General features: G+C 52.9%; 46 protein-coding genes, 1 tRNA gene and 2 pseudogenes (1 of these 49 running past the window's edge). 27 read left to right on the top strand and 22 right to left on the bottom strand.

Features of this window, described 5'->3' with window-relative positions; genetic code table 11:
• Nucleotides 1-751 carry the 3' portion of a cobyric acid synthase gene (locus RJ38_RS14065; protein ID WP_039019519.1) on the top strand. The gene continues 698 nt to the left of window position 1, outside the view, so 751 of the gene's 1,449 nt are visible here — the last part of the coding sequence; its start codon lies beyond the left edge, outside the window; its stop codon occupies nt 749-751.
• Here the strand turns inward: RJ38_RS14065 and bluB are convergent.
• From bluB to RJ38_RS14045, 4 genes are all read right to left on the bottom strand, one after another.
• A complete protein-coding gene (bluB, locus tag RJ38_RS14060; protein ID WP_039019518.1) occupies nt 748-1,371 on the bottom strand; it encodes a 5,6-dimethylbenzimidazole synthase in 624 nt (207 codons plus the stop codon). The two genes, RJ38_RS14065 and bluB, sit on opposite strands and share 4 nt — an antisense overlap.
• Complete coding sequence (gene cobD / locus RJ38_RS14055) at nt 1,361-2,341, bottom strand: threonine-phosphate decarboxylase CobD (RefSeq protein ID WP_039019517.1); 981 nt, start codon at nt 2,339-2,341, stop codon at nt 1,361-1,363. Before cobD ends, bluB begins: the two co-directional genes overlap by 11 nt.
• A 134-nt stretch (nt 2,342-2,475) precedes the next feature.
• Nucleotides 2,476-3,315, bottom strand: a complete 840-nt coding sequence (locus RJ38_RS14050) for a hypothetical protein (protein ID WP_052245409.1) — start codon at nt 3,313-3,315, stop codon at nt 2,476-2,478.
• Nucleotides 3,312-3,878, bottom strand: a complete 567-nt coding sequence (locus RJ38_RS14045; RefSeq protein ID WP_039019516.1) for a histidine phosphatase family protein — start codon at nt 3,876-3,878, stop codon at nt 3,312-3,314. The genes RJ38_RS14050 and RJ38_RS14045 overlap by 4 nt, the downstream gene beginning before the upstream one ends.
• A gap of 51 nt (nt 3,879-3,929) precedes the next feature.
• On the opposite strand from RJ38_RS14045, the gene cobU reads away from it, so the two are divergent.
• Genes cobU through cobS form a run of 3 tightly spaced genes read left to right on the top strand, consistent with a single transcriptional unit; the run spans nt 3,930 to nt 6,238 of the window.
• Nucleotides 3,930-4,436 (top strand): bifunctional adenosylcobinamide kinase/adenosylcobinamide-phosphate guanylyltransferase, encoded by a 507-nt coding sequence (gene cobU, locus RJ38_RS14040; RefSeq protein ID WP_039019515.1) that lies wholly within the window; start codon nt 3,930-3,932, stop codon nt 4,434-4,436.
• Nucleotides 4,437-5,462 (top strand): nicotinate-nucleotide--dimethylbenzimidazole phosphoribosyltransferase, encoded by a 1,026-nt coding sequence (cobT, locus tag RJ38_RS14035; protein WP_039019514.1) that lies wholly within the window; start codon nt 4,437-4,439, stop codon nt 5,460-5,462.
• The gene (cobS, locus tag RJ38_RS14030; RefSeq protein ID WP_052245408.1) at nt 5,459-6,238 is read left to right on the top strand and encodes an adenosylcobinamide-GDP ribazoletransferase; all 780 of its coding nucleotides are present in this window, start codon (nt 5,459-5,461) and stop codon (nt 6,236-6,238) included. The genes cobT and cobS overlap by 4 nt, the downstream gene beginning before the upstream one ends.
• Before the next feature lie 367 nt (nt 6,239-6,605).
• Here cobS and RJ38_RS14025 read toward each other — a convergent pair whose 3' ends face one another.
• Complete coding sequence (locus RJ38_RS14025) at nt 6,606-7,508, bottom strand: LysR substrate-binding domain-containing protein (protein WP_052245407.1); 903 nt, start codon at nt 7,506-7,508, stop codon at nt 6,606-6,608.
• 110 nt (nt 7,509-7,618) lie between these two features.
• Between RJ38_RS14025 and RJ38_RS14020 the strand changes: the two genes are divergently transcribed.
• From RJ38_RS14020 to tcuB, 7 genes are all read left to right on the top strand, one after another.
• Nucleotides 7,619-9,154 carry a trimethylamine methyltransferase family protein gene (locus RJ38_RS14020; RefSeq protein ID WP_039019513.1) on the top strand — a complete coding sequence of 512 codons (1,536 nt, stop codon included), beginning with the start codon at nt 7,619-7,621 and terminating at the stop codon, nt 9,152-9,154.
• A complete protein-coding gene (locus RJ38_RS18585) occupies nt 9,151-11,880 on the top strand; it encodes an aldehyde dehydrogenase family protein (protein WP_082005758.1) in 2,730 nt (909 codons plus the stop codon). The genes RJ38_RS14020 and RJ38_RS18585 overlap by 4 nt, the downstream gene beginning before the upstream one ends.
• Nucleotides 11,877-14,291: a GcvT family protein gene (locus RJ38_RS14005; protein ID WP_039019512.1), complete on the top strand. Its 2,415-nt coding sequence runs from the start codon at nt 11,877-11,879 to the stop codon at nt 14,289-14,291. The genes RJ38_RS18585 and RJ38_RS14005 overlap by 4 nt, the downstream gene beginning before the upstream one ends.
• On the top strand, nt 14,284-16,704 hold the full coding sequence (locus RJ38_RS14000) for an FAD-dependent oxidoreductase (RefSeq protein ID WP_039019511.1): 2,421 nt from the start codon (nt 14,284-14,286) through the stop codon (nt 16,702-16,704). Before RJ38_RS14005 ends, RJ38_RS14000 begins: the two co-directional genes overlap by 8 nt.
• Nucleotides 16,705-16,867: 163 nt before the next feature.
• A complete protein-coding gene (locus RJ38_RS13995) occupies nt 16,868-18,538 on the top strand; it encodes a thiamine pyrophosphate-binding protein (RefSeq protein WP_039019510.1) in 1,671 nt (556 codons plus the stop codon).
• On the top strand, nt 18,528-19,910 hold the full coding sequence (gene tcuA / locus RJ38_RS13990) for an FAD-dependent tricarballylate dehydrogenase TcuA (protein ID WP_039019509.1): 1,383 nt from the start codon (nt 18,528-18,530) through the stop codon (nt 19,908-19,910). Before RJ38_RS13995 ends, tcuA begins: the two co-directional genes overlap by 11 nt.
• Nucleotides 19,900-20,973 carry a tricarballylate utilization 4Fe-4S protein TcuB gene (gene tcuB, locus RJ38_RS13985; protein ID WP_039019508.1) on the top strand — a complete coding sequence of 358 codons (1,074 nt, stop codon included), beginning with the start codon at nt 19,900-19,902 and terminating at the stop codon, nt 20,971-20,973. The genes tcuA and tcuB overlap by 11 nt, the downstream gene beginning before the upstream one ends.
• Nucleotides 20,974-20,988: 15 nt before the next feature.
• Here the strand turns inward: tcuB and RJ38_RS18580 are convergent.
• The 3 genes and pseudogenes from RJ38_RS18580 to RJ38_RS13970 all read right to left on the bottom strand — a co-directional run.
• Nucleotides 20,989-21,120: pseudogene (locus RJ38_RS18580) on the bottom strand (IS30 family transposase); the annotation flags it as partial.
• Nucleotides 21,121-21,702: 582 nt separating this feature from the next.
• Nucleotides 21,703-22,965, bottom strand: coding sequence for an AAA family ATPase (locus tag RJ38_RS13975; RefSeq protein ID WP_082005757.1), 1,263 nt, complete (start codon nt 22,963-22,965; stop codon nt 21,703-21,705).
• 314 nt (nt 22,966-23,279) lie between these two features.
• Nucleotides 23,280-25,544, bottom strand: a complete 2,265-nt coding sequence (locus RJ38_RS13970; protein WP_039019506.1) for an adenosylcobalamin-dependent ribonucleoside-diphosphate reductase — start codon at nt 25,542-25,544, stop codon at nt 23,280-23,282.
• A gap of 142 nt (nt 25,545-25,686) precedes the next feature.
• Here RJ38_RS13970 and RJ38_RS13965 point away from each other — a divergent pair, with 142 nt between their 5' ends.
• A complete protein-coding gene (locus RJ38_RS13965) occupies nt 25,687-26,115 on the top strand; it encodes a DUF1489 family protein (RefSeq protein ID WP_039019505.1) in 429 nt (142 codons plus the stop codon).
• A 40-nt stretch (nt 26,116-26,155) separates the two neighbouring features.
• Here the strand turns inward: RJ38_RS13965 and hisG are convergent, their stop codons facing one another.
• The 4 genes from hisG to RJ38_RS13945 all read right to left on the bottom strand — a co-directional run bounded on the left by hisG (nt 26,156) and on the right by RJ38_RS13945 (nt 29,987).
• The gene (hisG, locus tag RJ38_RS13960) at nt 26,156-26,848 is read right to left on the bottom strand and encodes an ATP phosphoribosyltransferase (protein WP_039019504.1); all 693 of its coding nucleotides are present in this window, start codon (nt 26,846-26,848) and stop codon (nt 26,156-26,158) included.
• Nucleotides 26,845-27,951 (bottom strand): ATP phosphoribosyltransferase regulatory subunit, encoded by a 1,107-nt coding sequence (locus RJ38_RS13955; protein ID WP_039019503.1) that lies wholly within the window; start codon nt 27,949-27,951, stop codon nt 26,845-26,847. The genes hisG and RJ38_RS13955 overlap by 4 nt, the downstream gene beginning before the upstream one ends.
• The gene (gene hisS, locus RJ38_RS13950) at nt 27,948-29,435 is read right to left on the bottom strand and encodes a histidine--tRNA ligase (protein WP_039019502.1); all 1,488 of its coding nucleotides are present in this window, start codon (nt 29,433-29,435) and stop codon (nt 27,948-27,950) included. The genes RJ38_RS13955 and hisS overlap by 4 nt, the downstream gene beginning before the upstream one ends.
• Before the next feature lie 93 nt (nt 29,436-29,528).
• Nucleotides 29,529-29,987, bottom strand: coding sequence for an Lrp/AsnC family transcriptional regulator (locus tag RJ38_RS13945; protein ID WP_039019501.1), 459 nt, complete (start codon nt 29,985-29,987; stop codon nt 29,529-29,531).
• A 109-nt stretch (nt 29,988-30,096) separates the two neighbouring features.
• Between RJ38_RS13945 and RJ38_RS13940 the strand changes: the two genes are divergently transcribed.
• Nucleotides 30,097-30,888: a phenylalanine 4-monooxygenase gene (locus RJ38_RS13940; RefSeq protein ID WP_052245405.1), complete on the top strand. Its 792-nt coding sequence runs from the start codon at nt 30,097-30,099 to the stop codon at nt 30,886-30,888.
• Between the two features lie 18 nt (nt 30,889-30,906).
• On the top strand, nt 30,907-31,113 hold the full coding sequence (locus RJ38_RS13935; RefSeq protein ID WP_039019500.1) for a SlyX family protein: 207 nt from the start codon (nt 30,907-30,909) through the stop codon (nt 31,111-31,113).
• A gap of 32 nt (nt 31,114-31,145) precedes the next feature.
• Here RJ38_RS13935 and RJ38_RS13930 read toward each other — a convergent pair whose 3' ends face one another.
• Together RJ38_RS13930 and dnaE are read right to left on the bottom strand one after the other, a co-directional pair.
• Nucleotides 31,146-31,805 (bottom strand): hypothetical protein, encoded by a 660-nt coding sequence (locus RJ38_RS13930; RefSeq protein ID WP_052245404.1) that lies wholly within the window; start codon nt 31,803-31,805, stop codon nt 31,146-31,148.
• 119 nt (nt 31,806-31,924) lie between these two features.
• Nucleotides 31,925-35,443: a DNA polymerase III subunit alpha gene (dnaE, locus tag RJ38_RS13925; protein WP_039019499.1), complete on the bottom strand. Its 3,519-nt coding sequence runs from the start codon at nt 35,441-35,443 to the stop codon at nt 31,925-31,927.
• Between the two features lie 235 nt (nt 35,444-35,678).
• Between dnaE and xdhA the strand changes: the two genes are divergently transcribed.
• The 7 genes and pseudogenes from xdhA to RJ38_RS13890 all read left to right on the top strand — a co-directional run bounded on the left by xdhA (nt 35,679) and on the right by RJ38_RS13890 (nt 44,560).
• A complete protein-coding gene (xdhA, locus tag RJ38_RS13920; RefSeq protein ID WP_039019498.1) occupies nt 35,679-37,082 on the top strand; it encodes a xanthine dehydrogenase small subunit in 1,404 nt (467 codons plus the stop codon).
• Nucleotides 37,079-39,387 (top strand): annotated as a pseudogene (xdhB, locus tag RJ38_RS13915) (xanthine dehydrogenase molybdopterin binding subunit). Before xdhA ends, xdhB begins: the two are co-directional and overlap by 4 nt.
• Nucleotides 39,384-40,157 (top strand): xanthine dehydrogenase accessory protein XdhC, encoded by a 774-nt coding sequence (gene xdhC / locus RJ38_RS13910; protein ID WP_039019497.1) that lies wholly within the window; start codon nt 39,384-39,386, stop codon nt 40,155-40,157. Before xdhB ends, xdhC begins: the two are co-directional and overlap by 4 nt.
• The gene (locus RJ38_RS13905) at nt 40,154-41,689 is read left to right on the top strand and encodes an ABC transporter ATP-binding protein (protein ID WP_039019496.1); all 1,536 of its coding nucleotides are present in this window, start codon (nt 40,154-40,156) and stop codon (nt 41,687-41,689) included. Before xdhC ends, RJ38_RS13905 begins: the two co-directional genes overlap by 4 nt.
• A gap of 85 nt (nt 41,690-41,774) precedes the next feature.
• Entirely contained in the window at nt 41,775-42,854 is a 1,080-nt protein-coding gene (locus tag RJ38_RS13900; RefSeq protein WP_039019540.1) for an ABC transporter permease, read from the top strand.
• On the top strand, nt 42,854-43,786 hold the full coding sequence (locus tag RJ38_RS13895; RefSeq protein WP_039019495.1) for an ABC transporter permease: 933 nt from the start codon (nt 42,854-42,856) through the stop codon (nt 43,784-43,786). Before RJ38_RS13900 ends, RJ38_RS13895 begins: the two co-directional genes overlap by 1 nt.
• A 15-nt stretch (nt 43,787-43,801) precedes the next feature.
• Nucleotides 43,802-44,560 (top strand): ion transporter, encoded by a 759-nt coding sequence (locus RJ38_RS13890; protein ID WP_039019494.1) that lies wholly within the window; start codon nt 43,802-43,804, stop codon nt 44,558-44,560.
• A 29-nt stretch (nt 44,561-44,589) separates the two neighbouring features.
• On the opposite strand, the gene RJ38_RS13885 is transcribed toward RJ38_RS13890, so the two are convergent.
• Entirely contained in the window at nt 44,590-45,369 is a 780-nt protein-coding gene (locus RJ38_RS13885) for a hypothetical protein (protein ID WP_039019493.1), read from the bottom strand.
• 175 nt (nt 45,370-45,544) lie between these two features.
• Nucleotides 45,545-46,195 (bottom strand): outer membrane protein, encoded by a 651-nt coding sequence (locus tag RJ38_RS13880; RefSeq protein ID WP_039019492.1) that lies wholly within the window; start codon nt 46,193-46,195, stop codon nt 45,545-45,547.
• A gap of 345 nt (nt 46,196-46,540) precedes the next feature.
• Between RJ38_RS13880 and RJ38_RS13875 the strand changes: the two genes are divergently transcribed.
• Nucleotides 46,541-47,614, top strand: coding sequence for a BMP family ABC transporter substrate-binding protein (locus RJ38_RS13875; protein WP_039019491.1), 1,074 nt, complete (start codon nt 46,541-46,543; stop codon nt 47,612-47,614).
• 74 nt (nt 47,615-47,688) lie between these two features.
• On the opposite strand, the gene RJ38_RS13870 is transcribed toward RJ38_RS13875, so the two are convergent.
• Nucleotides 47,689-48,000: a hypothetical protein gene (locus tag RJ38_RS13870; protein WP_039019490.1), complete on the bottom strand. Its 312-nt coding sequence runs from the start codon at nt 47,998-48,000 to the stop codon at nt 47,689-47,691.
• 946 nt (nt 48,001-48,946) lie between these two features.
• Between RJ38_RS13870 and RJ38_RS13855 the strand changes: the two genes are divergently transcribed.
• Entirely contained in the window at nt 48,947-49,753 is an 807-nt protein-coding gene (locus RJ38_RS13855; protein ID WP_156121876.1) for a helix-turn-helix domain-containing protein, read from the top strand.
• A 147-nt stretch (nt 49,754-49,900) separates the two neighbouring features.
• Here RJ38_RS13855 and RJ38_RS13850 read toward each other — a convergent pair.
• The 5 genes from RJ38_RS13850 to RJ38_RS13830 all read right to left on the bottom strand — a co-directional run bounded on the left by RJ38_RS13850 (nt 49,901) and on the right by RJ38_RS13830 (nt 54,973).
• Nucleotides 49,901-49,976: transfer RNA gene (locus tag RJ38_RS13850), tRNA-Val, on the bottom strand.
• A 174-nt stretch (nt 49,977-50,150) separates the two neighbouring features.
• Nucleotides 50,151-50,597: an HU family DNA-binding protein gene (locus RJ38_RS18225; protein WP_052245403.1), complete on the bottom strand. Its 447-nt coding sequence runs from the start codon at nt 50,595-50,597 to the stop codon at nt 50,151-50,153.
• A gap of 157 nt (nt 50,598-50,754) precedes the next feature.
• Nucleotides 50,755-53,166, bottom strand: coding sequence for an endopeptidase La (gene lon, locus RJ38_RS13840; protein ID WP_039019538.1), 2,412 nt, complete (start codon nt 53,164-53,166; stop codon nt 50,755-50,757).
• A 371-nt stretch (nt 53,167-53,537) separates the two neighbouring features.
• On the bottom strand, nt 53,538-54,665 hold the full coding sequence (tgt, locus tag RJ38_RS13835) for a tRNA guanosine(34) transglycosylase Tgt (protein ID WP_039019486.1): 1,128 nt from the start codon (nt 54,663-54,665) through the stop codon (nt 53,538-53,540).
• Nucleotides 54,666-54,718: 53 nt separating this feature from the next.
• The gene (locus RJ38_RS13830) at nt 54,719-54,973 is read right to left on the bottom strand and encodes a hypothetical protein (RefSeq protein ID WP_039019485.1); all 255 of its coding nucleotides are present in this window, start codon (nt 54,971-54,973) and stop codon (nt 54,719-54,721) included.
• 215 nt (nt 54,974-55,188) lie between these two features.
• Here RJ38_RS13830 and RJ38_RS13825 point away from each other — a divergent pair, with 215 nt between their 5' ends.
• From RJ38_RS13825 to RJ38_RS13810, 4 genes are all read left to right on the top strand, one after another.
• Nucleotides 55,189-56,007 carry a helix-turn-helix domain-containing protein gene (locus RJ38_RS13825; RefSeq protein WP_039019484.1) on the top strand — a complete coding sequence of 273 codons (819 nt, stop codon included), beginning with the start codon at nt 55,189-55,191 and terminating at the stop codon, nt 56,005-56,007.
• Between the two features lie 109 nt (nt 56,008-56,116).
• Entirely contained in the window at nt 56,117-56,482 is a 366-nt protein-coding gene (locus RJ38_RS13820; protein ID WP_039019483.1) for an SUF system Fe-S cluster assembly protein, read from the top strand.
• An 11-nt stretch (nt 56,483-56,493) separates the two neighbouring features.
• Nucleotides 56,494-56,877, top strand: a complete 384-nt coding sequence (locus tag RJ38_RS13815) for a HesB/IscA family protein (protein WP_039019482.1) — start codon at nt 56,494-56,496, stop codon at nt 56,875-56,877.
• 355 nt (nt 56,878-57,232) lie between these two features.
• Nucleotides 57,233-57,544: a hypothetical protein gene (locus RJ38_RS13810; RefSeq protein WP_039019481.1), complete on the top strand. Its 312-nt coding sequence runs from the start codon at nt 57,233-57,235 to the stop codon at nt 57,542-57,544.
• The last annotated feature ends 127 nt before the right edge of the window (nt 57,545-57,671 follow it).

Raw genomic sequence — 57,671 nt, 5'->3', positions numbered from 1 at the left:
GCCTGCCGAGGATGCGTTGGATCTGCCAACGGAAACCCGCGGTGGTGGCTATAAAATAGTCTGCCTTGGACTTTCACGGATTGCCAATTTTGATGATCTTGATCCCCTTGGTTTGGATGAAAACATCGCATTAAGGATGCTCAAACCTGGGGAAGTTCTGCCTGCCGACACCGATCTTGTGATCATTCCAGGAAGCAAATCCACCCGTGGCGACCTGGAATTTCTGCGTCAACAAGGTTGGGATATTGATCTACTGGCACATGTGCGTCGCGGTGGACATGTTCTGGGGATTTGTGGCGGATATCAAATGCTTGGGAAAGTCATTCGCGACCCCGATGGGATCGAAGGCGCGGCGGGCGAAACCCCGGGGCTTGGTCTGCTAGATGTTGAAACGATCATGACATCCGACAAACATCTTACGCGCATCACCGGGCAACACAGCCAAACCGGCACCCCGATTGAAGGGTACGAAATACACATTGGACGCACAGAAGGCCCAGATCGCATCCGCCCCTTTGCCCATATCGACGGGCAAGCGGAAGGGGCGATCTCAGAGAATGGGCAGGTCATGGGCAGCTATCTGCATGGGTTATTTTCTGCTGATGATTTTCGTGGGGCATTTCTGAACGCGCTTGGCGCACAGGCCAGCACGTTTGCTTATGGGTCTATGGTTGATGAAACCCTAGATGCCCTCGCGGATCACATGGAAACCCATTTGGATGTCGCGGGCCTGCTTAGGCTTGCGCGTTAAACGTCGGTCCAACGCGATTCTGAATTTCCCTGCCAGCCGCTACGGTGTAACAAGGGTGTGTCGTCTTTGGTTTCGGGATATCCCACGCAAAGATAAGCTGCAAATTCCCAACCCTCTGGCACGTCAAAAATCACCTCAACGCGATTGGGATCAAGAATAGACACCATTCCCATGCCGATGTTGCGTGACCGCGCCATCAACCACATGCAGTGCAAGGCCATGGCCGTGGATTGGCGCAGGGTTTCAGGCATCGTGCGCCGACCAAGGCGTCGTCCTTCTTCGGGGTCCGTGACCGTGAACACCGCAAAATGTTCGGGCGCCTGATCCAAGCCTTGCAGCTTTAATTTCATGTATGCGCTTCGTTCACTTAGCGCATAACTGGTGGCCGCATTCGTATTACAGCGTTCAAACTCATCACGCACTTGCTGGCGAAGACCCGCAGATTGCACCCGAAATATCCGCCATGGCCGCGCATTTCCGACGGATGGAGCAAGGTCGATCGAGGCGCGCAAAGCTTCAAGATCGGCGTCATTCAAAGGGGTACGTTGAAAGTGGCGCACATCACGACGCCAGCGCATAATATCTTGCAGAGTTTGGGACGCGGATTGATCAAATTCCATTGTCAGCCCCCAATGCCGTTTCAACCCGCGACCATTCCGTCAGGCTTGGCAACCCCAGACGAATAAGCCCATCTGACCAAGGAAAGATACGCGACCAAATATGCGATTTCGCCAGATGATCTTGTGCAGACTTTGCGGATGGGGTGTCATAAAGGCGAAACAATTCGCAGCCGCCCACCAAATTCCAACCATACGCATCCGCCAAACGATCCATCCGCGCTGTGTCCTCACGCAACCGCGCGATTGTTTGGTGTCCCCATTCAGTATCTTGCAAGGCCGCAATTCCGGTTTCAATCGCGACGCCTGAAACAGGCCAAGGCCCCGCCAATTCTGCGATTTGAGCAAGTGCGGACGGATGGCCCAGCAAGAACCCCAACCGAACACCCGCCAAACCATAAAATTTGCCAAAGGATCGCAAGACAAAGAGGTTTTCAATCGTCCCCGCATAGGGCGCGATTGATAAATCGGGCCTTGGGTCGCCAAAGCTTTCGTCCACCACCAACGTGCCAACATGCCCCGCAAGCGCAAGGATATCGTCTGGGTTATGCGTCTGCCCATCCGGGTTATTGGGGTTCACCACAATCGCCAGATCCGCGCCTTTCAGCGCGTCCAAAGTCGCGACCTCTTGTACGTTCCAGCCACCTGCACGCGCGCAAATACCGTGTTCATTATAGGTTGGTGAAAGAATTTTCGCGGTTTTCCCAACACGCAAACGCGGCAGCATTTGGATTGCGGCCTGCGCCCCCGCCAGTGGTAAAATATCCGCCTGTGTCCCGTAGGCTTTCGCGGCAGCCGCTTTCAAACCAGCCATAGCTGCCTTGGTGGGCAGGGCAGTCCACGCCTCAGCTGACAGGTTCGGCAGCGGATAGGGTTCGCGGTTGATCCCCGTGGACAGATCGATCCAGTCTGCCGGATCACCGCCATAAGTATCAATGGCCCAGTCGATATTGCCACCGTGATCACGCGTCATAATCTTCCCCATCATATTCCCCCCAAATCAGGGCAAATCTGCGGCCCCGATGAATTGCACAAACATGGAACACCGCCAATACACAAGCCCGACATGCCAAAACTGCGCAGCCTTTGGCAAGATAGATCATCGTTCTAATCATGTTCAGATGTCCGACCACCAGCATTGAACTGCACAACAGACGAAAAACCAGCATCTTCAAACGCATTTTGCGCCTTTGCCGGAACCGTTCCCGGTGCAAAGATCAAACCACGTGCCGCCCCCGTATGGGCAACCACAATCCCCAATGCGCCAAGGTCACGCGCCACTTGGCGAATGCGATCGTCGTCCCATAGGCCTTGCTGTGTCAAAACCCGTTGCGCGGATAGGCTTGTTAAAACCCCCAATGCAGGCAAGTCTTGGGCCAGCGCGGCCTGTCGCCAACGGGCCAACAAATCCGTTATATCCGGAAAATCTGAAACCTGCGGATCCGTCCGGCGCAGATCAGGGCCAAACCCACCTATCACGGTGAAGGCGGGCAAGGCGGGAAGTTCTTCCAATTTCTCGACCTGCCGCGAGGCCCACAAAAACCGTTCTGCATGATCAAACATCAACGGGTCGGTTGCCCCTTCGATCTGGTGACAGTGACGCGCGATTTCATGAGGGTCCGAAAGCCCCGCCTGACGGCAAATGGCAACCAAAATGGTCGTGGACACCCCTGCCCCGCCCCCAGCCGGCATGTCAGATGTGAAACTGTACTGGCCACAAACAGATTGCCCAAGATTGCGCAGAAGCTCAGCGACGTGATAGGACATTCCATCCCCACGGGTTCCGATGGGATCATGAAATTGAACCGAAAAATCTGCACTTTCGCGATGGGTCATCTTCAACTTCAATGCGGAACAAGGCAGAGAAATAAGCGCGACGCGACCAGATCCGCCCATGCGTCCCTGTAACAATTCACCGAAATGACCTGAGACAATACATTCGTTCATGCGCTGCGGTTCACATAGTTAATCGCCACCCCATCGGGCAAAATCGTGATTTGCGTTGCAGATAAATTATCCACACTGAACGCCAACGCCCCCGGCGCGCCCACAGCCATCGCAATCGCTGCGCGTATTGTGCCTGCATGCACCACACATGTGGCGGATCCTTCACGGGCAATGTCGCGCAGACCAGCGGATACTCGGGCCACGACATCATCGAAACTTTCGCCGCCATGACCACGATACGCCGCAAGATCAGTCGCACTGACATCACCCAGATCGGGCAATTGCGCATAGGGAAGACCTTCCCAATCACCAAAATTCTGTTCCCACAGCGCGGACGCAGGGGTAGGCATCTGGTTTGGCCACAGCATTTTTGCCGTTTGAATACAGCGAATTGCGGGACTGGCAATCAAGCGCGCGGGCGTAGGCAGCATCGCCGTGACCTGCGCGAATGCCGCGACATCTGTGCAATTCGCCGCCAAATCACGCCGCCCATACATGCAACCATCGCCCACAACAGGGGCATGGCGCACCAATGTCAGTACGGAAGATGCAAGAAGGCCCATTCGGTATATTTCCTCTTTCGTGCGCGCATATATCTGCTTTATAAGCGCCCCATGAGCAAGATTATATTCGTCACCGGCGGCGCACGATCCGGCAAAAGCGCCATATCAGAGCAAAAAACGCTCGCTTTGGCGGACCACGCGATTTACATCGCCACGGCTGAGGTCCGCGATGATGAGATGTCAGACCGGGTTGCATTGCATCAAGCACGCCGTGGCCCAGAATGGACAACCATATCTGAACCAATAGACCTTGCCGGCACTTTGACAAAAACAGATGGCGATGCCCCACGCTTGGTAGATTGTTTGACCCTTTGGTTGACGAATGTGATGCTAGGCGAAATGGATTGGGCCGCAGAGACCGATCATTTGCTGCGTACACTTGATACGCTTAGGTCACCCGTCGTCTTCGTCTCTAATGAGGTCGGTCTTGGCATTGTGCCAGACAACAAACTTGCGCGACAGTTCCGGGATGCCGCCGGGCTGTTAAACCAACGAATTGCAGCCCGATCGGATGAGGTTTCCCTTGTCGTTTCCGGCATCGAAATGAAAGTGAAATAAATGTCTGACGCGCTGTATAAAATCCACTCCCTTGATGATGTAAGAACCGCGGCCTCAACCTTGCCCGCGCTGAATGTCACAGCAGCAGACGCGGCACGCGCGCGGCAGAACACCTTAACAAAACCCCCAGGGTCTTTGGGGAAACTGGAACAGATCGCCGAATTTATCGCGGGCTGGCATGGCACAGCGATGCCTGAAATCCACAAGGCGCAAGCCGTTGTGTTCGCAGGAAATCACGGCGTCTGCGCGCAAGGCGTAAATCCCTACCCCCAAGAAGTGACCGCACAAATGGTCGGAAACTTCCAAGCGGGCGGTGCCGCGATCAACCAATTGTGCAAAGCCAATGGCGCAGAGCTATCCGTTGTCGCACTTGACCTTGAAACGCCAACCCAAGATTTCACCACCGGTGTCGCCCTGACACCCGATGAATTGCTGGCAGCCTTGAACCAAGGGGCAGCCGCTGTGCAACCCTCCACCGACATCTTGCTGTTGGGGGAAATGGGCATTGGAAATTCAACCGTTGCCGCCGCTTTGGCCACCGCCATATTTGGGGGGAACGTCGCTGATTGGGTCGGACCCGGCACCGGTTCTGACGCCGATGGTATTGCCCGCAAGGTCGCCGTCATTGAGAACGGTTTGGCACGCCACAAAGACCTGCAAGGCGATGCAATGGCCCAGCTTGGCGCTTTTGGTGGACGTGAACAGGCGGCGATTTGTGGTGCCATTCTTGCAGCCCGCGCCCATAACATCCCCGTCGTTCTGGACGGCTATATCTGCACAGCTGCGGCAGCGGTTTTATATGGCGTTGATCCAAAACTGCTTGATCACTGCCTTGTTGGCCATGCCAGCGCCGAACCCGGACACAAGCTGCTGCTAGATGCGATCAGCAAGACGCCAATTCTCGAATTTGACATGCGGCTTGGTGAAGGGTCCGGTGCCGCTTTGGCGCTTGGCATCATTCGATCCGCATTGGCCTGCCACAATGGCATGGCAACCTTTGGCGAAGCGGGCGTGTCGGACGCATGACATCGGCGTCCTGGGCAACTTGGGCCGAGACCCGGCGTGATCAATTCAAACTTGGTATTATGCTGCTGACACGTCTGCCGATGCGTAGCATCACAGGGGTGGTTCCGACACTTCCTGCCAGCACCTGGGCATGGCCAATCATTGGTGCATTTATTGGGTTGATGACTGGCGGCACCTATCTGGTCGCCACCTGCATTGGGTTGCCCCCCATTCTGTCCGCTTTCGTAGCGCTTGCCGTGTCGCTTATGTTGACCGGGGCCATGCATGAAGATGGGCTTGCTGATCTTGCTGATGGGCTTGGTGGCGGAAGCAGCGTCGAGAAAAAACTTGAGATCATGCGCGACAGCCGCCTCGGCAGCTACGGTGCCGCCGCTATGATTCTGACAATCGGGCTGCGCATCAGCGCGATGGCTGCTTTTGCCGATCCTTGGATCACCCTCATGGCCTGTATCGGCCTGTCCGCCGCCAGTCGCAGCTTCATGGTTCCCGTACTCTGGCTCGTGCCTCCGGCCCGCACAAACGGCCAAGGTGCCCATGCTTCAGAAGTCACGGCACGCCAAACCATTTATTGCCTTTTGATTGCCTTCATCATATTTGCCTGCGCCACAAACATCCTAACCGCACTTACAGTCACTGTAACAATGGGCATCTCAACCTTCCTGCTGTCACGCGTGGTCATCAAACAAATTTCAGGCCAAACCGGCGACGTATTAGGCGCAACCCAGCAACTGGCTGAAATGACGGGATGGCTGACATTAGTTGTCGTATTGATTTAGCGAATAGAGATACCGCAAAGTCCAGAGCCCGCCGTGCATTTCGCGTTTCTACTAAGCTCTGACATCCCTCTTTCGGCAAAAAACTTAATATGCAAACATCCAATCGCGGTCCATCGCTAGCTAATCCCGTCGTTCCATTGCCAAAGATAACGATGTTGGAAAACCTGTTATTTTGGCCGAGATCACACGTTCGGGCCGGTTTGGTCTTCATGCAAATATCGGACAATACTGGATTAATCCCAAAGGCTGCCAATTTGCGATGATATATATAGTTCTGTAATCTCTCAAAGCGACAAAACGTGCATTACAACGACGTTGTTGCTTGGATCGTTTGTGAGTGGCATGCGAAGGGATGCCGCAACAGGGCCTAAGGTTCCGCGCTACGCCCCAGAATCTGCGCTTGTTCTAAAAGCCAATCGCAGATTTCACGGGTCAATGAGGCGTTTGATGGGGATTTGCGACGGACCAAATAATAGGCGCGGTTTTCGCTTGGGATGGCGGCATATAATTGCACAAGACGGCCCGCCCGCAATTCTTCATTTATAAGAGGAAGCCATCCCATAACAACACCTTGCCCGGCCAATGCGGCCTGTAAGACAACGTTTGTGTCTTCAATCACAGAACCAGTGAGAGGGGTATCCAAGTGAATGCCGTGATGTAGGAACCAAGCATTCCAACCTAGAGTGTCGCGCTGATGAACCAACGGATAACCTTGCAGGTCATGAGGTGCGGTGGGGTGGCCGTGCTTTTTCAGGAAATCAGGGCTGGCAACCGGGGCGGCTTTCACGCGGATCAATGGATCAGATACCATACCTGGAATGCTGCCATCGCCCCATGTGATGAAAATATCGGCGTCCACATTTTGCGGTGAAACCAGCAAGGGGGTTTGCACAAGTTCCAGCACGGTTTCAGGGAATGCTTCGCAAAACGCCGCGAATCTAGGCATGAGCCAACGGGATGCGATGCTGGGCCCCATGGCAATGCGTACTTTGGATTGCGCGCCTTTGTCAGCCACTGCATTCACCGATGTTTCCAGGATGCGAAAGGCTTTTGATACGCCGTCTGACAAAGTTTGTCCTTCGTCGGTTAGGCGCACTTGGCGGGCGGAACGGCTGAATAATTTAACGTTTAAGGCGGCCTCCAATCCTCTGATGTGGTGGCTGATCGCTGTCGGCGAAACGTTGATTGACGCGGCGGCGGCTTGAAAGCTGCCAAGACGTGCAGCCGCTTCGAAAGCTTTTAGTGATGGTAGAGAGGGTAAGGGTTTCATGTGTTACATAGATGATTATTTTTCATCTTTTACAAGAGAAACATATTTTTGAAATAAGGGAAAATCGCACGTAATCTAAGATGAACAGAAATCATGTCGGAATACTTCAGATGGCGAAACGATCCCGTAGACGGTCCCGCAATGGTGATGCTGAAGCCGAAGTGCTTGCGCCACCGGTTTGGCCTGGCGTCGAGGGGGGCGCGTTTCGTCCATTAAGTGACAGCGATGAAATTGAGGTGAATGAGGCAGTTTTGATGCTGCTGGAAACGCTTGGTCTATCGCAAGCAACACCGTCGATGATTAAAATGGTTTGTGCTGCGGGTGGTGCTTATACCGATGAAAAACGCTTGCTGTTTCCACGTGATTTGGTCGAAAAAACCATCCGCGAAGCGCGACGAGATCTGGTACTTTATGGGCAGGACCCAGTGAACAATCTCGACATTTCGGGCAAGCGTGTTCACATGAGTTCCGGCGGTGGCGCGCCTGGGGTTTTTGACCTTGAAGACGGTCATTACCGCGATGGCACATTGCAGGATCTGTATGACGCGGCGCGGATTTGTGATGCGATGGAAAACATCCATCATTTCAGCCGATCCATCGTGGCACGCGACATTGAAAACGTGGCGGACATGGATTTGAACACGGCCTATGCCTGCTTGATGGGCACGTCAAAACATGTGTCGGTGTCTGTGTCAGAGCCCGAGAATTTGGCGCAATTGGCGGATCTATGTTACACGCTTGCGGGCAGCGAAGACACCTTCCGCGCCAAGCCATTTTTGACTGTGATGGTCTGCCATGTGGTGCCGCCGATGCGTTTCGCTGAAGAAGCCTTGGACACATTGGAAGCCGCTGTTTTGGCAGGATTTCCTGTGCAATTGATTTCGGCGGGTCAGGCGGGTGCGACCAGCCCTGCGACGATTGCGGGGTCCTTAACGCAGGCCGTGGCCGAAACCTTGGCGGGGCTTGTCTTTGCCCGACTTGTTGATCCAAATGTTGCCGCCATTTTTGGGCCGAAACCGCTTGTTGCGGATCTGCGGACGGGGTCAATGTGTGCCGGCAGCGGTGAGCAAGCGATCTTGATGGCAGGGGCTGCGCAGATGGGACGGTTTTACGATTTACCGACGACCTCAATTGCGGGGATTACCGATTCTAAGGCGCTGGATGCACAATTTGGTAGTGAGAAAAACCTTGCTGTATCATCGGCGGCGCATGCGGGATCCAACTTGATAACACAAGCTTGTGGTATGCAAGCCAGCCTTTTGGGTGTGTCGCATGCGGCCTATGTGGTGGACAATGACATGCTGGGAAACATCTTGCGTTCTGTGCGCGGGATTGAGGTGAACGCAGAAAATATCGGGGCGGAAGTCATCGCGGAGGTGTGTAAAGGCGAGGGGCATTATCTGGGCCATCGCCATACGTTTAGCCGGATGAAAACCGATTACTTCTATCCACATTTGGGCGATCGACGTACGCCGCGCGAATGGGAAGCGGGCGGGTCAAAACCCATTGGCGATGTCGCCCGTGATAAGACGCGTGAACTGCTGGCAACCCATTTCCCAACGCATATTTCTGATGAGAAAGACCGCGAATTGCGTGAGAAGTTCAATATATACCTGACACGCGATCAAATTTCGAGATCGGGATGATTTCTCACCCAAAATATCCAGCTGGATTAGCTGTTATTGCGGATCTTTTTCTGGATGGAAAAGCTGCGGTTGGTGCGGGGCCTGTGCGATCATTGATTGATCCTGCTACGGCGTTAGTTTTTACAAAAAAACGCGACGCGGATTTGGGGCAGATTGATCAGGCTGTGGCGACTGCGAGGGCTTCGCTTCAGGGCTGGGCGGATGTTATGCCCGGGGCACGTGCGCGGATTTTGACAGAGCTGGCCCTTTTGATTGAGGCGCAGGTTGACCAATTGGCGGCAGTTGAATCTCTGAACGTTGGCAAACCTTTGTCGCAGGCACGTCGTGATGTTTTGCGCGCAGCTGAGTATTTCCGTTTTTATGCGGGGTGTTGTGACAAGTTGAACGGTGAAACCATCCCGCTGGGGCGGGATCAAACTGCGATGACATTGCATGAACCTATCGGGGTGACCGCGCATATCTTACCGTGGAATTACCCGATTTCCACCTTGGCGCGTGGACTTGCACCAGCGCTTGCAGTGGGGGCGGTTGCGGTGGTGAAACCGTCCGAACTCACGCCATTGTCCGCCTTGATCACAGCGGATTTGGCGACGCAAGCCGGCGTTCCTGCGGGTGTCTTCAACGTGGTTTGTGGTGGTTCTGATGTTGGCGACCATATTACCTTCACCGGATCAACCGCGACGGGACGAAAAATTATGCGTGCGGCCTCTGTGCCCATTGCCAGTATGACATTGGAATTGGGCGGAAAATCCCCGATTGTGGTGTTGGGTGATGCGGATATTGATCTGGCGACAGAGGACATTGTTCGCGGAATATTCTTTAATGCTGGGCAAGTTTGTGCGGCGGGGTCTCGGTTGATTTGTGAGACGGCAATACACGATAATTTGGTGGCGCGCATTATTGCGAAGGCCGAGGCCATGGTTTCTGGTCATGGGCTCGATGATCCCGATCTTGGCCCCTTGATTTCTGAGGCGCTACTTTCCCGCGTGGATGGGTTTGTGACGCGGGCGAAATCTGCGGGCTTAACATGTGTGACGGGGGGATATCGGTTAGGTTCCGATGGTGGATATTTCTATGCCCCCACGATATTCACCAACGTCCCTGCTGATGCTGAAATCCTGCAAAACGAAGTCTTCGGTCCCGTGCTTTGTACACAAATTTGCGACGATGCAGATCATGCGTTGAGCCTGGCTAATGGCACAGATTTCGGCTTGGTAGCCGGGATTTACACGCGCGACGCCACCAAAGCCATGAGGTTTGCGCGGCGTGCGAAAGCGGGGCAGGTTTTCGTAAACGGTTTCCTAAAGGGGGGCGATACCGTGCCTTTTGGGGGCATGGGCGAAAGCGGCATCGGGCGCGAAAAAGGGCTGGCCGGGCTGGCCGCTTATTGCGCGACGAAATCCATCATTTTATCATTAGGACAGGCCATGCAGACGAACCAATCACTTAACACGCGGGCCCAACACATTATGCCTGGTGGCGTCAGCCATGAGTTGCGATATCGACCCGGTCATCCGGTGTATATTGAACGCGCCTTGGGGGCGGAAAAATGGGATGTGGAAGGCAAGCGATATATTGATTTCAAGCTTGGTGCGGCCAGTCAATTGCTGGGCAATTCCCGCCCAGAGGTGATGGAAGCCGTTGCGCGACAACTGACAAAAACGCCCTACACGGGCGACTGCCACGCATTGGAAATTGAATGGGCGGAATGGATTGGCAAGCTGATCCCAAGCGCGGAGCTTGTGCGGTTCACTGGGTCTGGCACAGAAAGCACGATGTTGGCGCTGCGTCTTGGCCGGGCCTATTCGGGCAAGGATAAAGTGTTGCGCATTGATGGTCATTTCCACGGCTGGCATGACATGCTGTTGAAAGGCTCAAAACCTGGTGCGGACCTGCCGCCTTCCCTTGGGGTTCCAAAAGCGATCACTGATCTGACTGTGGTTGCACCCCCTGCGCTGGATGCCATCGAAAACCTCCTGTCTCAGGACAGCGAAATAGGTACGATTTTTGTGGAAGCCTCTGGCGCGAATTACGGTTCTGTGCCACTGCCCGATGGTTTTTTGCAGGGTATTCGTGCGCTTGCGACCAAGTTGAATAAAGTTTTGATTTTTGATGAGGTGATCACAGGTTTCCGTTGGTCACCTGGTGGGCGGCAAGCGATTGAAGATGTCATGCCCGATTTGACCACGCTTGCAAAAGTCGTCACTGGCGGCCTGCCAGGTGGTGCGATTTGCGGGCGTCGTGAGATCATGGAACTGCTTGACCCTGGCAAGCCAAAAGGCGGATATGCCCCGCCCGTCAGCCATAAAGGCACGTTTAACGCGGCCCCCATTGTGGCGGCGGGTGCGATTGCCGCAATGGAGCTTTTGTCATCCGGCAAGGAACAAGCCCATGCCGATGCAATGGCACAGGTTTTGCGCGAAGGTTTCAATGACTGCTTCACCAGACATGGGGTGTCGGCTCTGGCTTATGGGGACAGCTCAACCTGTCATTTGTACTTTGGTGGCCTGTCTATTGCCGGGCTAAGTGCCGCTGAAATTCGCACGGTTGATCCGGCACTGGTCAATGGTCTGCGCGAAGGTTTGCTACAGCGTGGCGTTGATTTCATGTCGTTCACGTCTTGTGTGACCTCTTCGATGCACACGCCTGACATAATCACCGAAGCACTTGATAAATTTGATGAAACCATCACGGATCTGATCCAAACCGGAGTGCTATCCGCATGACCAATCTGCCTAAACATGCCCGTACAGTTATCATCGGTGGCGGCGTTATTGGCTGTTCCATCGCCTACCATCTGGCGCGCGAAGGCCGCAAAGATATTGTGGTGATTGAACGTTCCAAATTGACCTCTGGCACGACCTGGCATGCTGCTGGTTTGGTGCGGCGTTTGCGTCCGTCTGCGACGCTGACCAAATTGATCAATTATTCGATTGATCTATATAAAGAACTGGAAACTGAGACGGGCCAGGAAACCGGTTGGTTCCAGACCGGATCACTGTCTATTGCCACGAATGAAGACCGTTTGACCACACTGAAACGTCAGGTGTCCCTTGGCCGTTCCTTTGGGCTTGAGGCAGAAGTTGTGGATCGCAAAAAGGTCGAAGAACTCTGGCCACTTTTGCGCACCGACGATGTGATCGGCGCGGTCTATTCCCCGGTGGATGGGCGCGTGAACCCCTCTGATGTGGCGCTTGCTTTGTCCAAAGGGGCGAAAGCGCGTGGGGTGCAATTCTTCGAAGATACCCGTGTCACGGGTTTGCAGAAAAAGGACGGTCGTATCAGCGGTGTTGAGATCGGCGAACATGTGATTGAGGCGGATGAAGTTGTCATTGCCTGTGGCCTCTGGTCGCGTGAAGTTGCGGAAATGGCGGGGGCGCATATGCCGCTTTATGCCTGTGAACATTTCTACATGCTGACCAAACCCCTGCCCGAGATTCAGGCACTTGGCAAAGGTGTGCATTTGCCGACTTTGAACGATCAGGATTCGTTTTTATATGCCCGCGATGATGTGGAAGGTCTGTTGGTTGGCTCATTCGAGCCCCACGCAAAGGGTCTACCAATGGAAAATCTGCCCGCAGATTTCAGCTTTGATTTGCTGGCGGAAGATTGGGATCACTTTATGCCAATGATGGAAAACGCCTTGTCTCGTATTCCTGCGCTTGAGACCGCCGAAGTTCGGATGCTTTTGAATGGGCCGGAAAGTTTCACGCTGGACAGCCAATTTATGATGGGTGAAAGCCCCGAAGTGCCGGGATTATTCCTGATGGGTGGGATGAATTCAACGGGTATTGCGCTGGCCGGCGGGGCGGGCAAAGCCATGTCTGAATGGATCATTCAGGGCGAACCGACAATGGATCTAAACGAGGCCGATATTCGTCGTTTTGGCCCGGAAATGAACATTGTTAGCGCACTAGAAGCTCGTATCCCTGAGGTCCTTGGCCGTCACTATGACATTGCTTATCCGGGTCGCAGTATGGACAGTGCACGCGGTCAACGTCGCAGCCCGATCCATTGTGGCACCCGTGATGCTGGCGCGAAATATCTGGCACGCAATGGGTGGGAGCGGCCCGAATATTTCAACACGGATGCTGTCGATGGCCCGCTGACCTTTGGTGTGCCTGCGTGGCGTGATCAGGTTGCGTCCGAAGTCGATGCTTGCCGTAATGGCGCCGCGATTTTGGACCAATCTGCCTTTGGAAAGATCTGGGTTCAAGGGCCGGATGCCATGGGGTTTATGAACCGTCTTTGCGCCAATGAAATGGATGTGGATTTGGGGCGGATTGTGTATACTCCGATCTTGAATGCGCGCGGCGGGATTGAATCTGACATCACGGTGCAACGGCATGCAGATGATCGATATTTGATGATTGTCGGCGCTGGTGAAGTCGTGCGCGATCTGAAACGCATGACGGAAACCAGACATAATTTTCGTGTAGAATTCACCGATGTGACAAGCGGTTACGCGATTATTGGCCTGGCGGGTGCGCAGGCGAAAGCGGTGTTGCAAAAGGCATCTTCTGACAAAATCCCTGATCTGAAACGCTTTCGGTTTGCTGATATTGAAGTGGGATTGGCGAAATGTTGGGCGGGCAGATTGTCCTTCACCGGCGAAGAGGGCTTTGAGATCTACGTGCCCGCTGACATGGCCATGGCGGCGCACGAAGCCCTAGTGGAGGCGGGCGCGACACACGCCGGTTTGACCGCCAGCGGCAGCTTGCGCATCGAAAGTGGATTCCGCGCTTGGGGCCATGAAATGTCGCCGGGCATCACGCCTTTTGAAGCTGGGACTGATGCCTTTATTGGCTGGGACAGTGACTTGGTTGGCAAAGACGCGTTGGCCGCTATCCACGATGAAACCCCCAAACGCCGTATCGTTTCAATGCTGTTTGATGACGTAAATGCCATCCCAATTCATGATGAACCCATCTGGCGTAAGGGTGCAGTTGTTGGCCAGATTACGTCAGCCGCTTGGAGCTATAAGTTCAATCGTTCTGTTGCACTTGCGATGATCGACGCCCCGCTGGATGACCTGGAAAATGGCGGTATCGTTGGTGATTTTGAAGTTGAAATTGCTTGCGAACGTTTCACGGCGCGGGCCTCTCTTAAATCTGCAAAGGACGCATTTGATGTCTGATACAATTCGCACAACTCAGGTCGCTATTATTGGCGGCGGCATCATGGGCGTTGCGGCCCAATTTCAACTGGCTGAGAACGGTTGGACCGATACCATTTTGTTTGAAAAGGCTGAATTGACATCCGGTTCGACCTGGCACGCCGCCGGGCAAATTGCCCATGCGGTCGGGTCGCGCGTTGCGGGTTGGATCAACAAAACCTCGCTTGAGATCTATAAACGGGTTGAAAAAGAAACGGGTCAAAGCATTGGCTGGCATGAGGTTGGCGGCTTTCGGATTGCGACCACTGATGATGAGGTGGATTGGATGAAATCCATCATGGGGGTTGGGCGTTTGCTTGATCTGCCCATGGATCTTGTTGGCCCGGATGAGGTCGCCAAGGGCAATCCATTCTATAAGGTTGATGATGTCAAAGCCGCTATCCAAACCTTTGAAGATGGCCATATTGACCCCAGTTCCGTGACCATGGCCTTGGCTGCGGCGACGCGTGCGCGCGGGGCTAAAATTGAACGGCACAACCAGGTGACGGGGGCATCTCGCAAAGGGGATATGTGGTTGTTACAAACGGAAAAAGGCGAAGTTCTGGCCGAACATATCATTATTGCAGCGGGGTCCTATGCGAACCAAGTCGGCGAATGGTTTGGTCTAAAAATCCCGTCTGTTTCTTGTCTGCACCATTACCTTGTGACCGATACCGTGCCTGAATTTGAGGGGCGACCTGAACTGCCAGTGATGCGGGATAACTCTTTCGGTGGCTATATTCGTCAGGAACAGAAATCCGGCCTGATCGGCATTTACGAAGGGCATGTGTGCCCAACGGTTTGGGAGATGCCGCAAGGTGCGCCTTGGGCGGCGGAGAACGAATTGTTTGAAGCGGATTACGACAGCATCGGTGATTTCTTAATGGTCGCGCTGGATAAAATGCCGATTTTGGCGGAACTTGGCATCAAACGTGTTGTGCGCGGCGCGATCACACATACGCCGGATGGTGGCATGTTGGTTGGGCCATCTGGTGCGCCAAATGTTTGGCTGTCTTGTGGGTCATCCATTGGTTTGGCCTGGGGCGGTGGTGCTGGTAAGGTGCTTGCGGATTGGATGGTGCATGGGGAAACACCGATCAACACGCGATCCATGGATCCACGTCGCTACGGTGATTTTGCCACGGGTAATTACATCGTTGAACGCACAAAAGATGAATTCATGCGCCGCCATGACACGCCTGTACCGGGCAAACAATTTGAAAGCTTGCGCCCTGTCGTGCGTCATCCGCTTTATGATCGGTTGGCTGCAAAAGGGGCGGTCTTTGGTGAAATTGCAGGGCTGGAACGGCCGCGCTATTTCGGAAAGGTAGGCGAAGTTGAACACGTCGGCTGGGGGCATCAAAACTGGCACGTAAACGCCATGAACGAGGCCCAAGCAACCCGCGAAAATGCGGGTGTGATTGACCTGTGTGCATTCGCGCAATTTGAGATCACAGGCAAGGATGCTTTCAAACTGTTGGATCGAATTTCAGCGAATAAACTGCCGGCAAAAGATGGCGGCATTGCCCTGTGTCATTTGATGACCGAAAAGGGAAAGTTTGAAAGTGAAATTACGGTCTGGCGCATGGCTGAAGATCGCTATTTCACAGGATCTGCCATTGCACGAAACACCCCAGATTTTGCTTGGATCCAAAGCCATATATTGCCCGGCGAAGACGTGCAGATGGTCAACTTGACGCGCGACTGGGGGATGCTGGCCCTGTCTGGTCCGAAATCTCGTGCGATCATGGCGGCGGGCACGGACGCGGATCTGTCAAACAAGGCGTTTCGTTGGTTGTCGGGTCAAGAAATTGAGGTCTTTGGCATCCCCTGTTATGCGTTGCGCGTGTCATTTACAGGTGAGCTTGGCTGGGAATTGCACGCCCCAATGGATCGCATGGCGGAGCTATATGACAATCTGTTTGCGGCGGGGGACGATCATGGTTTGGTCGATCTGGGCAGTTATGCGTTCAATGGGATGCGGATGGAAAAAGCGTATCGCGCATCAGGTGAATTGACCACAGATGTGGGCATGGCCGAGGCTGGTTTAGATCGCTTTTTCCGCCCTGAGGACCGTAATTTCATCGGGCGTGATGCTGTGCAATCCGCCTATGGTAAGGGTGCGGATTGGACGCTGTTATATGGCGAAATTGACAGTGACACATTCGATGTTCATGGTGGGGAACCTGTTGTGCGTGACGGCAAGATTGTTGGACTGACGACGTCAGGTGGGTATGGGTACACGACGGGCAAAAGCCTTGCGTTTTTCTATGTTCACGCGGGCACGCCGACGGATGGTTTATCGGTGCATTTGCTGAATAATGAATACCCTATCACCGTGCATGAGGACGCTGTTTTTGACGCAGAGAACCTGCGCCCGAGGCAGGATGTATGAACGATGCCTGCCAAACAAAAAACCGTAGTAACTTTGCGTTCTTGTGTGGAAAAAACTCCGCAACACTATGTTTGCAAATCATTTCTCGGCGAAAACCAGGGTGCGCTGATCTATCGGCCACGCAAACGCCTTACTCTTGTAACCTCAATAAGGGGCACATCTGATGTCTGATCAAATCACCGGCGGTGAAGCCGCTTACAATGTGTTGAAAGCCAACGGAATAGACACTGTTTTTGGGCTTTTGGGCGGGTCCATGTTGGAACTTTATGATGCGATGTATCATGATGGCGCGATCTCATATGTGGGGGCGCGCGATGAACGTGCGGCGGGCCATATGGCGGATGCTTGGGCACGTATGACGGGCAAACCGGGTGTGGTTTTGGGCGCACAGGCGGGACCAGGTGTTGTGAACATCGTGACCGCCGTGGCCGAAGCGCATTTGGCCTATTCGCCATTGGTTGTCATCGCGGGTGCCATCAGCCGCTGTGACCACGCCAAGGACACCTTCCAAGAAGTAGATCAGGTCGCGTTGTTTGCCCCGATCTGTAAGAAATCTATTTTATGTACGGATGCGGAACGCTTGGCCCCGATGTTGGAAGACGCGATCCGTTTGGCCAATTCTGGGCGCAAAGGCCCGGTGGTTTTGCATGTGCCACGCGATCTGTTTTCAGACATGGTCGCCGCTAATGACGCAAAACCCGTGAACATCGCCCGCCCCGGCCCTGCGGCGCCGGAAGATGTGGATGCAATCGCGACTCTGCTCTCTCAAGCGAAGCGTCCGGTCATCTTTGCGGGCGGTGGTTTCAAGTGGGGCAAAGGGCGTAATGCGTTGACGGCCCTTGCGGAAAAACTTGAGGTGCCGATTGTGGCCTCCACCGGGCACGCCGATGTGATGCGTCATGGCCATCCTTGGTTCGCGGGGCAGGCCGGGCCGCGTGGCAACCGTGTGGCAAGTCGTTTGACAAAAGAAGCCGACGTGATGGTTGTTCTGGGCGCGCGTCTTGGGTTTAACTCAACCTTCCATAGCAATGATTATGTGGGTGCAGACATACGGATTGCTCATGTGGATATCGAAGGGTCTGCGGTTGGGCGTTACTTCCCGGCAGAGATCGCAGTGCAAGCGGATGCGCGCCTGACGGCCGAGGCGATTACAGACAAGGCCACGCGGCCAAATGCAGATGCTTGGCGTCAGGCGTTTAAGGCGGATATGGTGTCATTAAAGGCGGAACGTGAAGTGGAAGCGCAAATCGCGACCCTGCCCATGCACCCGCGACGCGCCCTGGCTGAAATGCGAGACGCCCTGCCCGAAAACGCGATTGTGACGCTTGATACAGGCAATACCTGCCTGCAAGGTGCGGATCGTTTGGCACATTACGAACCACTGTCGCTGATCACGCCGCTTGATTTTGGGTTGGTTGGCTTTGGCCTTGCAGCGGCGATTGGTGCCAAGGCCGCCGCCCCTGATCGCCCGGTTGTGGCGATGATGGGGGATGGGGCCGTTGGATATACAATGATCGAAATTCAGACAGCCATTCAACACAATCTGCCGATTGTTGTTGTGGTGCTTGATAACGAGGCTTGGGGCGCAGAAAAAGCCTATCAGCAAGAATTTTACGGCGGGCGTTTGCTGGGCGCTGAAATCCAATCGCCACGCTATGACAAATTCTCAGAACTCTGTGGTGGCAAGGGGATTTGGGTGAATGGGCCGGGTGAATTAGGCCCTGCACTGACAGCCGCAATCAACAGCAATGAGACGACGATCATTCAGGCGAAAATCGACCCCAAAGCCTTGATGACCTTGCGGAAAGATTTGTTCAAAACCAATGAAAAATGAACCTGATCTTGTGATTGTAGGGGGCGGGAACGCCGCCCTTTGTGCGGCTATAACGGCGGCGCATGCGGGTGTGCGTGTTCTGATTTTGGAAGGCGCACCAAAGGATTACCGCGGTGGCAATTCACGCCACACCCGCAATTTCCGCTGCATGCATGATGGGCCGCTTTCGGTTCTGACGGGCAGCTACGGCGAGGATGAATATTACGACGATCTGCTGCGCGTAACCAAGGGGAACACCGATGAAACCCTTGCGCGCCTAGCGATCAGGGGCAGCCAAGATAGCCAACCTTGGATGGAAGCCCACGGTGTGCGGTTTCAACCATCTCTGTCTGGCACCCTGTCTTTGTCGCGCACCAACGCGTTTTTCCTAGGCGGGGGCAAAGCCTTGGTGAACGCTTATTACCGCACTGCTGAACGTCTCGGCGCACAGGTTTTATACGATGCACCTGTGACCCATCTGGAACTGACACAGGACAAAATCACCCGTGTGGATTACACATATCAGGGTGAAAACCTGACGCTTTCGCCCAAAGCTGTCGTGGTCGCTTCAGGTGGATTTCAGGCAAATATTGAACGCCTTGTCGCGGCTTGGGGCCCTGAGGCTGAGAATTTTCTGATCCGTGGTACGCCCTATAATCGCGGTGATGTCTTGTTTGATCTGTTGGATCAAGGCGTGCAATCTATCGGGGACCCGACCCAATGTCATGCGGTTGCGATTGATGGGCGTGCGCCAAAATTCGATGGTGGAATTGTCACGCGCTTGGATTGCGTACCGTTTTCTGTGGTGGTGAATAAGCATGCCAAACGGTTCTATAATGAAGGCGAAGATGTCTGGCCAAAGCGATATGCGATTTGGGGACGTTTGGTTGCCGCGCAAGATGATCAGGTCGCGTATTCAATCATTGACCGTAAGTCGAAAGATCTATTCATGCCGTCTGTTTTCCCACCGATCACAGCGGATAACATTGGTGAATTGGCCACGAAACTTGGCCTTGACGTCAGTACCTTAGAGAGAACCGTCGCTGATTTCAACGCTGCCTGTCAGCCTGGTGAATTCCATCCAACCGAATTGGATGGCGTGACAACGGATGCGCTTAACCCACCGAAAACCAACTGGGCTCGTCCGATTGAGGACGGTCCGTTTTACGCCTATGAATTACGCCCCGGCGTGACCTTTACCTACCTTGGTTTCAAGGTGGATGAGACCGCCCAAGTTCAAGGCCCCAACGGTGCAATTCGCAACCTTTGGGCAGCGGGAGAAACCATGGCGGGATCCATTTTGGGGCAAGGGTATTTGGCCGGATTTGGCATGACCATAGGAACAGTTTTTGGCCGCATTGCCGGCAGAGAGGCCGCAGATTATGTCCGCTGACACCATCCAAGAAGCCCGCCGTCAGATTGAAATTTGCAACGCCTGTCGCTATTGCGAGGGCTATTGTGCGGTGTTCCCGGCGATCACGCGACAAAAAGCATTTGCGGATGGGGATATCACCCAGCTTGCCAATCTTTGTCACAATTGTCGTGGGTGTTATTACGCCTGCCAATACACAGAACCTCATGAATTTGCACTGAATTTACCAAAGGTTTTGGCAGAAGTGCGACAAGACAGTTGGCAAGATTTCGCATGGCCGCCGCAGTTTGGAAAAGTCTTTCACAAATCCGGAGTGGCAATCACGATGTTGATCGTTCTGTGCTTCAGCCTATTTTTTGGCCTGTCTCGTCTCGTTATGCCTGCCAATGGTGACGGGTTTTATGCCACATTGTCCCATTCGATGATGGTTGCCGTGTTCGCCCCGGCCTTCCTGTTGCCTTTGGTTAGTATCGCGATCAGCTTACGTCGCTATTGGCAGTTTGTAGGTGGGGGTCGATTGACTGTGGCGGCCGTAAAATCCGCATTTGCAAATGTCGGTCGCATGAAAAACCTGTCTGGCGGGCATGGCGAAGGCTGTAACTTTGAGGACGAAGATCGTTTCACGAAGCTACGTAAAATCGGTCACCAACTGACGATGTGGGGCTTTTTGTTGTGCTTTATGGCCACGTCGTCCGGTACGATCTTGCACTATGGCTTTGACATAAAGGCCCCTTATTCGTTGATCAGCGCGCCAAAACTGTTTGGAGTGACGGGTGGAATTATGTTGACGTTTGGCACGATTAAACTGGCTTGGTTGAAAACCAAAGCTGACCGGAAACTTGGGGATGGGCGTGTGTGGGGAGGCGAAATGGCGTTTGTCTTGTTGCTGTGTGCCGTCGCGGTGACAGGGTTGCTGTTATATGCCGTCACAGGAACGGTCTTGGTTCCGATGCTTTTGGCGGTCCACTTGGGCACAGTTCTGACGCTCTTTTTACTCATGCCATTTTCCAAGATGGCACATGGGTTTTACCGCTTGGCTGCGCTTTTGCAGGATGAACGAAAGGTGAATAACGACTCTCGTTAGGTTGAGAGTAGGGTGTCATTGCATTTCCTCCACCATTTTCTCGCGGAAGACCTCAGCTGGGGTCTTCCACCCGAGACACTTTCGGGGTGTGTGGTTCAGTCGGTCACTGATCTGCTTCATGTCTCGATCCGTCATTCCTCGGATGTCGCGTGAAGCCGTGCTCCAGCCTTTCTGCGTTCCCACCAGCGAGAATGACCCCTGCTCTCCCGTGGCTTCAATCTTCGTGGCAGGCACAGCCAGATGCTGTGCCAGGCGCCGCGCCCAATGGCTTTTGCCAATCCCGGGCGGCCCGACCAGAACCAGCGGATTGAACCGCAACCCCGGCAAACCCTCCCGAGCGGATCGGTGAATACACCTTAAGTTCGGAACAATCACGCTGGCAAGAACAATCTCAGACGGCTGCCTTGCCTGACGTCCACTGGTATTCGGCTCAACCAAAAATGCAAACAGCCCCGGACAAGATCCGGAGCCGTCTTTCCTTATCATCAGCCAAAATGACCTATTGAGACGTTTAGGTCATGTCGCATGACACGCCACACTGTGAAAACCAGAAACAGTTTGCAACTCGACCAAAACAATCCCAATAAAATAAGGGGGTTCGTCCAACGCTTCGGTCGAAAACGCCAACTACTTTGCAATTTCAACCAGCAAAACATTGCAACTGCCCTGTGGCGCGCACACAAAAAAAAGCCGCGAAAAACGCGGCTGTGTTTAAGATATATGTTGAGCTTAGGAGAAAACGGCCAGGGCCTCCGATCTTCGGTATAGATATACTTTCAGCTTTTTAGGATCTCGAACGGGGGGGACGCCAGCCTGCTGTAATCTTTTTAGAACAGCAGTGTGATGTTGACTGAAGAGCTTCTTCAAATCGCCCAGCGTCACGAAATCTTTCTTAAATCTGATGATCTCTGACTTCTCAATACGTACCTTTGTTGGCCCCGGCCCATCATCTGTGATCGCGCGAATGAGCGGCGATGCGTTCCGATTGTCAATCATCGCATCCAAAGCGTAGGGGGTAACACCGAGCAATGGTGCAGCTTCCGTTTTGCTTGGTGGCAGGACGGCTTCATCAACCGGCAACAGGCCAGGCAGATCCAGCACAACACATCGACTTTGCAGCGGCGATGGCAAGCCATTTCGACTGTTCGCGGTCATCACCCAATTCGCCCAGGACATGTCAAACCTGATCTGGAAATACGGGCATTCCCAGGCCTGCGCCGTCATACGCTCCAGCAAGGGCAACAGCGCATCTGTCAACGTGTGGCGCGATCCTTTCGTTGATGTCACCTCTCCTGCTTTTTCCACCTCATCGATGATCACAAGTGGCCCGGCGTGCTGCTCGGACAAGACCGTCTGCACCAGCTTTCCTGGTGAAGCACTGCCCCAGCCTTTCTGCGTTCCGACCAGGGCAAAGGATCCCGGCTCCCCCGTGGCTTCAAGCGTGGTGGTAGGCACCACCAGATGGTGCGCCAGGCGCCGCGTCCAATGGCTTTTGCCGATGCCGGGCGGGCCAACCAGAACCAGCGGATTGAACCGCAATCCCGGTAAACCCTCCCGGGCCGAGGCGCGCAGACCATGCCAGACCTCTTCGGTTGCGCGCGCCATCCAGGGCATCTCAGCATGCAGGGCCGCAGCGATCTCATCAGCCTCATGTTCCGTTTCAATCCGCGACACTGGCAGGCCGCCGCGCAATGGGGCCAATTTGGCTTTCGCATCAGAGTTCAGATGGGCCATGCCGGATTTATTTCCCAGCAGCTCCAGATAGCGCAAAGCCCGGCGTTCAATCTTGAGCCGGTCAGGCTTTTCGATCAACTCGCGCCAGTTCGGAATTTTATGGGGGTTGAGCTTCACGGCCGTCAGGTTGTTGTCCTGCTTTAACGCCCGCAGTGTCCGCAGGAACATCTGCAGGCGATTTTCAATGACGTAAACGCTTGGTAGTTCACCAATAAACCTGATGGGGCTGACGGGGATCAGAGTGGTGGAACGAGTCAAAACAGAATCCTTTCAAAGCCAGGCAAGTCTGCCCGGCGCATGGCCACGACCCTGATGGGGGCGGCTGATGAATATGAAAGGTTCCGGAACCTGTGGAACATTTAATGAGAAGACTTCAGGGTTCAGTCAAGGTTTAGCCCCTCAGACCACCTCTCCAAAAAAATGCCGACCCCAAAAAGGGCCGGCATTTCCTATTCAATGTTTTCAATGCCTTACAGGAAAAAGGCAAAGTTATGGAGCCCACTGGCAGCCAGAACGGCCAAAAAAGGCACTTATATGGGGGCCGTTACATCTGCCTTTTAACCAGACGCCGGTCAGCCACACTTACTGTGGCCACAGCTGCGACAGGTCATGCAGCCTTCAACCATTTGCAAATCGAATTGACCACAGGATGGACATGCTTTGCCACGTGGGGCTCCGCCGATTTGTACGACTTCTGCTTGGGGGTCTGATTTCAAACCCATACCTTCACCCGCGATAAAACCTGTACTGATCAGGTGCGTTTCAATCACGCCGCCAATAGCCGCCAGAATTGATGGCACGTATTTGCCCTGCATCCAGGCGCCGCCACGTGGGTCGAAGACTGCTTTCAGCTCTTCGACCACAAAGCTCACGTCACCGCCACGGCGGAATACGGCAGAGATCATCCGCGTCAAGGCAACGGTCCAAGCGTAATGTTCCATGTTCTTGGAATTGATGAACACCTCAAATGGGCGACGCTGACCACCAACCAACAGATCATTCACGGTCAGGTAAATCGCGTGTTCTGAATCAGGCCATTTCAGCTTGTAAGTATGGCCTTCCAAGGATTGCGGACGATCAAGCGGTTCGGAAATGTAGACAACATCCGCACCCGCATCAACTGCTGGAGCCTTCTCGCTGGTCTCGGACACAGACAAAACAGAACCAGTTACATCGTTGGGGCGGTAGGTTGTGCAGCCCTTACAGCCACTGTCCCACGCCTGCATGTACACTTCCTTAAAGTCATCAAAGTTGATGTCTTCGGGGCAGTTGATGGTTTTCGAAATGGAGCTATCGATCCATTTTTGCGCCGCGGCTTGCATGCGCACATGGGCTGCAGGTGCAAGGGTCTGTGCGTTCACGAAATAGCTGGGCAATTCTTTATCACCAAACTTATCGCGCCACATTTGCACTGCGTAATCAACGACTTCTTCTTCGGTTCGCGACCCGTCTTTCTGCAAAACCTTGCGATTATAAGCATATGCAAACACAGGTTCGATCCCAGAACTAACGTTGCCCGCATATAGGCTGATCGTGCCCGTTGGCGCGATTGAGGTCAGCAAGGCGTTGCGAATACCGTTTTCAGCAATCGCGGCGCGCACGTCATCATCCATCTGCATCATATTGCCAGAGGCCAAATATTTATCAGCTTCAAACAATGGGAACGCGCCTTTTTCCTTGGCAAGTTCCACTGACGCCAGATAGGCGGCGCGCGCGATACGTTTCATCCAGCTTTCCGTCTGACGCGCCGCTTCCTCAGTGCCATATTCCAGGCCAGTCATCAGCAACGCATCCGCAAGGCCAGTTACGCCTAGGCCAATACGACGTTTCGCAGCGGCCTCACGCGCTTGAGCTTCAAGTGGGAAACGAGACGCATCCACAACGTTGTCCATCATGCGCACAGCGGTCGCGACCAACTCACTCAGCTGTTCCTCATCCAGATCCGCACCTGTTTCAAACGGGTTGGCAACCAGGCGTGCAAGGTTAATAGAACCCAGCAAACACGCGCCATAAGGCGGCAAAGGCTGCTCGCCACATGGGTTGGTCGATGCAATATCTTCGCAATAGTTCAAGTTGTTCATCGCGTTGATACGGTCAATGAAAATTACGCCTGGCTCAGCCTGGCTGTAAGTTGATTGCATGATCTGGTTCCACAGATCACGCGCGTTCAATGTGTGGTAAATCTTGCCGTCGAATTTCAGCTCCCATGGGCCGTCGGCTTTCACCGCTTCCATGAAATCATCGGTGATCAAAACGGACAGGTTAAACATGCGCAGGCGGGCTGCGTCAGATTTCGCCGTAATGAAATGTTCAATGTCAGGGTGGTCACAGCGCATGGTTGCCATCATCGCGCCACGACGTGAACCCGCAGACATAATCGTGCGGCACATTGCGTCCCACACGTCCATGAAAGACAACGGACCAGAGGCATCGGCAGCAACGCCTTTTACATCTGCACCGCGGGGGCGAATTGTGCTGAAATCATAACCGATTCCGCCACCTTGCTGCATGGTCAATGCGGCTTCTTTGAGATTGTCGAAAATGCCGCCCATGCTGTCTGGAACAGTGCCCATCACAAAGCAGTTGAACAGGGTCACGGCGCGACCGGTGCCTGCGCCCGCAGCAATACGTCCAGCAGGCAAGAATTTGAAATCTTCCAAAGCTGCGTAAAACTTTTTTTCCCAAGATTTGCTGTCTGTTTCAACGGCTGCAAGTGAACGTGCAATACGACGCCAGCTGTCTTCAACGGTCGCGTCGATCGCTGTGCCATCCGCTTCTTTTAAGCGATATTTCATATCCCAAATCTGTTCGGCAATAGGGGCGGCAAAACGGCTCATCGGCGGCTTCCTGACATCGGTAAATGGTGTTAATTCTGGTGGCCTGCATAAACTGTGCTCTGCGAAGGCGTCAATTATTTTTCGCTCGAAAAATCAAAATATAGACATTGCGCAACACACTTACACCATATATAGGCGATTTATGGCCCAGCTACATATCCTTAAATTATGCGTTGGAATCGATTCTGTCGATCATTTGCGCGAATCCCGCGCGGCCCATAACGGACCAAATGATCATAGCCCGACGCGCCATGTGACGCGGATGTGGCCGAAGCGCGAAGCCGAGATTCTTGCCGGTGGGTCGCTGTACTGGGTCATAAAGGGCGTCGTTCAAGCGCGCCAGACGATTCTTCGTTTTGACGAAATTATTGGTGCCGATGGAATCAGGCGTTGCGGAATTATCATGGCCCCGGAAATCATCGAGACCGCCCCTGCCCCACGCCGCGCTTTTCAGGGATGGCGTTATCTCAAGGGCGAAGACGCCCCCGTTGATTTGCCAAAATCGCGCGCCTCAGATGACACGCTGCCAGCGGAACTGGCAACTGCATTGGCCGACATTGGGTTGCGCTAAAACGGCCCATGCCCGGCACAACCTAGGCTGCCTTAACCCATTACAGCTTTAAGGCAGCGGTCAGGGTTTTTAAAATATCTTTCTCGCCGTTCTTCCAACAGGCTTTGCGCGATCGCAACAGCGTGGCTTGTGACCGATGCACAAGACCGTCGGGCAAGATCTTAAGGTGATTTGCACGCAATGTTTCACCGGTTGATGTGATATCGGCGATGGCTTCGGCGGTTTCGTTTTTTACGGCCCCTTCGGTCGCACCTTGGCTGTCGACCAGCTGATAATCCGCAACACCATGCTCGCGCAGAAACTCACGAATCAAGCGGTGGTATTTCGTGGCAATGCGCAGACGGAAACCATGTTCGGTCCGAAACGCGGCGGCGGCTGCATCCAGGTCCTCAAGTGATTCCACATCAACCCAGAATTTCGGCACCGCGATGATAAGATCCGCCTGACCAAACCCCATTGGTGCAAGTTCTTCAACTTGGCTTTCCCAAGCTGCCAATTTCTCGCGCACAAGGTCTGTGCCGGTGACGCCCAAGTGAATGCGCCCGGCTGACAATTCACGCGGGATTTCACTGGCGGACAACAGAACAAGTTCCACGTCTTCAACGCCTGTGACAGCCCCTGCATATTCGCGATCAGACCCGCTGCGCGACAATTCGATCCCATGCTTGCCAAACCAAGCAAAGGTTTTTTCCATCAATCGCCCTTTGGACGGCACACCAAGTTTCAGGGTCATTGCGCGCTCTCCGCATTTATCAACAGATCAGGGCGGATCACGCCGCCAACAGCGGGGATAGACCGCCCCTGACCCAGAACTTTGGTCAAAGCATCATAGCGCCCACCGGTGGCAACAGGTGGCTGGCCAGGCTTGAGAAAACTGAACACAAAGCCATCATAATATTCCATCGAACTGCGCCCGTGACTTGCGTCAAAATCAAGATTTGCCACATCAATACCACGTTGGGCCATAGCATTCAGACGTGTTTCAAAGCCTTCAATCGCGCCGTTCACTTTGGGCAGATCAACAGCGATATCACGCAAGGTGCTGAGCGCTTGTGGCGCAGGGGCACGCAAGGTCAGGATTTCTTCCAACATCTCGGCTTCGGAACGCGAAATCGGTTGTTCCTGGGCATCCGCTTTGATCACCTCAAGGCGGGCCCGCACGTCAGCTTCGCGACGCAAGCCAACCTGAGCCCCGGCATTTTCAAGCAAAACATCAACAGAATTAGTATCCATGAGTTCCAACAGTTTGACACGCACAGCAGGCAGAGGCGTCCGGTTGGAATAGCGATCCAAAAGGCTACGGAATTTTCGCGGCCGCCAGATATGACGTTCCAGCGCAGCCTTGCGCCGATCCGATGTGGACAGGCCCGAAATCGCGGCACGCAAAATGCCCATGTCACCGGTCACAGCCGTCAAACCCTTGCCGCGCAGTACCCCGTTAAACAGTGCAAATACCTCGGCATCTGCGCCGGCAGGGTCATCACGATCAAAAACCTCATAGCCAACCTGCAAATATTCACTGGCGCGACCAAGGTCTTCTTCTTGGCGTCGAAAAACCTTACCAGAATAGGTATAGCGCGCAGGTTCGGCACCATGGTTCATATGCATCTGCACCACGGGCACGGTGAAATCCGGGCGCAACATCAGCTCCCCCCGCAAGGGGTCAGACGTCACATAAGCGCGGGCCCGGATGTCTTCGCCGTAAAGGTCCAAAAGGACCTCAGCCGGTTGCAACATGTCTGCTTCAACCAGTTGTGCGCCGGACATTTCAAAGAAAGACCGCAGACGGGCCGCTTCGGCCGCTTGGCGCAGAAACATTTCACTGTTGCAGCTCATCCGGCGGTTCCTTCAAGGATTTTACGTACCTCAGCGACCAAATCAGCGCGGGGAATTTCGCGTTGAGCAGGCTGGGCTTTCCATTCTTCCAATGTCGCGCTTTCGGCAATTTTTGCACCAAGAACCAAGTCCTTGATCTGTACAACGTCACGTTCCGCTTCGTCACCACCTTGGATAACCGCAACAGGAGATTGACGTTTATCCGCGTATTTCAATTGGTTACCAAAGTTTTTTGGGTTGCCTAGATAGACTTCGGCACGAATACCCGCCTGGCGCAGATCAGACACCATCGCCTGATAATCCGCCATACGATCGCGATCCATCACAGTCACAACCACAGGACCGGGGCCGGCTGATGCCGCGCGACCTTTCATGCGAAGCGCTGCAAGCAGGCGATCAACACCAATGGAAACACCCGTCGCAGGCACGGCTTGGCCGGTGAAACGTTTCACCAGATCATCATAGCGACCACCACCAGCAACAGAACCAAACTGGCGCGTGCGGCCTTTTTCATCTTGGATGTCAAAGGTCAGTTCCGCTTCAAAAACCGGGCCGGTGTAATAGCCAAGACCACGCACAACGGATGGATCAATATCCACCTGATCCGAGCCATAGCCTTGAGCTTTCAGCAGGTCTGCAATTTGACGCAGCTCGGCCACGCCTTCAGCACCCACAGCGGATTCGCCAACGGCTGCTGCCAAATTGGTTAACGTCGCATCAATGCTGCCACCTTTGGATGTCAAAAACGCGATCACCGGTTCGGCTTGTGCCGCCTCAAGACCAACACCGTCGATGAAAGCACCAGAAGCATCTTTACGCCCCTCGGTCAGCAGTTCACGCACACCGGATTCACCCACTTTGTCGAACTTATCAATGGTGCGCAGAACGTCATTGCGTTGCGCGTCATCTGACAAGCCCATCAATTCAAGGACGCCGTTCAACACTTTGCGGTTGTTCACACGCACAATATAATCACCGCGCGCAATGCCAACTTTTTCCAGCACATCCGCAAGCATCGCGCAGATTTCAGCATCAGCCGCCACAGACGGCGCGCCAACAGTGTCCGCATCGCATTGATAGAATTGGCGGAAACGGCCAGGGCCTGGTTTTTCATTGCGCCAGACAGGCCCCATCGCAAAACGGCGATAAGGCGCGGGCAAATCATTGCGGTGTTGCGCATAGACACGCGCCAAAGGGGCCGTCAGATCATAGCGCAACGCCATCCAATCACCATTGCCATCGTCTTCATATTCCTGCCAAGCGAAGACACCTTCATTGGGACGATCCACATCGGGAAGGAACTTGCCCAGCGCTTCGACAGTTTCCACAGCAGAGCTTTCCAGCGCCTCAAAACCATAGGTATGATACACAGAACCAATTGCATCGAGCATCGCTTTGCGCTCGTGCACCTCATGTCCAAAATAGTCGCGGAAGCCTTTGGGGGTTTCTGCCTTGGGACGTGGAGATTTCTTAACTTTGGCCATTGGTCTTACCTTTGGATCATAATTCACGCGCACCTGTAACCCGCGTGCGCCTTTGGGGCAAGGTGACAGGTGTTTTACGGCGCGAACTGCGGCTTAAAGCGGCAGTTCAGTTGTCGATTTAAGCTGTTTCAGGGAAACCGATGACGCAACCGCACCCACGTAGGCGCTTCGCAGCAAATTTCGCGTCATGAAATCCTCATAAGCCGCGACGTCTTTTGTGCGAATTTTCAGGATATAATCAGCACTGCCCGTCAGCTTATGGCACTCCTGAATTTCAGGATGGTTTTTGACAAGGGAATCAAACCCAGCGATGGCTTGTTCAGAATGGTCAGCAAGCGTGATGTTGGCAAACACACAGAATCCGGCATCCACTTTATCCGGATCCAAAAGCACAACACGCCCCCGAACAACGCCACTTGCGTCAAATTCCTGAAGGCGTCGCCAAGCGGTGCTTTGGGCCGTCCCCGTACGTTCGGCCAACTCTGCCACGGACAACGATGAATCATGCTGAATTTCCCGCAATAAGGCCTTTTGTTGATGAGATAATTCCATATTACCGCCCAAATTGGTAAATTTCAGTCAAATACTATCAAAGCTTGGGCCATTCTGAAAGAATGTTGTCAAGCGAAGTCCCTATTCTAGATCAAAAGGGAGATACGCCATGCTTGATCTAAACAAACAGGAATACACGTCGCTCAGCGCTGACATCCATGGCCGCTATCCCTATTCGCAAGAAAACCACGACGTGTGGAAAGACCTATTCGACCGCCAAGTTGCGGGACTGAAAGGCAAAATGGTCGACAGCTATTTTGACGGCATATCCGCTTTGGGGCTGATCAGCGATCAAGTACCCCAAGTTGTTGACATAAACACACGATTGCAGCGACTGACAGGCGCCGGGGTTGAAGGCGTGCCCGCAATCATCCCACCAACCCGATTTTTCACCCTATTGTCGGAACGTAAATTCCCGGTGGCCACCTTCCTGCGCCGTCGCGAGGATATCGACTACATTGAGGAACCCGATTTATTTCACGAAGTTTTTGGCCATTGCCCCCTTTTGACAGATCGCGCCTATTGCGATTTCATCGAAGCCTTTGGCAAACGCGCCCTCACCCTAGGGAAAGGGTACAGTTGGCATATGTTTCGGCTGTTTTGGTTCACGATTGAATTCGGCATGATCCACACCAAAGATGGGCCACGTGGGTTCGGAGCGGGCATTGCATCATCACCTGCCGAGGTTGAGAACGCGCTGAGCGGTCGGGCTGAAATTCGCGATTTTGACCTGATGGAGGTGCTGCGCACACCTTATCGAATTGATATCGTGCAGCCGATATATTTCGCGATTGATAGCTTTGAGACACTGACCAGATCGCTAGACAACGATCTTGCCGCGATGATTGATGCCGCCAAACTTGAAGGTGATCTACCACCTCTGTTTGACCCCGCGCCCTGAACCCCTTATGCCGTGGGCATGTCTGATAAAACACTACATCTTGAAGAACAGATTGCCCATCTCACCCGCGCGGTGGAAGAACTGTCTGATATCGTCGTCCGCCAAGAACGCGAATTGGCGATTTTAACACGCCGTTCAGAAATGTTGATGGAACGCGAAGCAGGGCGAGAGCTTGATGCAGGCGGCACCGCTATGATGACAGATGAACGGCCGCCACATTGGTGACATAACGCGCCCGGCCAAAACCGTCCGGGGCTTTAGTTTGCGACAACTTCCCGGGCAACCACATCCCCTTTCCAGATCAGCAGCTCGCTGCGTGCACCGGAATACCCAAAACGATCATAAACCGTCAGGAATGCAAGATTGCGGTTGAGACGCCTCAAACGGTCTTCGGGGCAATGTTCACCCTTGGACACACCACAAGTGCGATTCTTATAGCGCTCATAGGCGTTATCAACGTCGCTCCAATTGCGGCTGCGCAACATATTGTCGTACCGCACAGCTTCATGCACTTCGGGCGCGCCAAGCAAGGCAAGTGCTGCCGTAAATTTACGCGCACATCCATCATCAAAACCCGTCAGGTAGAAATCGCGTGGGGCGCTGCTGTTTGGATTGGTATCAAAGAGGCGCACACCTTGACCGGGGGCGCGGTCCACTTCTTCCCCACGTTGTGATGCAGTGGTCCCGCAAACACGCGTCATCCCATGTTCTTCGACGGGCGTATTGCGTCGGGAGGTTTGGGAAAAACGTGTAATTTCAGAATTCGCATTACCTGACACCAAAGACATGCCACCAGATGGGGTGCTGCTAAGCGCAACCCCGCGTGAAACACCGGAACCATCGTCCAACATGGTCTGGCAGCCGGACAGAAGTACAGCCGCGAGCATCACGCCAAAATAGATCGGCCGAAACGTCATAATCAGAATCCCTCATATCCCAATGTGCCGCCAACAGGCAGGACCAGTGGGTTTTATGCCAAATTGTCGACATTTGTCCAGGGTTACGATTTCCGCAGGTCATGTCAGCGGGGAGGTGCCTATATTTCTTCGACGGCCATCACACCATCAAGACTTTTGATCGCGCTTTTTATCTTAGGATTAAGGGCAAAAGTTCTATCAAGTTCGATGTCGACCTCGCCTGGAAGGTCAGGCGCCATCAGGCAGAATTTCACCGGACCACGGCCGCGCGCATCGGATTGTTCCAACACGGATGCAACGGCGGGAATCGCTTGGGGTTCTTCAACATAGATCAACAAGCCCATATTGCCCGCATCCGCGACAACCCCATCCGCAGGTACAATGGACCGGGCCAGCAGCTTAAGTTGATCGGCTTCAACCGTGGCCTCGACCGTGACGACCACATTGTTTCCGGTAAACATATGATCGCGGCATTTCTCCAAAGTGTCAGAGAAAATCGTGACCTCATATCCGCCTGTAGGGTCAGACAGTTGTGCAAAAGCAAAGCGATTGCCCCGCGCTGATTTACGTTCCTGGCAACCAGATACCGAACCGGCGATTTTCGCGATTTTCGCCCCGCCTTGGCATTCTTTTTCAAGTTCCGCCAAGGTCATGACTTTTTTGCGTTTCAACGCCGGCATATAGTCGTCAAGCGGGTGCCCAGACAGATAAAAACCTATCGCCTTGAATTCTTCCGTCAGACGTTCCGCCGCAACCCAATCATTGGCTTGCGATAGGCGCGGTTCGGGCAAATCATCACCCGCTTCACCAAACAAAGACACCTGATTTGAGGCACGTTGTTCGTGGATCGCGGCGGAATACGCGACCAATGCATCAAGGCTGTCAAATACCCGACGACGGTTGCGATCAAGCTGATCAAACGCGCCCGCACGGGCCAGCATTTCCATCGGACGCTTACCAACACGCTTCAAATCAACGCGCCGCGCCATATCATAAAGCGTTGCAAAAGGTTTGTTCACGCCGTCCACATGACGGCCAGACACCACAAGCCCCATGGCATCGACACCGACATTTTTCAGCGCACCAAGACCATAGACAAGACGCCCTGCCGACACAGAAAACGTCGCCAGAGATCGGTTCACACAGGGCGGAATGATCTCAAGACCAAGGCCGTCTCGATCCTTAGGCTTGCGCACTTCATTGGCAAAAATCGCAAGTTTATCAGTAAGATGGATATCGCAATTCATCACACCGGACATGAATTCAACCGGATGGTTCGCCTTCAGCCAAGCGGTTTGATAAGACACGACTGCATAAGCCGCCGCGTGGGATTTGTTGAAGCCGTAGTTCGCGAATTTCTCAAGAAGGTCGAAAACCTCACTTGCTTTTTTCGCAGGCACACCGTTTTCAGCGGCCCCCTTTTCAAACTTCGGACGCTCCGCATCCATCGCCTCTTTGATCTTTTTACCCATCGCACGGCGCAACAGATCCGCCCCGCCAAGAGAATACCCAGCCATAACCTGAGCAATCTGCATAACCTGTTCTTGGTAAACGATAATTCCCTGTGTTTCTTCAAGGATATGATCAATCAGCGGGTGGACAGATTCCAGTTCCTTCTGCCCATTCTTCACCTCACAATAGGTCGGAATGTTTTCCATCGGACCTGGGCGATACAGCGCCACAAGCGCAACAATATCCTCAATACAGGTCGGCTTCATGCGCTTAAGCGCATCCATCATGCCGGTGGATTCCACCTGGAACACGGCAACAGTTTTCGCCGCTGCATACAGTTCATATGATGCCTTATCATCCAGCGGAATGGCGTTGATTTCGTTGGTCGCACCTTCGGGCGGCTCATACAATTGCGTGCCATCCGCGGCGATGTGAATATCGCGCCCTTCGCCTTTGATTTGATCAACGGCATTCTGAATAACGGTCAGGGTTTTCAGACCCAAAAAGTCGAATTTCACAAGGCCGGCTTGTTCCACCCATTTCATGTTGAACTGGGTCGCAGGCATATCCGAGCGCGGATCCTGATAAAGCGGCACAAGCGCATCCAGCGGACGATCCCCGATCACAACACCCGCCGCGTGTGTCGAGGCATTGCGCAGCAGACCTTCGACTTGCTGACCGTAATTCAACAGGCGATCAACGACTTCCTCATTGCGGGCTTCTTCGCGCAGGCGGGGTTCTTCGATCAGGGATTGCGCGATGGACATGGGCTTTACACCCTCAACCGGAATCATCTTACTTAGGCGATCCACCTGGCCATAGGGCATCTGCAAAACACGACCAATATCGCGCACGGCAGCCTTGGACAAAAGCGCACCAAAGGTGATGATCTGGCCTACTTTATCGCGACCATATTTCTGCTGCACATATTTGATCACCTCTTCGCGGCGATCCATGCAAAAATCGATATCAAAGTCGGGCATTGAGACGCGTTCGGGATTAAGAAAACGTTCAAACAGCAGGGAATATCGCAGCGGATCAAGGTCGGTCACGGTCAGCGCATAGGCCACCAGAGACCCCGCACCAGACCCCCGCCCAGGACCCACCGGAATGTTATTATCCTTGGCCCATTGGATGAAATCAGCCACGATTAAGAAGTAACCGGGAAAGCCCATGCCCTCGATGATATCGAGTTCAAAATCCAGACGTTCTTGGTATTTTTCCGGGGTCACCGCATGGGGGATCACGGCCAGGCGCGACTGCAAACCTTCATTGGCGATGCGGCGCAATTCGGCGACCTCATCATCGGCAAATTTCGGCAAGATCGGGTCGCGCAGATAGGTACCAAAGGCGCAGCGTTGTGCGATTTCAACTGTGTTCTCAATCGCTTCCGGCAGGTCTGCAAAAAGCGTGATCATTTCGGCCGGGGTTTTGAAGTAATGCTGCGGCGTCAGACGACGGCGGCCCTCTTGTTGGTCAACATAGGCCCCCTCTGAGATACAAATCAGCGCGTCATGGGCTTCATACATATCAGTTTTGGGAAAGTAGACATCATTGGTCGCAACCAGTGGAATATCATGCGCATAAGCCATCTCGACAAAGCCACGTTCGGTTGCGCGTTCCGCTTCGGTCAGCTGGCCACCTTCTCCGGGATGGCGTTGCAATTCCATATACAAACGATCGCCAAAAGCCGTCATCATCCGCGCCAAAAGCGCGTCTGCTTTAGGTGTCTGCCCTTGGGAAATTAACTTGCCCAACGCACCTTCCGGCCCCCCTGTCAAACAGATCAACCCACCGGCGTGCTGTTCCATCTGTTCAACAGAAATCTGAGGTAATTCACCATCTGCATCCACATACAAACAGGACGAAAGCTTCATCAAGTTTTCATAACCAGCCTCGGTCTGTGCAAGCAAAACCACCGGCGAAGGCATGCGGATTTTTTCGCCTTGGGCGGGGGGATCATAGCGCAGATCAACCTGACAGCCGATGATCGGCTGAATACCAGCCTTTTGCGCGGTAACCGAAAACTCAAGCGATGCGAACATGTTATTGGTGTCGGTCAGGGCGACGGCGGGCATATCCATCCCGGCACAAAGGCCAGACAGTTTTTTCACCGGAACCGCCCCCTCAAGCAGGGAATATTCCGAATGGACGCGCAAATGGATGAATCGAGGTTGATCAGTCATTGGACCACCATAACGTCAGATTTGCGTGCCTGCACCCGTGATTTTCGTCATTTCACGAATGATCTTTCAGGCAGTGATTTCAACTGCACCCTTGCCAGAACGTGATTTTCAGGCTTTGCTGTTGCAACAGGGAAGCGCGCGAGGCTTTACGTCGCATCGGGCCCGCGCATCGAAAATCAGGACAAGGCATATAACGCCTGCGGTTTTCCGAAAAGAACGCGACACGGACTGACATATGAGCCAGGTTGAATTTCTCCTCAATGGGGAAGCCATCTCGCTAACCAAAGTGAACCCAACGGAAACCCTTTTGGACTTTCTGCGCAACAGGCGTGGGTTAAGCGGCACAAAAGAGGGCTGTAACGAAGGCGATTGCGGTGCCTGCACGGTAATGATCGAAGACCCAGACGGCACCCGCGCGCTGAATTCCTGCATTCTGTTGCTGCCGCAATTGGCTGGGAAATCCATCACCACCGTAGAAGGGCTTGCCGCCCCGAATGGCACGCTGCATCCTGTTCAAGATGCGATGATTGAATATCACGGCAGCCAATGTGGCTTCTGCACGCCCGGTTTTGTCATGTCGATGGCGACGGCGCATAAAAACGGTGCCACCGATTATGATGATCAACTTGCGGGGAACCTCTGTCGTTGTACCGGCTACGCCCCCATCATCCGCGCCGCAAAAGCCGCCGAAGATCAGCCTGTACCGGCCCACATCAAAAAACCTTTCATCTTGCCTGAAATACTAGCGGGGGATCCAGGGGGCAGCCAGCCCCCTGGCGCGACCACGCATTTTCGCCCGCACACCAGCGATGAGTTTGCCGCTTGGTATGCCGCCAATCCAGACGCGACATTGATCGCAGGCGCAACTGATGTGGGCCTTTGGGTGACAAAACAATTGCGAGACCTGCCCAACGTCGCCTTTCTAAATGGTATCAAGGATTTGCAAAGCATCGACATCGCTGACAATGAAATTCGCATTGGCGCAGGTGTCACGATTGAAAATCTGCGCCCTGTCATGAATGAACATTTCCCGTCATTCGGGGAAATGCTGCGGCGGTTTTCATCCACACAAGTGCGCAATGCCGCGACGATCGGTGGCAATATCGCCAACGGGTCCCCCATTGGTGACAGCCCCCCTGCGTTGATCGCTTTGAATGCGCGACTGCATCTGCGCAAAGGCGATGCGCGACGCGACATTGCCCTAGAAGATTTCTTCATCACCTACGGCAAACAGGATCGTGCGCCAGGAGAATTTGTTGAAGCCATCACCATCCCCAAACAGCCGGATTGCCTGAGAGTTTACAAACTGTCGAAACGTTTTGACCAGGATATTTCAGCCGTTCTTGGGGCGATCTATATCTATGGCGACGGCAAGACCATGACCGACGTTCGCATCGCGTTTGGCGGGATGGCGGGGACACCACAACGCGCCACACATGTGGAAAATGCGCTACGTGGAAAGCCTTGGACGGCCGAGACAATTGAAGCGGCCTGCGCCGAATTCAGCAAAGATTACACCCCCATGACCGACATGCGCGCCAGTGCTGACTATCGTCTAGAGGCCGCTCAGAACATGTTAAGGCGTTATATGCGAGACGCCATGGGACAAACCGTTTCCGTGCTGGAGGTGACCCCATGAGCGTTGCAAAATCCCTTCCCCATGACGCCGCGAAACTGCATGTGACGGGGCAAGCGCGTTATGTCGATGACATGCCTTTGCCTGCAAACACGCTGCATCTGGCCTTTGGCACATCGGATGTCGCCCATGGCGTGATCACAGCGATGAACCTTGAAAAGGTGAAGAACGCTGCCGGTGTGGTTGCGGTCCTGACTGCCGATGATCTGCCGTTTGAAAATGATGTTTCGCCCTCTGCACATGATGAACCATTATTGGCGACGGGCACTGTGCATTATCTTGGGCAGCCGATCTTTTTGGTCGTGGCAGACAGTCACCTAAATGCCCGTAAGGCTGCACGCCTTGGGCAAGTTGACATCACGGAAAACCCCGCGATCCTGACCATTGATCAAGCGATGGAAGCCAACAGCCGCTTTGAAGATGGGCCGCGCATTTGGACCAAAGGCGATGCCGCGGCCGCAATCGAAACTGCGCCGCGCGTGATCGAAGGTCGCTTTGAAATGGGCGGGCAGGAACATTTTTACCTTGAGGGTCAGGCCGCTTTGGCCATTCCTGGCGAAGATGGGGATATGTATGTGTCGTCATCAACGCAACACCCGACCGAGATCCAGCACAAGGTTGCCCATGCCATCGGCAAGCCCATGCATGCGGTGCGTGTGGAAATTCGACGTATGGGTGGCGGCTTTGGCGGAAAAGAAAGCCAAGGCAATGCTTTAGCCGTATCTTGTGCAATTGCTGCCCGCCAAACCGGGCAGCCTTGCAAGATGCGTTACGATCGTGACGACGATATGATGATCACCGGTAAGCGCCATGATTTCCGCATCGAGTACCGCGCGGGTGTGGACGATGCCGGGCGTATTCTCGGCGTTGAATTTCTGCAATATGCCCGTTGTGGATGGGCGATGGATTTGTCGCTACCTGTCGCGGATCGTGCCATGTTGCATTCCGACAGCGCCTATAATCTTGACCATGTGAAGATTGAAAGTCACCGCCTTAAAACCAACACCCAAAGCGCCACGGCCTATCGCGGTTTTGGCGGCCCGCAAGGCATGTTGGGCATGGAACGCCTGATGGATCACATCGCACGAGATCTCGGGAAGGATGCGCTTGAGATCCGCAAAGCGAATTTCTATGCGGATATGACGGATGCCTCCGGCGGGAGTATTTCCGGCAAGACGAAACAGACCACGCCTTACGGGCAGGAAATCATAGATTGTGTGATCAACGATCTGGTCGGCGCGCTTGCGGTAAACGCAGATTACGAAGCGCGCAGAGCTGCGGTTGATCAATGGAACGCCGAGAATGACATTCTCAAAAAGGGCCTCGCCCTGACGCCTGTCAAATTTGGTATCAGCTTCACCCTGACCCATCTGAACCAAGCGGGCGCGCTTGTGCATGTCTATCAGGATGGGTCAATTCATCTGAATCATGGCGGCACAGAAATGGGCCAAGGCCTGTTCCAAAAGGTCGCACAAGTCGCCGCCAGTCGCTTTGGCGTGCCTTTGCATATGGTGAAAATTACCGCGACGGATACAGCCAAAGTACCGAATACCTCGGCCACTGCGGCCTCAAGTGGCGCGGATTTAAACGGCATGGCCGTGCAAGCGGCCTGTGACACGATCCGCACGCGCATGGTCGATTCCTAGCTGAATATCACCAGACCGACGCGGAAAAGATTAATTTTGAAGGTGGCAATGTGCATGTCGCGGGTGAGGTCATGAGTTTCGCCAAGGCAGCGCAACTTGCCTATGAAAACCGTATTTCACTGTCATCGACTGGGTTCTACAAAACACCGGATATTTCCTGGGATCGCATCAAAGGCCAAGGTCGGCCGTTTTATTACTTTGCTTATGGCGCATCCGTGACCGAGGTGGTGATTGATACATTGACCGGCGAAAACCGTATCTTGCGCACAGATATTTTGCATGATGCGGGCAACAGCTTGAACCCTGCTTTGGACATTGGCCAGGTCGAAGGGGCTTATGTGCAAGGCGCGGGATGGTTAACCACAGAGGAGTTGGTTTGGGATGACAGCGGGCGTTTGCGCACCCATGCACCCAGCACCTATAAGATCCCCGCTTGTTCCGATCGGCCCGATATTTTCAATGTTGCGCTCTATGAAAATCAGAACCCGGTTGAAACGGTTTACAGGTCCAAAGCCGTGGGTGAGCCGCCGTTCAATCACGGGATATCGGCCTTTATGGCTTTGTCGGATGCGGTATCATCATGCGGCGAAACTTATGCTGATCTTCAAGCGCCCGCCACGGCAGAATCTGTCCTAAAAGCCGTTAAAAAGGCCCGCGCATGAAGGCGTGGATCACAGTTTCGGTGGCGCAAGTGCATGGATCAACGCCGCGTAACACCGATGCGCAAATGCGCGTCTTTGCAGAGGGGCAAGAGGGCACGATTGGTGGTGGTGCATTGGAATGGGAGGCTGCCAAAATCGCCCGTCAGATGTTGATCGACGGGCAGGAAAAAGCACAGCGCACCATGCCACTGGGACCCAATCTTGGGCAATGTTGCGGCGGCACGGTGGTTTTGAATTTTGAGACAAACGCACAGACCTTAGACATTCAAGGCACACCTCTGTGGATTTGGGGTGCGGGGCATGTGGGACGGGCCATTTCCAACGTCATGGCACCTTTACCGCAATTTGATCTCACCCTCGTGGATTTCGACGCTGCACGTCTGCCCAAAGATTTGCCGCATAATGTCACGCCCTTGCTGGGCATTGACCCTGTGCGCCTTGTGCCCCACGCGCCCCAACAGGCGCGCCATATCATCGTGACCCACGATCATAAATTAGACTTGGAATTGTGCCACGCGCTTTTATCCCACGGGTTTTCAAGCTGTGGCTTAATCGGATCTGCCACAAAATGGGTGCGTTTCCAAAAACGCCTCAAGGCATTTGGCCATGCTGAAAATATCGTCAAACAGATCACCTGCCCGATTGGAAACCCCACATTGGGGAAACACCCGACAGAAATAGCTGTTGGCGTCGCGGCTGAGTTGCTGACATATGAAAACAAAGCGGCATTAGATCGCATTACGGAAACCACGGGAGAGATCGCATCATGACTGACACGGGCGAAACACCGGTGCTGTTGCATCTGGACGGTCTGACCAAAGCCTATCCGGGCGTGGTCGCCAATGATAACGTCGGCTTCAAAATCCACGAAGGCGAAGTGCACGCTTTGCTGGGTGAAAATGGCGCGGGTAAATCGACACTTGTGAAGATGATCTATGGCCTGGTGAAACCTGACAGCGGCACAATGACCCTACGCGGGGAACGCTTTGAACCGGCGGAACCACGGGCGGCGCGGGCGGATGGCATCGCGATGGTGTTTCAGCATTTCTCATTGTTTGACGCGCTCAATGTCGCAGAAAATATTGCGCTTGGCATGGAAAAGCCACCGAAGATGGGCGACCTTGCCGCACGGATCACCGAGGTAAGCGAAGAATACGGTCTGCCCCTCGATCCACATGCGGTGGTCGGAAACCTATCTGCCGGCGAACGCCAACGGGTTGAGATCATTCGCTGTCTTCTGCAAGATCCGAAACTGTTGATCATGGATGAACCCACCTCGGTTTTGACGCCGCAGGAAGTGCAAACTCTGTTCCAAACCCTGCGGAAATTGTCATCTGAAGGCACCGCGATTTTGTATATTTCCCACAAACTTGAAGAAATCCGCAGCCTCTGTGACGAGGCGACAGTTCTGCGCCTTGGCAAGGTTGTCGGCAGTTGCACCCCGCGTGAAAAATCCGCGCGTGAACTGGCGGAAATGATGGTGGGCGAGGTTCTACATGTGCCGGAACGCGCCAACAAAGACCTGGGCGATGTGGTTTTGGGCGTGTCCGATCTGTCCATGCCCAGCCCCAGCCCTTTTGGCACAAGTTTGAAAAATGTGACGCTTGAAGTGCGCGCAGGCGAAATTTTGGGGATTGGCGGGGTTGCGGGCAATGGCCAAGACGAACTTTTGGCCGCCATATCGGGCGAGGTGAAGACCAGCCATGGCGCTGTGACCGTCAATGGCACGCCAGTTGGCGCCCTGTCACCAAATGAGCGGCGCAAACTGGCCATTTTGGCAGCCCCCGAGGAACGCCTTGGTCACGCCGCCGCCCCCGACATGAGCCTTGTTGAAAACGCGCTTTTGACCGGGGCCGTACGCAAAGGCCTGACGAAATCTGGTTTTGTAGACTGGACCGCAACACGCGAATTTGCACGCGAGATCATCAAAGACTTTGACGTGCGCACCCCAGGATCCGCCAACGCAGCGCGGTCACTGTCTGGCGGCAATTTGCAAAAATTCGTGGTTGGCCGCGAGGTGTTGCAAGACCCCGACGTTTTGGTTGTGAACCAACCAACATGGGGCGTTGATGCCTCGGCGGCGGCGGCGATCCGGCAAAGCCTGTTGGATTTGGCTGCCAAAGGGGCGGCGATTATTGTGATCAGCCAGGATTTGGATGAATTAATGGAAATTTCCGACCGATTTGCGGCACTGAATGAAGGCACCCTGTCAGACGCGCGCCCAGCGCACGGTCTAACAGTGGATGAAATCGGCTTAATGATGGGCGGCGCCCACAGCATGGAGGTGGCACATGTCCATTAAAAACTACATTAACCCGAACCCAAAAGATGATCGCAACCCGCTGGCCTTGTTCTTTCTTTCACCAGGAATCTGGCTTTTATCTGTAGTGTTTAGGCTCGAGCCACGCCCCCAACCTTCAAAACTTTGGTCAATCGCAGCCCCTTTGCTGGCAGTCGTCCTAACGATGATCGCGGGCGGCATAATGTTTGCGGCCCTTGGCAAAGACCCACTGGAAGCGATCCGCATTATCTTTTGGGACCCGCTGTTTGGCGATTTCGCCAGCTATTCCCGCCCGCAATTGCTGGTGAAGGCCGGGCCATTGGTGTTGATCGCAATTGGCCTATCTTTGGGCTTTCGCGCAGGCATCTGGAACATCGGCGCTGAAGGCCAATACATCATGGGTGCGATTTTTGGCGCTGCCACGGGTTTGGCGTTCTACCCAGCAGAGCTATGGATCATCTTCCCCTTAATGGTGATCGCAGGCGCGATCGGCGGCACGCTTTGGGCCATGATCCCGGCGATACTCAAGACGAAATTCAACACAAACGAGATCCTGACATCCTTGATGCTGGTCTATATCGCGCAGGAAATTCTAAAATCCATGGCGAATGGTTTGCTGAAAAACCCTGAAGGACACGGCTTTCCTGGATCCCGCAACCTCGCGCATTACCCCGCCACATCGAACCCGGAACTCATCGCAGGCACCGGCGCACATTGGGGCGTAATGGCCGCCATCATCGCCGTGATCGCGGCTTACATATTGCTATCACGCCACATCCTGGGGTTTCAGATCCGTCTGACCGGCGAAAGCCCACGCGCGGCGCGGTTTGCATCCGTACGCCCGAACCTTTTGATCGTCATCTGCATGGGTTTATCCGGCGCATTGGCAGGCCTCGCTGGCTTGTTTGAGGTCACGGGCCCCGCTGGCCAGATCACTGATAAATTCAACGTGGGCTACGGGTTTACCGCAATCATCGTGGCGTTTCTGGGCCGATTGCACCCGGTGGGCATCTTACTGGCGGGCTTGCTGATGGCGCTGACCTATATCGGTGGGGAATTGGCACAGTTACAAATGTCGATACCGGCAGCGGCGATCCAAGCGTTTCAGGGCATGTTGCTGTTCTTCCTGCTCGCAATGGATGTGCTGACCAACTTCAAAATCAAATTTGGCAAGGAGGCCGCGTGATGGATCTTTCCTCATTTGACCCGGTGGTTCTGATCACCACCATGATGATCGCTGCAACCCCGATTATGTTCGCAGCAATCGGTGAGTTGGTTGTCGAGAAGTCAGGCGTTTTGAACCTGGGCGTCGAAGGCATGATGATCTTTGGCGCGATCTGCGGCTTTATGATCACCGTGAATTTCGACAGCCCCTTTCTGGGCATGTGCGCGGCAGCGATTGGCGGAGCTTTGATGGCTTTGCTGTTTGGGCTGCTCACGCAATACTTGCTGTCAAACCAAGTCGCGACCGGGCTTGCATTAACCTTGTTCGGGTTGGGTCTGTCCGCCCTTCTTGGTCAACGCTATGCGGGCATCAAACCACCTTCGACGCCGAAATTGGACCTACCTATTCTGTCTGATTTACCCATCGTCGGGCCTATGTTGTTCAGCCATGATTTCATGGTGTATCTGGCAATCGCGATTGTCGCCGGGGTCTGGGCCACGCTGAAATATACACGTGTTGGCTTGATCCTGCGCGCCGTTGGTGAAAACCACGATGCCGCCCATGCACTTGGTTACAAAGTCGTGCGCATTCGCCTGATGGCGATCATGTTTGGCGGCGCTTGTGCCGGACTTGGCGGCGCATATCTGTCGCTGGTGCGTGTGCCACAATGGACCGAAGGCATGACCGCAGGCGCAGGTTGGATCGCTTTGGCGATTGTGGTGTTTGCCAGTTGGAAACCTTGGCGTGTTCTGCTTGGCGCTTGGCTGTTTGGTGGCGTGACGTTTTTACAGCTTTACCTTCAAGCCGCTGGCCTTGATGTTCCCGTCGAATATCTGTCCATGTCGCCTTATGTCATCACGATTGTGGTGTTGGTGATTATGTCGGCCGATAAGAACAAAGCCGCGATGAATGCGCCTGCCTCACTGGGCAAGGTTTTTCACGCGACACATTAAGGGGGCATTTCGCCCATGACACGCAGCGAGATTATTCAGATCCTTGACGGAGACCACCCAGTGGTGGGGCACAGCGTTACCACCGCGATGAACGTCATGATCGGCCTGTCCGCTGTGGCGATTGCGTTGGAAACCGTACCCGGCATGCCTCTTGGGGTCGAAAAAGCGCTGTGGTGGTTTGAGGTCGTGATCCTCGTCGTCTTCGTGACGGAATATCTGTTGAAGTTAGCCTGCTCGCCCAAACCGCTGCGCTATATGTTCAGCTTTTGGGGTATCATTGATTTGCTGTCTTGCGCCCCGGCGTTGGCAATGCTGAACCCACAATGGCAAGCCGTGCGTACCCTGCGTTTGATGCGTTTGATGCGGATGTTGAAACCGTTTCATTCGTCCCTAATCCTATTCCGCCTGCGCGATGCGTTGCATTTGGTACGCGGAGAACTTTACGTTTTCGGCATTCTATCAGGTGTCATGTTGTATATCAGTTCCGTTGGGATTTACCTGTTTGAACATGACGCACAGCCCGATGTTTTCACATCTATCCCGGAAAGTTTCTGGTGGGCGATCGCATCCTTCACCACTGTGGGTTACGGCGATATGGTGCCCATCACCAGTGGCGGCCGCTTTTTTACAGCCATCGTTTTATTCATCGGCCTCGGCGTTGTGGCGGTGCCATCCGCGATCATCACAACAGCCCTTTTGGAAACCCAAACCAATGTGCGCCCTCTGCGCGATGAAGAGAAACCACAGCCAAATCAGGATGACACAGGAGGGTAAAGCCAGCGCCCTACCCTTCTGCATTCAGATCAAGAAAACACGTCTTCTGCGCCAACGGCACCGCCTTCTTTGATGTCTTTCAGGCGGGTGTATAGCAACACGGTGAACAGGGACATAATCGCCATGAAAGCCGCGCCAATGACGGCATTTATTGCAACGATCCAGATTGGTTGTCCCAAAAGAGCATCCAATTGGTTCGCAGCCGCAATACCGATGCCCAGCCCGTATTGAATCACCAGTGAAACCACCGCCATTGCGACAATCAACAACACCATCCCACCAATGATTGGCCAGCGATATTCCTTCGTCAATTGTGCCGAGTATCCCAACGCTTCAAAGCCTTTGCCTTCAAATATCACTACAGGCATTGCAAGGCTCCATGCTGCCATGAGAACAATACCGGGAATGATCAACAAAATAAGGCCAAGTGAAGCACAAACATACATAACAACGGTGAGAGCCACTAAGATGAAACCCCGTTTCAAAACAGTTATTACGGCTTCCCCAATATTTGAGGCGTTACCCTGAAGGATCTGTCCAGCGACGATCATCAAAAAACCCAAATGCAGAATGCTGAAAATTGTCGTTCCCGCCAGAAAGAGAAAATAACGGGTGCCAAACATAGCTGTTGGATCAGCAGGATTTGCGAGAAAATCCTCAAAGATCATGGGCATCATCGCATTCGCGATCAATTGCACCACAAGAATAGGAATAAAGGCTGCCAAAAGCAGCGAGAGGTAATGTTTGCTAAAAGCTGAAAAAGATGCGCCGACAAGATTTGTCACGCCCAGTGGGGGAAATTGTGTCATTGTTTGCTCGTTATAGTGAAATCATCTCGAAGCCGATAAACCCCTGACGCCCGTTGGTGCAAGCAAAAAATATCATGAGGTCCCATCCCTCAAGTCCCAACCGAAGTTTTCTCCGCTTGGGATAATTTCTTGCTGTCATATGGCACGGGGATCAAACAGGGCTGGGCCTCATGGATCAGAATTTACGCTGATACCCAATAACCATGCTATGGTTGATGTATGAACCGATTTCCGCAGTTGAACCGGCAAGACCAACTGAACCAGATGGTAGGGGTTTCATACGGTAGCCAATATCAAGGCTTTGGGTTTCATCAATTTTGAGTATTCCACCAAACCCGATTTGGCCTGCAGGGCGCCAATAGTTTTCAGAAACAGAGGTATTTCCCGACAGGTTAACATTCAAATACGCAGCACCGATGCCGCCGCCGACATACAGATTACGACCACCACCTTGAGCAAAATCATACCAGAGATTGCCCATAAGATGGGTGTAATCGATGCTATTTGTACCGCTGAATGTTCCTGCGGTGCTGCCAAATGCGCTTACGGCAGTGAAATCACCGCCATCACCACGCACTGCTGTATGTGACACTTCTAGTTCAAGGCGAAGGTTATCGGTTAGACGCCCCCCGACCACAGCACCCAGAATATATCCGGCACCGAGATCATATTCGACGTCGACGGTCGCCAGAGAAGTCTTTGTCAAACTCCCGACATTCGCGGAATAGGAAAGGCCCGCAAAACCACCATAATATTTATCTGACAGAACTTGTGCCTGCAAATTCGTCGCACACAACATCAAAAACGAGAAAGCCCAATGGCGCATCTCACACTCCATTCACCCATTAAAAACGATCCAGTAACACAGGTTATTTTCAAAGTAGAACCGAAGATCTTTTGAAATAAAGATTGTTGCATAGTTGCTTTACCCACCTGGGACCGTCGCATACGAAATATGGAGGTATAAGCGGCTATAGTTTGCGGTCATTAAACCTTTTACCAGCACTTTGCCCACCAAGCTGACCGAGGGATAAGTTCTTGCTGTCACCCCATGCCCTGCATAGTATGTTGCTCAGGTGACATATGGTGGCTGCGCGTCCGTGCACCCTACCATTATGAAGAACGAATAATGCGATTTTAATTCGCATCGTAATCAACACGGGAGAGAGACATGAATTCTGTAAAATCCATCTTGGCTGGCGCGACGCTTGCCCTAGGCCTTGGCGGCGCGGCTTTTGCTGACGATCCACTGAAAGTTAGCTTTGTCTATGTTGGCCCAGTGGGCGATTTCGGCTGGTCCTATGAGCACGACCAAGGCCGCCAAGCGGTTGTTGAACATTTCGGCGATAAGGTTGAAACCACCTTCGTTGAATCCGTGCCAGAAGGTGCGGACGCTGAACGCGTTTTGACACAAATGGCCTTGTCCGGCAGTGACGTGATCTTCACGACGTCTTTCGGTTACATGGACCCAACCATCAACGTTGCTGCGAAATTCCCTGATGTGCGCTTTGAGCACGCAACGGGTTATAAAAACGCGCCAAACGTATCCACATATTCCGCGCGCTTCTATGAGGGCCGCGCCGTTTTGGGCACCATCGCAGGTCGCATGACGGAAACCAACAAAGTGGGTTACATCGCCTCTTTCCCAATCCCCGAAGTGATCCGTGGCATCAACTCTGCTTACATCCACGCGCAAAAAGTGAACCCAGACGTCGAGTTCAAAATTGTTTGGGTCTACACATGGTTTGATCCTGCGAAAGAAGCAGACGCAGCCACCGCTTTGATCGAACAAGGCGTTGACGTGATCATGCAGCATACAGATTCACCAGCAGCAATGACCATCGCAGAAGAACGCGGCATCATGGCATTTGGTCAAGCGTCTGACATGAAGCAATTCGGCCCAACCGCGCGTCTTTCATCCATCATCGACAACTGGGCGCCATACTATATCGCGCGCGTTCAAGCTGCGATGGACGACACTTGGGAAAGCACAAGCACCTGGGATGGCATCAACGAAGGCATGGTAGAAATCGGCGAATTCTCTGACCGCGTTCCTGCTGACGTTCAAGCAGAAGCACAGGCTATTTCCGATGCGATTTCTTCTGGCGAATACCACGCATTTACCGGCCCAATCAACAAACAAGACGGATCTGTTTGGTTGGCTGAAGGTGAAACCGCCGACGACGGCACCCTTGCTGGCATGGATTTTTATGTTGAAGGCGTTCAAGGCGACATTCCGAACTAAGCTTCGAAACATCTACATTAACAAAAAGGCCCAGAGCTTCCTCTGGGCCTTTTCTCGTTTCGTCGTGGGTATTCTTATTTGTCTGATGCGTCTTCTGAGGCCAATTGGCTTGCGAACCAAGCTGCGGCAACCGGGTTCACGCCACCTTTGGAAGATGCCGTCACACCAACAACTGGGTTTGATTTGGTTTCGATGCCGGTGCCTGCCTCTGCTGCGAGATCTGCAAAGATTTCAACAGCTTCTGCAGTGATTGGTGTGTGGCTGTCCAAAACAACGGCTTCAATGCCAGTGTTGTCTTGTGCGAAATGTGCTTCGACGTCTTTGGCGCCAGCAAAAGCAGGAGCAGCAACAGTCAGGGCGAGGATGGATGCGATTACAGTTTTCATTTTCATATTCCTTACGGGTCTGGGTTCGTTTGTTTCGGTGGAAGTCTTGTTGCTTCCGATGAGATTGATTTGGGGGTGGCCATGGTAACGTTCAATACACAGAAGCGTGAGGATTGTATTTTATATGTTCATATATGCACGCATAGCTGTGAGCGGATGAAGCGACGGAAATCACACGCCAGATTTTCCCAGCTTCAAACACATCAAACGGCAAAAAGCCCCGCATATATAGCGAGGCTTTTCACACAAATGGGGTATTCGAGTTTAGTTTAGATATAGAAGTTCACGCCAATCATCTATTTCCGCCTGCCTCCTTTCGTCCGACTTCTGATTGCGATGGCGTCTCAACACAGCAGCAACTTGCCGACCCTCTGCGACCGGGACACCCGCCAATGACATGCATTCAAACAAAGATGCCTCGCTGGGATCTTCGTCCTGAAACTGAGGGCATTGGCCCCTGCTGGCACCGCCTGTGTTGCGCCAAATGCGCCTTATCCGATTGCGAAAAGCTGTCCGCCAGTCAAGAAAAAAGGGGGGAGTGATGGTTATTTCAGACAGGGACATTTTTAACCTCCGGGTTTGAGAACATTAAATTTGCAACGTGAACAACTTAGATTAACAATCGCCGCCGCCTATTGGAATTCTCAAATTTGACTGCCTACTTTCGCGCTAAGGTATATGAAAATGCATATTTATTTTCACAAATGACGCAAATAGTGAAAAGTATTTTTGTCGATCTTATTAATTTCGCTCTTTTGAAAATCAAATATTTCTATTGCACAGCGAAATGCGAAGGATATAATCTTAAAATGCGAAATATGATTTCGTATTTCGCGTTAAGCGCGAAACATTGTGATATATCCGGCGTAACGCATGACTGCCTGCGCATGTTGGAATAGCTCGATTTGTATGTAGTTGGTATAAATATGATCCGGAGACCCGCCTGATGTCCGCCCCACAGCCCGCAAGATCAGGAAATATGGTTTTTGCAGATCGTTTAAGCGAATTATGCGAAACGAAAAGCTCTGTTTCTGAGATCTGTCGCGACCTTGGCATCAATCGCCAGCAATTCGCCCGCTATCAAAACGGGTCATCTATCCCGAGACAGGCCTTGCTCGCGAAAATTGCGGCTTACTTTGAAGTCGACCAAGGCGTTTTATTTTCCGAACACCCTGTCGCGCGCAACACAACCCCACACAAAAGGGCCGATGTCGAACAGTTTTCACAACTTTTGGATTGTTCCGGCCTTGAAGAGATCACCGAACGTGATTTATCGCCTGGATATTACGTGCAGCACAAACGGTCTTTTTCGGTTCCAGACCAATACATAAGAACTTTAGTGGCCATCACCAACGACAATGGCGTCTATAAGTACAAGACGCGGGTGATATCAGGAAACACCAATCGTTCCACCGGGGTCACGCATTATTTTGAAGGGGTTTTCATCAAGCAGAATGGGTTTTTGGTGATGGCAGATAACGGCAACATTATTCCTTGCGTGACCTTTCATGTCTTCAAGCTGTCAAACGGCTTTGATACGATGACAAAACCCGGGCTGCATATGACCGTGGGTCTACCTGGATCAACCGGCCCGAAATGTTCGCGTTTGGTCATAGAAAAAATAAAACGGAACGAAAGCGTGCTTCACATCGCAAGGACACAAGGGATGATCGATAAGTCCGAAGTCCCAGAGTATCACCTAAGCATCCTCGAACGGGATGCAGATACTATTGCCGGTCAAATCAGCATCTAGCCTTTGACCTCCCCACCCAAATACTTTGCGCGCGAAAGACGCGTGTCTAAAGAAACGTCTCATACCGAATAGATTGTTGGGTATTTGGGGATATTTTGTATTTGAAAAGAAACGGAACAGAAAACATCATATAAACAATTGAATATATGGTGGGTCGTGAGAGGCTCGAACTCCCGACATCTTCGGTGTAAACGAAGCGCTCTACCAACTGAGCTAACGACCCGTTCCGTAAGCGCTGATTTAGCCTAGGGACTGTAAGGGTGCAAGGGCTGAAATGGTCTTTTTTACCATTTTTCAGTCAAAATGTGATTTTTTTCACTTGGCCGAAATAAAAAGGTACTATGCCACAGCAAAGACCGGGAAGCGCCCTGCACGCCCCCGATCTTTCCTACATCAATCACTCTGCGTCGTTGGAAGATTCAGCCAATGTTACGTTAGGTTGCCCATTGAGACGGCGAATCCGACAGGTATAGACAGTCGCGTTGCTCAGATCTTTGGACCGCTTCACCATCAGTTTGCCAAACGGTTGTAACACCATCTCTGCGTCGTCACACAGTGCCTCGCCCATTTCGGCCAAGATCGCGTCCATGATTGGGCGAATCTCATTCTTGCGCATGCCAGTCTTTTTAGAAACCTTATCCAACAGGTCTTTCTTACGATATCTGGTGTCTTCTTCTGGCGTGATAACTTTGACCGCTGCCACAGCGGGAGACTCGGTCGCGACGACATTCGCGGTCGCGGCAGTTGCTTCCAGATGCTCAGCCTTCGGTGCTGCTGGCTTATGCGCCGCAACATCTGCCTTCACAGAGGTGTTTTTGGTCGTCTTTTTTGCAGGTGAACGCATTTTCAAAATAACTCCAATTGCTACGTGCGCAGGATAGCCCCGAAGCGATGGGACAAACCAGTGAAATAAGTCGAAATCCACGAGGAGTGGCCGAAATCGGACAAAAACAAAAAGGCGCAGGAAATCCCGCGCCTTTTCCGTAACTTACACTTCAATATCAGTGTTGTGCTGCGGCACCAGTTTGTTTTTGAGCCGCCAAAGCGGCCTGAGCTGCTGCCGCCTCTTCGGCAACCTCATCCCATTCCACAGGTTCAGGGGTTGCAACCAAGGCGTGTTTCAACACTTCAGACACGTGACTGACAGGAATGATTGTCAGGCCCTCTTTCACGTTGTCCGGGATCTCTGTCAGGTCTTTTTCATTTTCTTGGGGGATCAGAACGGTTTTGATACCGCCCCGCAGCGCCGCCAATAGCTTTTCTTTCAAACCGCCAATAGCCAAGACATTACCGCGCAATGTGACTTCGCCGGTCATGGCAACATCACGGTTCACAGCGATCCCTGTCAGGACGGATACAATGGACGTCACCATGCCAACACCCGCAGATGGACCATCCTTTGGCGTCGCCCCTTCCGGCACGTGCACGTGGATGTCGATCTTTTCGAACTGCGGTGGCTTCACGCCGATTTCAGGGCTAATCGAACGCACGAATGAGCTGGCAGCATCGATGGATTCTTTCATCACGTCGCCAAGTGTCCCCGTGGTTTTCATACGGCCCTTGCCCGGTAATTTCAGCGCTTCAATCGATAGTAAATCACCACCCACAGAGGTCCAGGCAAGCCCGGTCACAACGCCAACCTGGTTGTCTGTTTCCGCAAGACCATAGCGGAATTTTTTCACGCCTAAGAAATCATCAAGATTATCCGCGTCAACCGTAACAGATTTTTCTTCTTTCTTTACGATCTTGGTCACGGCTTTACGTGCTAATTTAGCGATCTCACGTTCCAGGTTCCGCACACCGGCTTCGCGTGTGTAATAGCGAATTATACCTTCCAACGCCCCATCCGTTACGCTAAATTCGCCTTTGCGCAACCCGTGGTTTGAAACCTGCTTATCGACCAAATGCTGTTTGGCGATCTCAGATTTCTCATCCTCAGTATAGCCAGCGAGCGTGATAATTTCCATGCGGTCCAACAGGGGGCCCGGCATGTTATAGCTGTTCGCAGTCGTCAGGAACATCACATTCGAAAGGTCGTATTCGACTTCCATATAGTGATCCACAAACGTTGAGTTCTGTTCCGGATCAAGGACTTCCAACATCGCAGATGCGGGATCCCCTCGGAAATCTTGGCCCATTTTGTCGATTTCATCCAGCAAGATCAACGGATTGGTCGTCTTGGCTTTTTTCAAGGCCTGAATGATCTTGCCAGGCATGGAACCAATATACGTCCGACGGTGGCCACGGATTTCAGATTCATCACGTACCCCCCCAAGAGAAATGCGGATAAATTCACGCCCCGTTGCCTTTGCGACCGATTTGCCAAGCGACGTTTTACCAACACCAGGAGGGCCAACAAGACATAGGATCGGGCCTTTCAGTTTTTTGGAGCGCTGCTGCACCGCGAGGTATTCAACAATGCGTTCCTTAACCTTTTCCAGACCATAGTGATCAGAATCTAGAACCTTTTGCGCATTGCCAAGGTCCTTTTTCACGCGGGATTTGACGCCCCATGGAATGGAGGAAATCCAATCAAGGTAATTGCGAACAACCGTTGCCTCAGCCGACATAGGCGACATGGACTTCAGCTTCTTAATTTCCGCATCAACCTTTTCACGCGCTTCTTTAGACAATTTGATGTCGGCGATCTTGGCTTCCAGTTCTTGGATCTCGTTCTGGCCTTCGTCACCATCCCCAAGTTCCTTCTGAATGGCTTTCATTTGCTCATTCAGGTAATATTCACGCTGGGTGCGTTCCATCTGGGTTTTAACGCGGGTTTTGATCTTTTTCTCAACTTTGAGAACAGACAATTCACCCTGCATCAGCCCATAGATTTTCTCAAGACGTTCGGCAACATCCAAGGTCTCTAGGATCTCTTGCTTTTTGTCGACATCGATGCCCAAGTGCCCAGCAACAAGATCAGACAATTCAGCAGGTTCGCGGGTCTCGGACACAGCTGTTAGCGCTTCTTCCGGGATGTTCTTTTTGATCCGCGCATAACGTTCAAATTCTTGATCCACAGACCGCAACAGGGCCTCTGCAACAGCAAGGTCACCCGGCACTTCTTCCAGGGCTTCGGCGCGGACCTCAAAAAAGTCATCGTTCTCGACGAATTCGCTGATTTTCACGCGCGCTTTGCCTTCGACCAACACTTTCACCGTGCCGTCTGGCAGTTTCAGCAATTGCAATACATTGGCCAACACGCCAATCCGGTAGATACCATCGGCAGTTGGTTCATCCACGGAAGGATCCATCTGGCAAGACAGCATGATTTGCTTGTCGTCTTGCATGACCTCTTCCAACGCACGAATAGAACGTTCGCGGCCAACAAACAGCGGCACGATCATATGGGGGAAAACAACGATATCGCGTAGGGGAAGTACGGGATAGGTCTGGTTTAGTTGCTCTTGCATTCTCAATCCTTGCTTAGCAAAAGACATAGGCCCCAAAATGGCAGCCATGCGTCTTTTCTGTTCCGGAGACCTAAGATGGGGATGTGTCCCCCCACTTTCAACCTGGATCCCATAAGTTGGCCGTTATCATGCACCGCCGAGACCCTCTCTGCAAGAGGGCACGACAGGTTTAACTAAGCTTTTCAGTTCGCCCGGCGCAGAGTTACTGTAGATTTCAGAACATTCAGTTAAATATAGCTGTTCTTCGGTGAAATTACACCTAGGGCGGCGGGTTATCGCCCTAAGCCACGGCCCCCTTAATACAACTGCAATAGACACCGATCACTTGACCCGCGCCTATTACGAGTGTTCGCCTGAACGACAATTGTACTTTACAAAGGTTCGATATCGCCCTGTGCGCGGTTTGCGTGGAAATTGCGCTCAAATTCAGCAAAGCGCCCTTGCGAAATCGCGTCACGCATGCCCTGCATCAGGTCTTGATAATATTGCAGGTTATGCCAGGTCAAAAGCATGCCCGAGATCATCTCTTGGCTGCGGAAAACATGGTGCAAATAGGCGCGTGAATAATTGGAACAGGCAGGGCATGTGCACGCCTCATCCAAGGGCCGCGGGTCATCCGCATGGCGGGCGTTTTTGATATTCACAACACCTTGGCGCGTGAACAATTGCCCCGTGCGCCCGGACCTAGACGGCAAAACGCAATCCATCATGTCAATGCCACGTGCAACAGCACCAACGATATCGTCGGGTTTGCCCACGCCCATCAGGTAACGGGGCTTGTCTGTCGGCAACATGTCAGGCGCGTAATCCAGACAGTCGAACATCTTTTCCTGGCCCTCGCCCACAGCCAAACCGCCAACCGCATAACCATCAAATTCGATATCACGCAGGGCCTGCGCACTTTCACCGCGCAGATCTTCTTCCAGACCACCTTGCATAATGCCGAACAACGCATGTCCAGGGCGATCACCAAATGCATCACGCGAACGCTGCGCCCACCGCATAGACATGCGCATGCTTTCGGCGATCCGCTTTTTATCCGCAGGCAAGGCCGGACATTCATCGAAACACATGACAATGTCTGACCCAAGCAGGCGCTGGATCTCCATGGAACGTTCGGGCGTAATTTTATGCTTTGATCCGTCAATATGACTGGAAAAAGTCACGCCTTCCTCAGTCAACTTACGAAGCCCGGCAAGACTCATCACCTGAAAACCGCCACTATCGGTCAGGATTGGTTTTTGCCAGTTCATGAACTTATGCAAGCCACCAAGCCGATCGATGCGTTCCGCCGTGGGGCGCAGCATCAAATGATAAGTATTGCCGAGCAAGATATCAGCCCCAGTGGATGCGACGCTTTCGGGCAGCATCGCCTTCACAGTTGCGGCAGTTCCCACCGGCATAAATGCTGGCGTACGAATCTCACCGCGTGGGGTTGATATCACACCGGTCCGGGCTTTTCCGTCGGTGGCGTTCAAAGAATAGCTGAATTTGGTCATACAGACCGAAATGTATCAGTTTTCAGAAAATGCCAAGAGGAAAATTATCAGATCTATGCCTGACCTCCGGGCGATGTTTCTATATTCGCGAATTCTAATGTATTTCGGTCAATCCTCCGCGCGACCTCTTCCAACTCCAAAACAAGTGTAATCGCGCTAGGAAGCAGTTTCTCGGCCGCATCATCAGACCAGTCATACACCAATTCCTGCAACTGAGACGCCAATCGCTTTAAGCGCTTGCTTTCCGCCTGAATGGCGTCCCAGTCCCCAGGTCGCAGGAATCTGACCCTTTGATCCGAGTTAGACATAATTTACCCATTCGCACTCTCTACCCCTTAAAAATAGAGGTTAGATAGAATTCGCACAATAACGCAGTTCAGTCATTTCGCCTCAGAATTGAGACAGCCGTGTGAATAATCACTTAATTACAATGGCATAAAGTAATACAAAAAATTGATTTACAAAATCGAATAATTACATTTACCATCGTCAAAATTGTAATACTTCCTCAAGAACTGTATCCATGAATATCGCACATGTTTTCGCCGCCAATCTAAGACGCCTAACAGACCAAGTTGGTAATATCTCCGAGGTCGCCAGACTGCTAGACATCAACCGCGCGCAATATAACCGCTATCTCAACTCAGAAGCTTACCCAAAGCCGGCCATCCTTGATCGGATTTGTAAGTTTTTTAATGTGGACGCGCGCATATTGACGCACCCCCTAAACCCAGATGACGTCCACGATTTGCCGCAGCCAGCGTTGAACAACACCGCATCTGAAATCAACCGTTATTGGGAACAAGCCGCACATTGGCTTCCTGGTGAAAAATCCGCCGCCCCAAGTTTGGAGGAAATTTCTGATGGGATGCATTTATTCTGGCGACCATCCATGGCACAGCTTGATCGCTATGTTTGCAGCCCTTTGCACATCAAGAGCCAACGCGGCATTCGCACCATTAAGATGTACGATGTGAAATCCACCTATTTGATGTCCCACACGACATTGCCAAAAGATCGTGAATATCGTGGGGTCGCATTGCGCCAAAACCATGGCCTTGTAATGCTTCTTTTCCCCAGTTCTTCTGTGGCAACGATGGCTATGGTGAACCTCACCAAGGATCATGGGATTAGCACGCAGTTCGTCGCGGGCCACCTCACCTTACCACGCGCAGAAATGCCAAACCGAAGGCGCACGACCCCCTGCCTATTGCAGCGCCTGCCCGTACAGCCACGATCCATCGTCACGGCAGCCCACAACAGTCGGTATTACACAAAGGAAGAATTGCCCGCCGATATCGGCGCAATGCTGACCGAAGCAGGGCATGTTGCCCTAGATTAATGCTAAAATGCGATCCTCATAGCCTGCTGCGTGCTTTTGCCCACAGCAGGCTATGGACCTTAGGCATCATAATCCTTATATCTTCAGTCAGGTAATGAAAGAACCCGCTATGACCGCAGATACATCCACGCCCATGGAAGGCGCTCCGCTGATCAAACCATCGTCAACAAGCCACGAGATGTATGACACCGTGGTTGAAGCTTGTCGTTCTGTGTTTGATCCGGAAATCCCCGTCAACATCTATGATCTTGGCCTCATCTATACGATTGAAATCAGTGACGAAAATGATGTTGATGTCATCATGTCATTGACGGCACCCGGTTGCCCTGTCGCCGGTGAAATGCCCGGATGGATTGCCGAGGCAATTGAACCCCTGCCCGGCATCAAAACCGTCAGTGTTGAATTGGTTTGGGAACCACCGTGGGGCATGGAAATGATGTCTGACGAAGCGCGGCTTGAACTGGGCTTTATGTAAGGAATCAAACGATGTTCGGTATTCCAGGCAAACAAGCCGTTACAATGACCCCCGCTGCGATCAAGCAGATTGCGAAGCTCATGGGAACCAAAGGCCACGCTGGCCTGCGCATTGGCGTGCGTAAAGGTGGCTGTGCTGGCATGGAATACACGATGGAATATGTCGATGCCGCCGACACACATGACGAAGTCGTCGAACAAGATGGCGCCTGCGTCATGATCGCGCCCATGGCCCAGATGTTTCTGATTGGCACAGAGGTAGACTATGAAGTTGGCCTGCTTGAAAGCGGCTTCAAGTTCAACAACCCCAATGTATCAGATGCCTGTGGTTGTGGCGAAAGCATCCGTTTTGAAGGTATGGACAAACCCGAAGATGGTTTGAAACTGCCCAACTAAGATCCCCCTGGCATCCATAACCGCCCGATGGTGGGTTTTCTTTGGTCGCCCCTTTCCTAAATTAAAAAGACGGCTGAAATCTCAGACGTAACTGTCGCTCAAGGGTGGCCGCTATGCAGCTCGGCAAAAAGCCTTTTCAGAGTTGAGCAATCCACAGGCTAGCATGCGCAGTCCGCGCTTGTGGTTTCCGCGATTCTATCCGCTCACACCTGTATGTGCATATATGAACATATAAAATGCAATCCTCACGCTTCTGTGTATTGAACGTGACGATGGTCGCCCCCAAATCAATCTCATCGGAAGCAACAAGACTTCCACCGAAACAAACGAACCCAGACCCGTAAGGAATATGAAAATGAAAACTGTAATCGCATCCATCCTCGCCCTGACTGTTGCTGCTCCTGCTTTTGCTGGTGCCAAAGACGTTGAAGCGCATTTCGCACAAGACAACACTGGCATTGAAGCCGTTGTTTTGGACAACCACTCACCAATCACTGCAGAAGCTGTTGAAATCTTTGCAGATCTCGCAGCAGAGGCAGGCACCGGCATCGAACCCCAATCAAACCCAGTTGCTGGCGTAACTGCATCTTCCAAAGGCGGCGTGAACCCGGTTGCCACAGCTTGGTTCGCAAGCCAATTGGCATCAGAAGACGCATCAGACAAATAAGTTGACCCAATTTTGAAATTGAAAAGCCTCGGAGATCACTATTCGGGGCTTTTTGGGTTCAAGCAGGTTTTCTAGTTTTCTAGTTTTCTAGTTTTCTAGTTTTCTAGCTTTCTAGTTTTCTAGTTTT

This window comes from Halocynthiibacter namhaensis (assembly GCF_000812685.1).
Classification (GTDB): Bacteria; Pseudomonadota; Alphaproteobacteria; order Rhodobacterales; family Rhodobacteraceae; genus Halocynthiibacter; species Halocynthiibacter namhaensis.
This window is presented reverse-complemented; position numbering and strand designations above follow the sequence as displayed.

What these genes read in the sequence shown, in the direction of transcription:
- tgt (WP_039019486.1), bottom strand. Translation starts at nt 54,665, where the DNA reads ATGACCAAATTCAGCTATTCTTTGAACGCCACCGACGGAAAAGCCCGG.
- cobS (WP_052245408.1), top strand. Translation starts at nt 5,459, where the DNA reads ATGACATCGGCGTCCTGGGCAACTTGGGCCGAGACCCGGCGTGATCAA.
- cobD (WP_039019517.1), bottom strand. Translation starts at nt 2,341, where the DNA reads ATGACGCGTGATCACGGTGGCAATATCGACTGGGCCATTGATACTTAT.
- RJ38_RS13965 (WP_039019505.1), top strand. Translation starts at nt 25,687, where the DNA reads ATGGCCCAGCTACATATCCTTAAATTATGCGTTGGAATCGATTCTGTC.
- RJ38_RS13995 (WP_039019510.1), top strand. Translation starts at nt 16,868, where the DNA reads ATGTCTGATCAAATCACCGGCGGTGAAGCCGCTTACAATGTGTTGAAA.
- RJ38_RS14020 (WP_039019513.1), top strand. Translation starts at nt 7,619, where the DNA reads ATGGCGAAACGATCCCGTAGACGGTCCCGCAATGGTGATGCTGAAGCC.
- RJ38_RS14005 (WP_039019512.1), top strand. Translation starts at nt 11,877, where the DNA reads ATGACCAATCTGCCTAAACATGCCCGTACAGTTATCATCGGTGGCGGC.
- RJ38_RS14025 (WP_052245407.1), bottom strand. Translation starts at nt 7,508, where the DNA reads ATGAAACCCTTACCCTCTCTACCATCACTAAAAGCTTTCGAAGCGGCT.
- RJ38_RS13930 (WP_052245404.1), bottom strand. Translation starts at nt 31,805, where the DNA reads ATGACGTTTCGGCCGATCTATTTTGGCGTGATGCTCGCGGCTGTACTT.
- RJ38_RS13830 (WP_039019485.1), bottom strand. Translation starts at nt 54,973, where the DNA reads ATGTCTAACTCGGATCAAAGGGTCAGATTCCTGCGACCTGGGGACTGG.
- RJ38_RS18225 (WP_052245403.1), bottom strand. Translation starts at nt 50,597, where the DNA reads ATGCGTTCACCTGCAAAAAAGACGACCAAAAACACCTCTGTGAAGGCA.
- hisS (WP_039019502.1), bottom strand. Translation starts at nt 29,435, where the DNA reads ATGGCCAAAGTTAAGAAATCTCCACGTCCCAAGGCAGAAACCCCCAAA.
- RJ38_RS18585 (WP_082005758.1), top strand. Translation starts at nt 9,151, where the DNA reads ATGATTTCTCACCCAAAATATCCAGCTGGATTAGCTGTTATTGCGGAT.
- RJ38_RS13955 (WP_039019503.1), bottom strand. Translation starts at nt 27,951, where the DNA reads ATGAGCTGCAACAGTGAAATGTTTCTGCGCCAAGCGGCCGAAGCGGCC.
- tcuA (WP_039019509.1), top strand. Translation starts at nt 18,528, where the DNA reads ATGAAAAATGAACCTGATCTTGTGATTGTAGGGGGCGGGAACGCCGCC.
- RJ38_RS13870 (WP_039019490.1), bottom strand. Translation starts at nt 48,000, where the DNA reads ATGAAAACTGTAATCGCATCCATCCTCGCCCTGACTGTTGCTGCTCCT.
- xdhC (WP_039019497.1), top strand. Translation starts at nt 39,384, where the DNA reads ATGAAGGCGTGGATCACAGTTTCGGTGGCGCAAGTGCATGGATCAACG.
- RJ38_RS13905 (WP_039019496.1), top strand. Translation starts at nt 40,154, where the DNA reads ATGACTGACACGGGCGAAACACCGGTGCTGTTGCATCTGGACGGTCTG.
- RJ38_RS13880 (WP_039019492.1), bottom strand. Translation starts at nt 46,195, where the DNA reads ATGCGCCATTGGGCTTTCTCGTTTTTGATGTTGTGTGCGACGAATTTG.
- tcuB (WP_039019508.1), top strand. Translation starts at nt 19,900, where the DNA reads ATGTCCGCTGACACCATCCAAGAAGCCCGCCGTCAGATTGAAATTTGC.
- lon (WP_039019538.1), bottom strand. Translation starts at nt 53,166, where the DNA reads ATGCAAGAGCAACTAAACCAGACCTATCCCGTACTTCCCCTACGCGAT.
- RJ38_RS13820 (WP_039019483.1), top strand. Translation starts at nt 56,117, where the DNA reads ATGACCGCAGATACATCCACGCCCATGGAAGGCGCTCCGCTGATCAAA.
- RJ38_RS14045 (WP_039019516.1), bottom strand. Translation starts at nt 3,878, where the DNA reads ATGGGCCTTCTTGCATCTTCCGTACTGACATTGGTGCGCCATGCCCCT.
- RJ38_RS14000 (WP_039019511.1), top strand. Translation starts at nt 14,284, where the DNA reads ATGTCTGATACAATTCGCACAACTCAGGTCGCTATTATTGGCGGCGGC.
- RJ38_RS13825 (WP_039019484.1), top strand. Translation starts at nt 55,189, where the DNA reads ATGAATATCGCACATGTTTTCGCCGCCAATCTAAGACGCCTAACAGAC.
- RJ38_RS13875 (WP_039019491.1), top strand. Translation starts at nt 46,541, where the DNA reads ATGAATTCTGTAAAATCCATCTTGGCTGGCGCGACGCTTGCCCTAGGC.
- RJ38_RS13885 (WP_039019493.1), bottom strand. Translation starts at nt 45,369, where the DNA reads ATGACACAATTTCCCCCACTGGGCGTGACAAATCTTGTCGGCGCATCT.
- xdhA (WP_039019498.1), top strand. Translation starts at nt 35,679, where the DNA reads ATGAGCCAGGTTGAATTTCTCCTCAATGGGGAAGCCATCTCGCTAACC.
- RJ38_RS13815 (WP_039019482.1), top strand. Translation starts at nt 56,494, where the DNA reads ATGTTCGGTATTCCAGGCAAACAAGCCGTTACAATGACCCCCGCTGCG.
- bluB (WP_039019518.1), bottom strand. Translation starts at nt 1,371, where the DNA reads ATGGAATTTGATCAATCCGCGTCCCAAACTCTGCAAGATATTATGCGC.
- RJ38_RS13935 (WP_039019500.1), top strand. Translation starts at nt 30,907, where the DNA reads ATGTCTGATAAAACACTACATCTTGAAGAACAGATTGCCCATCTCACC.
- RJ38_RS13945 (WP_039019501.1), bottom strand. Translation starts at nt 29,987, where the DNA reads ATGGAATTATCTCATCAACAAAAGGCCTTATTGCGGGAAATTCAGCAT.
- hisG (WP_039019504.1), bottom strand. Translation starts at nt 26,848, where the DNA reads ATGACCCTGAAACTTGGTGTGCCGTCCAAAGGGCGATTGATGGAAAAA.
- RJ38_RS13810 (WP_039019481.1), top strand. Translation starts at nt 57,233, where the DNA reads ATGAAAACTGTAATCGCATCCATCCTCGCCCTGACTGTTGCTGCTCCT.
- cobU (WP_039019515.1), top strand. Translation starts at nt 3,930, where the DNA reads ATGAGCAAGATTATATTCGTCACCGGCGGCGCACGATCCGGCAAAAGC.
- RJ38_RS14050 (WP_052245409.1), bottom strand. Translation starts at nt 3,315, where the DNA reads ATGAACGAATGTATTGTCTCAGGTCATTTCGGTGAATTGTTACAGGGA.
- RJ38_RS13895 (WP_039019495.1), top strand. Translation starts at nt 42,854, where the DNA reads ATGGATCTTTCCTCATTTGACCCGGTGGTTCTGATCACCACCATGATG.
- RJ38_RS13890 (WP_039019494.1), top strand. Translation starts at nt 43,802, where the DNA reads ATGACACGCAGCGAGATTATTCAGATCCTTGACGGAGACCACCCAGTG.
- dnaE (WP_039019499.1), bottom strand. Translation starts at nt 35,443, where the DNA reads ATGACTGATCAACCTCGATTCATCCATTTGCGCGTCCATTCGGAATAT.
- cobT (WP_039019514.1), top strand. Translation starts at nt 4,437, where the DNA reads ATGTCTGACGCGCTGTATAAAATCCACTCCCTTGATGATGTAAGAACC.
- RJ38_RS13970 (WP_039019506.1), bottom strand. Translation starts at nt 25,544, where the DNA reads ATGAGCCGTTTTGCCGCCCCTATTGCCGAACAGATTTGGGATATGAAA.
- RJ38_RS13940 (WP_052245405.1), top strand. Translation starts at nt 30,097, where the DNA reads ATGCTTGATCTAAACAAACAGGAATACACGTCGCTCAGCGCTGACATC.
- RJ38_RS13855 (WP_156121876.1), top strand. Translation starts at nt 48,947, where the DNA reads ATGTCCGCCCCACAGCCCGCAAGATCAGGAAATATGGTTTTTGCAGAT.